Origin of the sequence: Poseidonocella sp. HB161398 (assembly GCF_005870025.1) — a bacterium.
Lineage (GTDB): Bacteria > Pseudomonadota > Alphaproteobacteria > Rhodobacterales > Rhodobacteraceae > Mangrovicoccus.
Window position 1 is genome coordinate 1 of the sequence record NZ_VATA01000012.1, and the last position, 57,671, is coordinate 57,671.

Annotated in this window: 18 protein-coding genes and 1 pseudogene (1 of these 19 running past the window's edge); 13 read left to right on the forward strand and 6 right to left on the reverse strand. The window is 72.2% G+C overall.

Annotated elements, in window-relative coordinates; translation table 11 throughout:
• From FGX59_RS39450 to FGX59_RS11535, 5 genes and pseudogenes are all read left to right on the forward strand, one after another.
• Nucleotides 1-628: pseudogene (locus tag FGX59_RS39450) on the forward strand (hypothetical protein); the annotation flags it as partial.
• Nucleotides 629-1,706: 1,078 nt separating this feature from the next.
• On the forward strand, nt 1,707-3,026 hold the full coding sequence (locus FGX59_RS11520) for an NtaA/DmoA family FMN-dependent monooxygenase (RefSeq protein WP_138466690.1): 1,320 nt from the start codon (nt 1,707-1,709) through the stop codon (nt 3,024-3,026).
• Nucleotides 3,027-3,254: 228 nt separating this feature from the next.
• Nucleotides 3,255-4,442: an isochorismate synthase MenF gene (locus FGX59_RS11525; RefSeq protein WP_138466691.1), complete on the forward strand. Its 1,188-nt coding sequence runs from the start codon at nt 3,255-3,257 to the stop codon at nt 4,440-4,442.
• Between the two features lie 24 nt (nt 4,443-4,466).
• Nucleotides 4,467-5,117 carry an isochorismatase family protein gene (locus tag FGX59_RS11530; protein WP_138466692.1) on the forward strand — a complete coding sequence of 217 codons (651 nt, stop codon included), beginning with the start codon at nt 4,467-4,469 and terminating at the stop codon, nt 5,115-5,117.
• Entirely contained in the window at nt 5,108-5,878 is a 771-nt protein-coding gene (locus FGX59_RS11535) for an SDR family oxidoreductase (protein WP_138466693.1), read from the forward strand. The genes FGX59_RS11530 and FGX59_RS11535 overlap by 10 nt, the downstream gene beginning before the upstream one ends.
• Before the next feature lie 1,604 nt (nt 5,879-7,482).
• Here FGX59_RS11535 and FGX59_RS11540 read toward each other — a convergent pair.
• From FGX59_RS11540 to FGX59_RS11550, 3 genes are read right to left on the reverse strand one after another with little or no spacing between them, the layout of a single operon-like run.
• Nucleotides 7,483-8,139, reverse strand: coding sequence for a 4'-phosphopantetheinyl transferase (locus tag FGX59_RS11540; RefSeq protein WP_138466694.1), 657 nt, complete (start codon nt 8,137-8,139; stop codon nt 7,483-7,485).
• Nucleotides 8,129-8,386, reverse strand: a complete 258-nt coding sequence (locus FGX59_RS11545) for a phosphopantetheine-binding protein (protein ID WP_206078344.1) — start codon at nt 8,384-8,386, stop codon at nt 8,129-8,131. The genes FGX59_RS11540 and FGX59_RS11545 overlap by 11 nt, the downstream gene beginning before the upstream one ends.
• 14 nt (nt 8,387-8,400) lie before the next feature.
• Nucleotides 8,401-10,023: a (2,3-dihydroxybenzoyl)adenylate synthase gene (locus tag FGX59_RS11550; protein ID WP_138466696.1), complete on the reverse strand. Its 1,623-nt coding sequence runs from the start codon at nt 10,021-10,023 to the stop codon at nt 8,401-8,403.
• A 178-nt stretch (nt 10,024-10,201) separates the two neighbouring features.
• Between FGX59_RS11550 and FGX59_RS11555 the strand changes: the two genes are divergently transcribed.
• Both FGX59_RS11555 and FGX59_RS11560 read left to right on the forward strand, forming a co-directional pair.
• Nucleotides 10,202-14,488 carry an AMP-binding protein gene (locus tag FGX59_RS11555; protein ID WP_138466697.1) on the forward strand — a complete coding sequence of 1,429 codons (4,287 nt, stop codon included), beginning with the start codon at nt 10,202-10,204 and terminating at the stop codon, nt 14,486-14,488.
• An 89-nt stretch (nt 14,489-14,577) separates the two neighbouring features.
• Complete coding sequence (locus FGX59_RS11560; protein WP_138466698.1) at nt 14,578-15,903, forward strand: condensation domain-containing protein; 1,326 nt, start codon at nt 14,578-14,580, stop codon at nt 15,901-15,903.
• A 324-nt stretch (nt 15,904-16,227) separates the two neighbouring features.
• Here FGX59_RS11560 and FGX59_RS11565 read toward each other — a convergent pair whose 3' ends face one another.
• The 3 genes from FGX59_RS11565 to FGX59_RS11575 form a co-directional block, all read right to left on the reverse strand.
• Nucleotides 16,228-16,902 carry an IS110 family transposase gene (locus FGX59_RS11565; RefSeq protein ID WP_138466699.1) on the reverse strand — a complete coding sequence of 225 codons (675 nt, stop codon included), beginning with the start codon at nt 16,900-16,902 and terminating at the stop codon, nt 16,228-16,230.
• Nucleotides 16,899-17,585, reverse strand: coding sequence for a transposase (locus FGX59_RS39650; RefSeq protein WP_138466700.1), 687 nt, complete (start codon nt 17,583-17,585; stop codon nt 16,899-16,901). The genes FGX59_RS11565 and FGX59_RS39650 overlap by 4 nt, the downstream gene beginning before the upstream one ends.
• 1,538 nt (nt 17,586-19,123) lie before the next feature.
• A complete protein-coding gene (locus FGX59_RS11575) occupies nt 19,124-21,355 on the reverse strand; it encodes a condensation domain-containing protein (RefSeq protein WP_138466701.1) in 2,232 nt (743 codons plus the stop codon).
• 693 nt (nt 21,356-22,048) lie between these two features.
• On the opposite strand from FGX59_RS11575, the gene FGX59_RS11580 reads away from it, so the two are divergent.
• The 6 genes from FGX59_RS11580 to FGX59_RS37550 form a co-directional block, all read left to right on the forward strand.
• A complete protein-coding gene (locus FGX59_RS11580; protein ID WP_138466702.1) occupies nt 22,049-23,917 on the forward strand; it encodes an HlyD family efflux transporter periplasmic adaptor subunit in 1,869 nt (622 codons plus the stop codon).
• Entirely contained in the window at nt 23,914-26,082 is a 2,169-nt protein-coding gene (locus tag FGX59_RS11585; protein ID WP_138466703.1) for a peptidase M50, read from the forward strand. Before FGX59_RS11580 ends, FGX59_RS11585 begins: the two co-directional genes overlap by 4 nt.
• 36 nt (nt 26,083-26,118) lie before the next feature.
• Entirely contained in the window at nt 26,119-26,913 is a 795-nt protein-coding gene (locus FGX59_RS11590; protein ID WP_138466704.1) for a SapC family protein, read from the forward strand.
• Nucleotides 26,914-26,918: 5 nt separating this feature from the next.
• Nucleotides 26,919-28,910, forward strand: a complete 1,992-nt coding sequence (locus tag FGX59_RS11595; protein ID WP_138466705.1) for a hypothetical protein — start codon at nt 26,919-26,921, stop codon at nt 28,908-28,910.
• A complete protein-coding gene (locus tag FGX59_RS11600) occupies nt 28,907-29,710 on the forward strand; it encodes an efflux RND transporter periplasmic adaptor subunit (protein WP_138466706.1) in 804 nt (267 codons plus the stop codon). Before FGX59_RS11595 ends, FGX59_RS11600 begins: the two co-directional genes overlap by 4 nt.
• Nucleotides 29,711-29,929: 219 nt before the next feature.
• Nucleotides 29,930-57,671 carry the 5' portion of an LEPR-XLL domain-containing protein gene (locus FGX59_RS37550; protein ID WP_171060613.1) on the forward strand. The gene runs 10,703 nt beyond the window's last position, so 27,742 of the gene's 38,445 nt are visible here — the first part of the coding sequence; it begins with the start codon at nt 29,930-29,932; its stop codon lies beyond the right edge, outside the window.

The following is a 57,671-nucleotide window of genomic DNA, read 5'->3' on the forward strand; positions in this document are numbered from 1 at the left end:
GGTGACGGTCAGCTTCTCCGACGGGACCGCGCTGCGCGGCGTGGAGGCCTACCAGACCGGCGGGATCTCCTTCGTCAACAACCAGACCATCGACACCCGCGCCTTCGCCGTGGACGTGGCGGCGGTCGAGGCCTCGGGCCATGCGCTCTCGGACATCGCGGATGCCGCGTTCCAGGCCTTCGCGACCCATGACCTCAGCTATGCCGGGATCGGCTTCGAGCCCGCCGGGGCGGCGGAGGAGCCCGCGCCGGTGCCCGCGCCGGAGGAGACCCCGGCCGCGATCACCGGCACGGCCGGAAATGACGTGCTCGAGGGCACGGACGGGGCGGATGTCCTCATCGGCGGGGCTGGCCGCGACCTTCTGGCCGGCAATGGCGGCGCGGATGTCTTCGTCTTCGGCGCGGATGCCGGCAACGGCACGCGCGAGCGCGACGTGATCGCCGATTTCGACCTGGCCGAGGACGTGATCCTGCTGGAGCGGGGCACGGGCATCCTGCGCGCGATCCAGGACGGCAGCGACCTGCGGATCGTGCTCGACGGCGGCGACCGCGACCAGATCATCGTCCGCGACGCGGACGAGCGGGTCCTCGACTCGGTGGAATTCGCGTCCGGCGACGTGCTGTTCTGACGGCCGTCCTGCCCTGACGCGGGCCGCGCTCTGCCGGGTCTCCGGCAGGGCGTCCGCCGGGGCGGCTCCTCCCGCCGGCCATGCCCGACGGCGCCGCCACGGGCGGCCCGCCCCGTCCCCGACTCCGGCCGCGTCCCCGTCTCCGTCTCCGGCCGCGCCGCGGCAGACGCGCCCCCGCCGGACCGCGCCCGGCACCACCGAGACCTGCCCCCGGAGCACGCCCCGGCCATCGGCTTCCGCCCCTCATCCGGCCGCCGAAGCGCCATCTGCCAGCCACAGCCAGCCGGCCCCGCCGTCTCGCGCCCGCCCGGTCACAGAGCCAGCCGCCGACGACCATGCCCCCCGCCAGGGCAAGACGCGCCCCCCCGAAGGACCATCCGCCAGCCGGAACCCGACGGCCCCGCCGTCTTGCGCCCGCGGCCCGGTCGCGGACCCAGCCGCGGGCGACCGTGGCACCCGCCCGGGTAGGACGTGCGGAGCCCGTGAGTTCGCAGTCGGGGCCAGGCGGGCAGGGCCCTGGACCCTGGCCCTGGAAAGCGCCTCGCCATCGAGTCACGCCACTGCCTACCGGCCGATCCCTCCGCTTGGCGCGCAGCCAAGCGGGCGGAAGCGCTGCGCCAGCGGCCGGGCGTCCCTCCGCCGCGCCGCGATCGGGCAAACCGGACAGGCAGGGGCGTCCGAAGGTGTAGCCCGCCGCGCGGGCGCCATCAGCCGGCCCTGCCGCTCGCGCTTCCACGACAGGACCGCGACAAGGCTCGGATCCGCAGGAGCGTCGAATGGAGACCGCCGCTCCGAGTGCGCTCCGAGAGCAGGCCCGGCACGCGAACCGGCGGATCGGCGCATCGCTGCCGCTGCTGCAGGAAAGCCGGGGAACGGGGTGGCGCCTCCCCTCGCGCGATACCCTCCGCGGAACGGAACAGCGCCTTGTCCCGTGCCTCCGGCCGCTGCCCGCCGCCTCCGGTCGCGCATTCTGGCGCGGCGGAGGCCGCATTCGGACTTGCGGCAGAGCTATAACATAGTAAAACAGTCGGTAATTCTGAATCGAGGAACGTGTTCCAGAAAACGGAAAGGCACCCCCATGGCAGCCCAGCTTCACATCGGCATGTCCCTGTCGCCGACCTGGCTCAGCGGCGAGGGCTGGCGGCGCCCCGATAGCGGGGTCGAAGGGCTCTACGGCGCCGATTTCGCGCTGGATGTCGCCCGCCGGGCCGAGGCCGCGCATCTGGATTTCGTCTTCCGCCCAGACACGCTCTATCTCGACCGGGCGATGGTCGAGACCGGGCCGGGCTTCGGCGCGCTCGACCCGACGCTCCTGATGGCGGCACTGGCGCGGGAGACTGCGCATATCGGGCTGCTGACCACGGTCTCGACCACCTTCTGGCCGCCCTATGTGGTGGCGCGGCAGCTGCAGTCGCTGAACTGGCTCAGCGGCGGGCGCGCGGGCTGGAACATCGTCACCGCGCTCGACGGGCAGCGCAATTTCGGCATGGAGGCGATGCCGGATGCCGCGGCGCGCTATGCCCGGGCCGAGGAATTCGTCGATCTGGTGAAGAAGCTCTGGGCCAGCTACCCCGCCGAGGCGCTGCTTGCCGACCGCGGGACCGGGCGCTACGGCGATGCCGCGCTGGTCCAGCCGGTGTCCCATCGCGGCGAGAGCTTCGCGGTCGAGGGGCCGCTGAACCTGCCGGATCCGGGCTACGGGCCGATGCCGCTGGTGCAGGCCGGCGCCTCGGAGCGGGGCAGGGACTTCGCGGCGGCAGTGGCGGATGCGATCTTCGCCTCCTCGCCCGATCGCGGGGTGGCGGCCGATCTGCGTGCCGACCTGCGCGCTCGCGCCGTGCGGCAGGGCCGGGCGGCCGATGCGATCCGGGTGCTGCCGGGGCTCAGTCTCTACCTGGCCGGGAGCCGCGCCGAGGCGCGGGACCTGCATGCCGCGACCTATGCGCGGGTCAACCGGGCGCGCAAGCTGGCCTCGGTGCGCGAGATGACCGGGCTCGACCTCGAGAGCTGGCCCGGCGACCGGCCGATCACCGCCGCCGACCTGCCGCCGATGCCCGCCGCGCCGCGCAGCCGCACCCATGCCGAGCTGCTGCGCCGGATGATCCTGCGCGAGGCGCCGACGCCGGACGAGCTGATGACCCGGCCCGAGGTGATGGCCTCGGGGCACTGGCAGATCGTCGGCACGCCTGCGGAGGCCGCCGACGAGATCGCCGCCTGGCATGCGGCGGGCGCGATCGACGGCGTGGTGCTGCTGCCCGGGGGCTCGGCGGGCTCGATGCACCTGTCGCTCGAGGCGCTGGTGCCGGAGCTGGCCGGGCGCGGCCTTTTCCGCCAGGGCTATTCCGGCCGGAGCTTCCGCGGCCATCTGGAAGAGAGCCGGAAACCCGAGGCCGCGTAAGCAGGCGGTGTGCCGCCGCCTATCGTTGAGTGAAACACTCGACTATTGACCGGCGCAGCGCCCGGTTGTACATGTTTACCGCGCCCGCCTCCCCGAACCGGCGGGCGCACGACAGCTCCGGCCGCGGCGCGCGGCCGGTCTTTGACCACCAGCCAGCCCTGCGCGAGCCTCCCCGAAATCCGTCCAGCCGGCGGCGGAGACGCCGCGGCTCTGTCATGGGGTGACCTGATGATCTCTCTGCAAGAGCAATTCCCGGCGCAGGCGCCGGATCCAGATGCGTGCCTGTTCGCCTTCCGGGGCGGCAGCCGCACGCTGGTGGCCGAGGGCAGCGCGCTGCGCGTGCCGCCGGGCCCGGCCTCGAGCCTGGAGGAGCGCCTCGCCGCGGTGATGGCGCGGATGCCCAAGGGCGGGGCGATCGGCGGGGCGCTGCCCTTCGACAGCCGCGCCGACGACTACCTGTTCCTGGCGGCCTCGCTGGGCCATCACCTGCCCGACGGGGCGGCGGCCGCGCCGCGCCAGGTGCCGATGGAGCTGCATGCCGAGCCCTCGCCCGCGGATTACGCCCGCGCGGTCAGCGACGCGCTGGCGATCATGGGCCGCGAGGGCGGCAGCGAGGCGGCGCTGCGCAAGGTGGTGCTGGCGCGCTCGCTGGCGGTTCAGTCGGCCGAGCCCTTCCGCATTTCCGAGATCCTGGCCAGCCTCTCCGAGGACCCGGCCGTGGTCGCCTACCAGGTCGCCGTGCCGGGGATCGACGGCGATCCGGGCCCGCGCTACCTGGTCGGCGCGACGCCGGAGCTGCTGGTGAAGAAGACCCGCCACCGGGTGCTGTCGCATCCGCTCGCGGGCTCGGCCCGGCGCTGCGCCGATCCGGTTGAAGACGCCGCCGCCGCGGCCTCGCTGGCGGGCTCGGCGAAGGACAAGCGCGAGCATGCGATGGTGGTGGAATACATCCTCGACACGCTGGCCCCCGACTGCCGCAGCCTTGGCTGCCCGGAGGGCACGCGGCTGACCTCGACGCGCAGCATGTGGCATCTGGGCACCCGGATCGAGGGCGTGCTGAAGGACGACACCGTGCCCTCGGCCGTCCTGGCGGCGCGGCTGCATCCGACGCCCGCGGTCTGCGGCCTGCCCTGCCGCCGCGCCGAAGAGGAGATCCGGCGGCTCGAGCCGGTGCCGCGCGGCTTCTATGCCGGGGCGGTCGGCTGGAGCGACGCCCATGGCGACGGCGCCTGGTACGTGGCGATCCGCTGCGCCGAGATCTGCGGCGCCCGCGCGCGGCTCTATGCCGGGGCGGGGATCGTGCCGGGCTCGGATCCGCAATCCGAGGTCTCCGAGACCGGCGCGAAATTCGGCGCGCTGCTCGCCGCGCTGGGGCTCTCCGAGGGCGCGGCGCTGGCGGATGGCGCGCAGGTGTGAACGAGTGACGAAAGGAGCCCTGTGATGGCACTTCCCAAGATCCCGGCCTATCCGCTGCCCGCGGCCGCCGAGCTGCCCCCGGCGCGCGCGCCCTGGCATCCCGATCCGGCGCGGCTGGCGCTGCTGGTGCATGACATGCAGCGCTACTTCTGCCGCCCCTTCGCGGCGGAGACGGCGCCGCTGGCGCCCGCGGCCGAGAATATCGCGCAGCTTCTGAAGATGGCGCGGCGGGCGGGGATCCCGGTCTTCTACACCGCGCAGAAGGGCGACCAGTTCCGCCCCGACCGCGGGCTGCAGGCCGATCTCTGGGGCCCGGGGATGAGCGACCGCGACGAGGATACCGCGATCCTGGCGGAGCTTGCCCCCGCGCCGGGCGAGCATGTGCTGGTCAAGCACCGCTACAGCGCCTTCCAGCGCTCGAACCTGGAGACGCTGATGCGCGCGCGCGGCCGCGACCAGCTGATGATCGCGGGGATCTACGCCCATATCGGCTGCCTGGCGACGGCGGCGGAGGCGTTCCAGCGCGATATCGAGCCCTTCGCCATCGCCGATGCCCAGGCCGATTTCGACCGGGCGCGGCACGACATGGCGATGGCCTGGGTGGCGGGCTGCTGCGGCGGGGTGATGACCACGGCCCAGGCAGTCGCGGCGGTGGAGGCCGAGGCATGCGCCTGACCGGCTTCGAGGGGCGCCCGGCCTTCGTCACGGGCGCGGGCGGCGGGATCGGCCGCGCCGCGGTGGCGATGCTGCGCGAGGCGGGGGCGAAGGTCGTCGCCACCGACCTGCCCGGCGCGCTCGACGGGATGGCGGAGGCGCCGGATCTGCGGCTCCTGCCGCTCGACGTGGCGGATCCGGCGGCGGTGGAGGCGGCGCTCGACGCCGCCGAAGCCGCTTTCGGCCCGCTCGCGCTGGGGCTCCATGCGGCCGGCGTGCTGGAGACAAGGCCGCTGCTCGAGCTGCCCGCCGAAGGCTGGGACCGGCTCTTTGCGGTGAATGCCCGCGGCGCCTTCCTGGTGGCGCGCGGACTCGCCGCGCGGATGCGCATGCAGGGGCGCGGGGCGATCGTGGTGGTCGGCTCGAATTCCGGCGGCGTGCCGCGGATGGACATGGGCGCCTATGGCGCCTCGAAGGCGGCGGCGGCGATGCTCCTGCGCAGCCTCGGGCTGGAGGTGGCGGGCGACGGCATCCGCTGCAACCTGGTGGTGCCGGGCTCGACCCTGACCCCGATGCTCTCGGGCATGTGGGAGAGCGAGGAGGCCGGCGCGGCGCGGGTCGTCGCGGGCAATCCGTCGGCCTTCCGCACCGGCATCCCGCTGGGCAAGCTCGCCCGCCCCGAGGATATCGCCGCGGCGGCGATGTTCTTGCTCTCCGACGAGGCGGGCCATGTCACTATGGCGGATCTCTATGTCGATGGCGGCGCGACCCTGCGCGCCTGAGGCGCGGCACCGCGGCCGACCATTGCGAAGCCCCTGCCGCGGGGCCGTTCCGTCCCGTGGCACGGCCCGCCGGTGCGTGGCCGCGGTCCCCCGCAAGGGCCTCCCTGCGACGGCGAGGGGTCTGGCCGGAAGCTAGGCGCGCCTGCCTGTCCGCAGAAGGCCGGCGGGCCAGAGCGGGATCCGGGCGGCTTTCGCCGACGGCCCGGGCGAGGCCGTCCGAGGCTGCGGCGCCCGCGATGGCGAGGGGAAACCGTCTCCGCCCGCCATGCCGTCGCCGCAGCCCGATCCGGGGCAGAGACCATCAGCCGGGCGGTCTTCTGCGTATGCGCCCCCTGGACCGGACGGCGCGACTGCGCCTTGGACTGGGTTCGAGGGGTGCAGCGCGCGGCGGGAAAGCCGCGTGAGGCCCGCAGCGCATGGTTGTTCCGGATCGGCCAATCCACGCCGCGGGCGCATTCATCCCGGAAGGTCACGACGGCCGTCGGCGTCCCGGGCTGGGAGATGCAGCTCAGGTCGGCAGTCCCGACAGGCAGCCCGGCGGCGGGGACGTTGTCGGGAACACTCGACCTTCGGGCATGCCTTCGGACCATTGGCGGGACTGCTCGTTCTGTGGGGCCAGCGCGTTGATGGCGCGTGCCGGGAAGGCCTTCCTCCGTCCCTGTCCAGAAGCCAGTTCCCGCGGAACTGCCAGCCCCCCGGGGCCTGAGACCGGCCAGAGGCCCGCGCCGGTTGCCCGCCAGCCGCTCCCTGCCGTCCGGCGACGCACCGAGCGAGCCCGGCAGGCTCGCGGCGGAGGGCTCTGTCCTGCAGATGGAGACCATCGGCGCGGACATCCATGTGGCGCACGGCGGCAAGATCGCGGCGCTGCCGGCGGCGGTACGCCTTCTGGAACCTGCGGTGAGCTGCGTGACGGCGCCCGGCGACAGGGGGGCGCCTACGTGCCGGGCCGCGCGCGGCGGACATGATTGTCATGGTCAGAAGGGAGGCCCGGATGCCGGTGGACATGCCGGGCACATCGGGCACGGGCGGCAGCGCGACAGGCGGGCCCATCGCGGCAGGATGCCGGAGCTGGAACGGGTCCTCTTCCCGGCAGCCGTTCCGGCCGTTCTGCCGTGCGCCTTCCCGCGCCGCATTGCGGCCGGGCCGATCCCGGTCCGGAGGCTGCGCTCCGGCTCTGTGTCCTGCCTTGCCACAGGTCGGCGGAAGCCGGGCGGAGGCTCGCGGGAAAGCCGGGTGGCGATGCTGGCCGTCGGTATCTGGCGCGCGCCTCCTTGCGGGCGAGTTGGGAGAGCGCGCTGAGAAGGGGGCCGGGCTGGCGGATCGGGGTCATCGGAGGGCCTCCGGTCCCGGGGCGCCTCGTGCCGTTCGGACGCTCCGGCACCCGCCGCGATGCGCGGCCGTCGCAGGCATCCTCCCGCCTCGGCTGTCATGGCGCCCGGCGGGCGCGCTTGCGGCTCCGCCGTGGCACGGGCCGGGAACGGGCCGACCGGGGTGCCGACCTGACGGGATGCACCGCCTTGCCGGTGGCGCCGGGATGGCTCCGGCCGGGGCAGACCGGGCGGCCGCCAGCGGCGGCAGGACGGTACCGCGGGGCGGGCAGGTTGCTAGCCGGGCTGCGGGCGGGCCGGGAGGGAGACCTGGGTCAGGACCTGGGCGCCAAGTCTTGCATGGCGGAAGGGCACGAGGCGGCCGCGGGACCAGCCGGGGGCGAGGTCGCGCTCGAGCCGCAGCAGCCCTTCGCGGCGGGAGAGCTCCGCAATGGAGGCATCGGCGAAGCCGAGCTCGCCGCCGACGATCGGATGGAGCGCCTTGTAGAGGCTCTCCTTCGCCGAGAAGGCGAGGCCGACGCCCTCCGGACCGGCAATGTCCGCCGGGGTCAGGACCAGCGGCGCGATCGCCTCGGCGAGAGACGGGCTGGGCCAGGTCTCGATGTCGACGCCGAGCCCCGCCCAGTCGCGCCGCCAGCCCGCCAGCGCAACGGCGACGCCGTCCGAATGGCTGATCGCGCCGGTGGTGCCCGGCGGCCAGGCGGGCGCGCGGTCCTCGCCCATCAGCGGCAGGAGCGCCGCGCCGGTCAGCCGCCGCAGCGCCTCGCGCGCCGCCAGCCGCCCGGCGGCATATTCCGCGCGCCGCTTCGGCCGCGCGCGGGCGAGCTGCGGGGGCAGGGGCACCGGCGGCTGGCCGCCGCCCCCCGCCGGATCGTAGCGGCAGAGCGCGAAGACCGGCCGCAGCCGGTCCCCGGCGCCCGGATCAGCCGTCACCGCGGCGCGCCTCGATCAGGCTCCACCAGCGCTCGACCGTCGGGTCGAGCGCCAGCTCCTCGAAGCTCACCGTCACGCCGTGCTGCGCCAGCTCGGACGAAAGCTCCATCACGCGGATCGAGTCGAGCCCGTAGAAGATCAGGTTCTCGGACGGGTCGATCTCGGTCTCGTCCTCGATCAGCGCCAGCACGCGGGTCTCCAGCCAGTCGCGGCTGAGCGGCTGGGCGGCCAGGTCGGTTTCGGTCATATCGGGTCCTCCAGTCATGACACGGGGGCGGGGGCGGGGCGGGCCAGCGCCTCGCGCAGCGCCTTCTTGTCGGTCTTGCCGACCGGGGTCAGCGGCAGCGCCTCGGCGAACTGGAACCGGTCGGGGATCTTGTACTCGGCGATGCCCTGCTCCATCAGGTGGCGCCGCAGCGCCGGGGCGCGCAGCCCGTCCTCGCCGACGATCACCGCGCAGCTGCGCTCGCCCATCATCGGGTCGGGGACGGCGACCAGCGCCGCCTGGCGCACCTGCGGATGGCGCAGCAGCAGGTTCTCGATCTCCTCGGCCGCGATCTTCTCGCCGCCGCGGTTGATCTGGTCCTTCACCCGGCCGACGACGCGCAGGCTGCCGGTTTCGGTGCGCTCCACCACGTCGCCGCTGTAGTAGAACCCCTCGCGGTCGAAGACGCGGGCATTCTGCTCGGGCGCGTTGTAGTAGCCGCGGAACGTGTAGGGCCCGCGCACCGCCAGCATGCCGGGCGTGCCCTCGGGCACCTCGCGGCCGCTCTCGTCGAGGATGCGGATCTCGTCATCGGGGCTGATCGGGCGGCCCTGGCTGGCAAAGACCGTCTCGGCGTCGTCGCCGTCGCGGGTGTAGTTGACCAGCCCCTCGGCCATGCCGAAGACCTGCTGCAGCGCGCAGCCGAAGACCCCGGGCACCTGCCGCGCGGTCGCCTCGGCGAAGGCGGCGCCGCCGACCAGCATCCGCTCCAGGCTCGACAGGTCGGGGGCGTCGCGCCGCGCCGCCTCCAGCCAGAGCGCCACCGCCGAGGGCACCAGCGGCACCATGTCGATGCGGTGCCGGGCGATCAGCGGAAAGCAGATCTGCGGATCGGGCGCGGCGGCAAGCACCACGGTGCCCCCGGCCTGGAACACGCCGAGCGCGCCGGGCGAGCTCATCAGGTAGTTGTGCGGCGCGGGCAGGGCGACGAGGAAGCGCGTCGCCTCGGTCACGCCGCAGATGCGGTTGCTCTCGCGGATGGAGTAGTCGTAGTCGTCATGGGTGCGCGGGATCAGCTTCGGCGTGCCGGTGCTGCCGCCCGAGAGCTGGAAGAACGCCACCTGCCCCGCGGGGGTCGGGCGGAACTCGGCCGCGGGCGCCCCGGCGGGATCGAGCCAGGCGGCCAGGTCGCGGCGCGGATCCTCGGCATTGCGGTAGAGCGCCAGCGCCAGCCGGTCGCAGCCCGCGGCAAAGCCGTTGCCGCCGAAGACCGGATGGCTGCGGTCGGCGATCAGCAGCCGCGGCCGGATCTGCTCGGCATAGGAGGCCAGTTCCGACTGCCGGTGGCTCCAGAGCGCGTTGATCGGCACGATCCCGGCCTTCAGCAGCGCCTGGAAGACGATGTAGAACTCCGCCACGTTCGGCAGCTGCACCAGCGCGGTGTCGCCATGGCCGAACCCGGCCTGGGCCAGCCGCGCGGCCAGCGCGCGGGCCTGCGCGTCGAGATCGCCATAGCTGACGGCGCGGTCGCCGCAGAGGATGGCGGTGGCGCCCGGACGGTGGCGGGCCTGGGCCTCCGCCCCGTGGCAGAGCGGCTTTCCGAGCCAGTAGCCCCGGGCGCGGTAGCGGTCGGCCAGATGTGCCGGCCAGCGCTCGAAGGCGACGAGTTTGCGATCCATGAATCCTCCGCAGCAGGTAGGGTGGGCGCCTTGCGGCCACACGCCTCCGTAGCGGCCGGAAGGCGCCCCGTCGGGGGCCCCGGCACGAGCTGCGTCGCATGTTCCCGTCGAAACGCGATTGACGGGTGGCTTTAGTTGAGTATTTTTGTCGTGAATTGTCAAGTGCGGCGGAGGGCACATGCTCGATCTGACAGAGATGCAGGCGGCAAACTGGGTGGGCGGGCATTCCGCTGCGGCGCGCGATGGCGTAACCGCCCATCTTTACACGGAATTCGACGGCGAGGGGCTGGATCCCGCGCGGCTGGAACAGGCGGTGGCGGCGCTTTATGCGCGCCATCCCGGGCTGCGCCTTGCCGTTGCGGCGGATGGCAGCGGGCGGATTGCCGCCGCCCCGGCTGCGCCGCTTGTCCGCATCGAGGACCTGCGCGGCCTGGCGCCGGAGGCGGTCGGCGCAGCGCTCGGCGCGCGTCGCCAGGCGGGCACGCATCAGCGGCTGGCGCTGGAGGACGGGCGCGGGATGGAGCTGCGGCTGTCGCTCCTGCCCGGCGGGCGGCAGCGGCTGCATCTCGATATCGACATGGTCCCGGCCGACCCGTCCTGCTTCCCGGCGATTCTCGACGAGCTGGCCGGGCTGTGCCGCGGCGAGGCGCCCGTGCCGCTGCCCGCGCCCGCCGGTCCGGCGGTGGCCGCCATGCCCGCGGCAGAGCTGCGCGACTGGTGGTCGGCGCGTCTCGACGCGCTGCCGCCCGCGCCGGTCCTGCCGCTGCCCGCGGCGCCCGAAGGTCCCGCGACGACCCGGCTGGCCGCGCAGCTCTCTGCGGCGGAGGCCGCGGCGCTGCGCCGGGCGGCGCGCGAGGCGCGGGTCACGGTCTCGGCGCTGATGCAGGCGCTGTTCACCGCGCTTCTGGGCCGCGCCACCGGCCAGCAGGCCTTCCGTCTCAACATGCCGCATTTCCTGCGCGCCCCGGGCGAGGCCGGGCAGGTCGGCGATTTCTCCGGCATCCTGCCCTTCGCCGCCGAGCTGAGCGAGGGCGAGTCGCTCGCCGCGCTGTCCGGGCGGAGCTGGCGGCAGATGGCGGCGCTGCTGTCGCGGCGCGAGGGCGCGGGGCCGGGACTGCTGCGCGAGCTGTCGCGCCGCCGCGGCACCGTGGAGACCGCGCCGGTGGTCTTCACCTCCGGGCTCGATATCGGCGGCGGGGGGCTGGTCTCGGCCCGCGCCCGCGCGGTCTTCGGCGAGCTCGTCTGGACGGTCTCGCAGGGGCCGGGCGTGGCGCTCGACGTGCAGCTTGCCGCGCATGAGGGCGGCATCCTCGCCAATTGGGACCTGCGGCTCGACATGATCGAAGCGGGCTGGGCGGAGGCGCTCTTCGACGCCCATGTCGCGGCGATGCGGCGGCTGGCGGCGGAGCCCGCGCTGATGGAATCGCCGCTCGGCGACTGGCTGCCGGGGCCGCGCGCCGTGCCGCTGACGCCAATGCAGGAGGCCTATCTGATGGGCCGCGGCGGGCACATGCCGCTGGGCGGCATCTCGATGCAGGAGCTGCGCGTCCTGCGCGGCGACCTGCCGCTCGAGGCGCTGCGCGACCAGCTCGGGGCGCTGGTCGCCCGCCATCCGGGGTTGCGCACGGTGATCGATGCGGAGGCGCGCGTCGCCCGCGTTGCGGAACGCCATCCGCTCAATCTCGACACCCGCGACCTGTCTGGACTGTCGCCGGAGGCGGCCGAGGCGCGGCTGGTGGAGATCGCGGCAGAGACCGGCAACAGCGCCTGCCCGCTCGACCGCGCGCCCTGGCACGTGCTGGCTGTGGCGCTGCCCGAGGGCGCGGCGGACCGGCTGGCGATCTTCCTGCGCTTCGACGCGCTGACGCTCGACGGCGCCTCGATCGCCGCGCTGGTGGCGGAGCTCGGCGGAGCCGCCCCGGCAGCGGCCCGGCCTGCGGTCCCTGCGCCGGCTGCGGACCCTGCGCGCGACACGGCCTACTGGCAGGAGCGGATCGCCGGCATGGCGCCGGTGCCGGATCTGCCCTGGCGGGCGCCGCTCGACCAGCTCGGCAGCTCGCGCTACCGCCGCCTCAGCCGGACCTTGCCGCGGGCGGTGCTGGCCAGGCTCGCGCGGGCGGGCGCCGGGGCGGGGCTCTTCCGCAATTCGGTGCTCAGCGCCGTGGTGCTCGAGGTGCTGGCGCGCTGGACGCCGGACCTGTCGCTGCGCATCGGCGTGCCGGTGGCGCCGCCGCCCACGGGCCTGGCGGAGGTGAACCGTTCCTCCTTCCTGCCGGTCTCCTACCGGGTGACGGCCGATGCGGATCTGGCCGCCCGTGCGCAGGCGCTGCAGGCGGAGATCCATGACGGGCTGGGCCATGGCGGCATTCCGGGCGTGGCGATCAACCGGATGCTGCTGGCGCGGGACGAGGGCGCGGTGGCGCTGCCGGTGGTGGTGACGAACGGGCTCGGCTGGGCGCGGCCGCCCTCGGGCGAGCTGCGCGAGGCGGGCGGGCTCACCCGGACGCCGCAGACCGCGCTGGACCTGCGGCTGGTGCAGGATGCGGCCGGAGATCTGCGGATCGACGCCGATTTCGCCGAGGCCGCGCTGGAGGCGGAGACCGTCGCCGAAATCCTCGACGCCGCCGGGCGCGCGCTGGAGGCCGTCGCCGAGACCGGAGAGCTGGTCCTGCCCGCGGATGCCATTCCCGCGCCGCCCGACATCCTGTCGGACTGTCCCGAGGGCGATGCCGATTTCCTCGGCCGGATTGCCGCGCGGCTCTTCGGCGGCAGCACCGAGACGGCGCTGGTCTGCGGCACCGTGCGGCTGGGGGCGGATGCGCTCGGCCGGCTGGTCTCCACGGCGATCGCGGGCTTCCGCGCCCGCGGGCTTGTGCCCGGCGACGTGGTGGCGCTGGTCCTGCCTAAAAGCGTGGATCACGTCGTGCTGCAGCTCGCCGCCGCGCTGGAGGGGCTGGTCTGGGTGCCGGTCGATGCCTCCTCGCCGCCCGAACGGCTGGACTACCTGCTGGAGACCTGCGCGCCGCGGATGATCGTGTCGCGCGCGCCTCTGGAGGGACGCGAGACGGTGGCGCCCGCGGCGCTTCTCTCGGCGGAGCCCTTGCCCGGCTGGCCGGTCCCGGCCGAAACCCTGGCGGCGCGCAGCCGCGATGCCGGCGCGGCCTTCTACCTCTTCACCTCCGGCACGACCGGGCGGCCGAAGGGCGTGGTGCTGACCAATCTTGCGACCGGCAACGTGCTGGCGAAAAGCGTCGCGCATTGGGGGATGGGGCCGGGCGACTCGATCCTCTCGGCGACGCCGCTGCATCACGACATGTCGATCTTCGACCTCTTCGGCGGGCTCTCGGCCGGGGCGCGGGTGGTGCTGCCCGAGGAGGGGATGGAGAAGGACGCCCGCCGCTGGGCGGAGCTGGTCCGGGCGGAGCGTCTGACCTTCTGGTGCTCGGTCCCGACCATCCTGGAGATGCTGCTGGCCGCGGCGCAGCCCGGCGATCTCGCCTCGATCCGGCTGATCGTGCAGGGCGGCGATTTCGTCAAGCCCGCCACCGTGGCGCGGCTGCGCGGGCTCCTGCCCGGGGCGCGGCTGATCTCCATCGGCGGGCCGACCGAGACCACGATCTGGAGCATCTGGCACGACATCGCCCCCGGAGATACCGGGCAGATCCCCTATGGCCGCACCATCCCGGGCGCCGGGAACGAGATCCTCAACCCGCTGGGCGAGCGCTGCCCGGCCGGGGTGCGGGGCCGCATCCACACGACCGGCATCTGCCTGGCGCTCGGCTATCTGGCCGCGGGCGGGCTGTCGCAGGCCGATTTCCTGACGCTCGCCGACGGCCGCCGCGCCTTCCGCACCGGCGACGAGGCCTGGCGGCGCCGCGACGGCACGGTGATGTTCGCCACCCGCGTCAACGGCTATGTCAAGATCCGCGGCGTGCGGGTGTCGCTGACCGATGTCGAGGACGCGCTGGCGCGCCATCCCGGGCTGAGCCACGCCGTGGCGGTCGATCTGGGCGATGCGCGCGAGGGCGAGGTGACGCTGGCGGCGCTGGTCGTGCCCGCACCGGGGCAGGCGCCGGATGCGGGCAGCCTGCGCGGCTTCCTCCGCGGGCTCCTGCCCGAGACGCATATCCCCTCGGATTTCGTGACGGTGGAGGCGCTGCCGGTCTCGGCCAACGGCAAGCCCGACCGCCGCCGCGCGCGAGAGATCGCCGCCGCGCCGCCTCTGCCCGCCGGACGGTCGGCCGAGGTGCTGGGCCTCTATCTCGGCGTCACCGGCGGCAGCGCCGAGGGGGCCGGGCCCGAGACGCCCTTCCTCTCTCTCGGGCTCAGGCCCGCGCATCTGCGCGCGGTGGCCGAGGCGCTGAACGGCGCCTTCGGCACGCGGCTGGCCCCGGCCGAGCTGCTGCCCTGCCGCTCGGCCCGCGAGGTCGAAACCCTTCTGGCGCGGCACGCCGCGCGGAGCTGACCCGGCCCGCGGCCAGCGCGCCCCCTCGCGGGGCCTGCCTTGCCAGCCTGCGGCGTTCCGGACCCCCAAAGAACGCAAAGGATGACCTGATGCAGGACACGCTGTCCCGCGGCGGCCGCTTGCCGCTGACCCTCGCGCAGCTCGATTTCTGGGAGGAGTTCCGCTTCCATCCCGGCGAGCCCGTCTCCACCGTCGGCCATGCGGTCCGGCTGGAGGGCGATCTCGACGCGGCGGCGCTGGCCCGGGCGATCGCCACCGCCTGCGCCGAGACCGACGTTCTGGCGCTGCGCTTCCATGACGAGGGCGGCCGCATCCGCCAGAGCTGCGATCCCGGCCGGGCGCCCGAGCTGCTGCGCGCCGATCTGCGCGGCACGGACGATCCGGAGGCGGAGGCGCAGCGGCGGATCGAGGCGGACATGGCGGCGGTGCTCGACCTTGGGCGCGACCCGCTCTCGGTGCAGTGGCTCCTGCGCACCGGCGACCGGCGCTGGCTGTGGTACAATCGCGGCCATCACATCATGCTCGACGGCTACGGCGTCTTCCTGATCGAGCAGCGCGTCGCCCAGCTCTACCGCCATTTCGCCTCGGGCGGCCCGGCGGGCACGCCCTTCCGTCCCTTCGCCGCCTTCCTCGAGGAGGAGACCGCCTATCGCGCGGGACCCGCGGCGGCGCGGGACGGCGCCTTCTGGCGCGAGGCGCTGGCGCGGCCGGTGCCGCTGCCGGTGCTGGAGAAGGGCGGCGAGGACTATGCCGCGGAGGGCTATTACAGCGAGCCGCCACTCGATCCGGGCCTGCCGCTGCAGCTGTCGCGCACGGCGGCGGAGACCGGCACCGGCTGGCCGGATCTGCTGGTCCTGGCCTCTGCCGCCTATCTGCACCGCCACCTGCCGCGCGAGGAGGCCGCGCTGCCGGTCTGGCTGCCCTTCATGAGCCGCCTCGGCAGCGTCTCGGCGCTGGTGCCCTGCCTGGCGGTGAACATCCTGCCGCTCTTCGTGACGGTCGGCCCCGAGGAGCGCTTCGGCGGCTACCTGGCGCGGATGCAGGGCGAGCTGCGCCGCCTGCGCCGCCATGGCCGCTACCGGATCGAGCAGATCGCCGCGGATCACGGCATCGGCGCGGGGCGGCGGTTCTTCTTCTCGCCGCTGGTCAATGTGATGCCCTTCGACCCGCCGGAATTCCCCGGCTGCCGCGCCAGCCGCGAGGTGCTGGCCAACGGCCCGGCTGACGGGTTCAACCTGTCCTTCCGCGCGCGCCGGGACGGCGAAGAGCTGGCTCTGGGGATCGACGGTGACCCCGCGCTGACCAGCGCCGCGGAATTCGCCCGCCACGAGGCGGAGATCCCGGCCTTCCTGTCGCGCGCCTTCGCCCCGGGCGGGCTCGAGACGGAGATGGGCGCACTGCTCGCCCCGCGCTGACCCCCGCGGGCGCGCCGGACGGCCCCGGCCCCGGCGCGGCCCATTTATGGATGAATATCGACCCCGCCTGATTGCAACGCCCTGTTCGGCTCTGGCCCGAGGGTGGCAATTCCGGCTTCTGCGAGCGGCCCGGTCCCTCGTCGCCGCGAGCCCCGATGGATTTCCGCGTTCTTGCCCCTCATGGATCCAGGACATCGGCAGGTGCCGTGCCGGTCCGCACATCAGGTCGGGAAAGCGATGGGAGCGACCCTTTCGCCATCCCCGGCCAGGTTGCTACATTTCCTCTGCGGGCATTGGCCGACATGACCGCCCGCGCCGTTTGCTTCATGCCACCGCCGCGACACGCGCCGGATCGTATTCTTCGGCCCGCGCGAGAACCGGCCAGACGATCCTCGCGTCCTTGCTGGCCAGCGCGACGGCCACGACAGCGGCATGCTGCCGCTCGCGCAGCCGGGCGATCCATTGGCTCCTGGGGTCCGTCTTGCCGCGCGCCTTCCCCGGCACGGCCCTCGCTGCGAGGATCATCAGCCTGCGAAGGTCGCGGTCGCCGCGCTTGGGGCTCGCGCTTTGGCGGCCCCGCAGGGGCCGCGGTCGCTGCGCCCTGCCGAAGAGCCGCGCCTTGCCCCCGCTCGACCCCGGTCTTGGCACAAGTCCCAGCGTCACGCCGAAGGCGTGCCTCCGGCACGACGCAGCAAACTCCCGTCCGTTCCGGAAGCTGCCCTGATCGCCGGCCGCTGCGACCAGCGCGGATGCCGTGATCCGCTGCCCGGCAGGCGATCTGGCGTCGTGCCGGAGGCACGCCTCTGGCGTCCTGTCGAAGGCACGCCTCTGGCGTGACGCCAGATCTGCCGAGAGGGGCCCGATCCCTTCGATGCAGCCGATCCGCTGGCAGGCCTCGTTCTTCCGGAACAGCGTCCTGATCCTGCGGTCGAAGGCGGCGATGCGCTTGTCGAGTTCTGCCAATTCTTCGCGGATCTCCATCACGAGGTCCCGGATCATGTGCGGCACCCGTCCTCGCGGCGGCGTCCTCCGGCGATCCGGACATCCGCTGCCCGGCAGGACCTTGCGGCACGCACTGTCCCGTGAGCGATGGACATCCGCCCGGGCTTTTCCCTGCCGCCGCTCGAATGCGGCTCTGGCGTGCGGCCAGGCCAGGCCGAGAGGTCCCGCGAGGCGCGGCACCCGGCGGCATCCGCCAGCGCCGTTGCGGTGACGGGACCGATGCCCGGAATGGCCTGCGGGCGCTCCGCGGCCGCGCTGGCCTCCGTCGCGCGGCGGCTCTCCTTTGCCAGCGCATCGCTCTGATCGGGGGGCAAAGACCTGCCCGGCCAGCACCCGGGCAGCAGCCGGCAGGCCGGCGCGCTCGGCCGTCTCGGGCAGGCGCCCGGCATTCCGGACGCCCTTCGGCGCCAGGATGCCGAATTCGCCGAGACGCGCGCGGATTGCCTTGGCGACCTGGGCAGGCCGGGGGCGGGAAACGCCCGCGCCTTGCGGGTCATCGGACGCGCCTGCGTGCTCTCGTCCATCACCGGCACGAAGCGCATTGCCAGCCGGATGGCAGCGTCGGCTCGGCCCCGGCCTGTCTTTCCGCGTCGGGCGCAGGGCTTCACGCAGGAATTCGAGCGAACCGAGAGCGCCCCAATGGGGACATCGCCGCGAGACTGGCATCCGACGGACATCATGGCCGCCCTTGCCCGACACGCGCGCCCAGTCGCGCGCTCCGCGACGAGCCGCCGCCGGTCCCGCAGGGTGCAGGCCGCAGGACGAATGCGAGTGCCTGTTTCCGCCGCAGGACGGCGGCGTCGTCTGCATCGGCGCCGTGGACCTGGAAGACGGACCTGGCGTCCCTCTGCACGATTGCCGCGCAATCACCTGCCGGTCAGCGGGGCGAGGCCGATCGTGGCAAGCTCCGTCATGGACGGCTCCCCTCAGGGACGACTTTGACAGCACCCAATGTGGCGCATTGCGCTGCGGGGCGCGGGCGCCATCCACTCCGTCAATGGCGCCGGGATCGCGTCGCAATGGCGGCCTCCATGCTGTTCAAGGCGCGCAGCTTGCCAGCCTGCACCGCTGTGCCGTCGACTGAAGCCCCGCTTGGCCGCGCAGCGCCAGCCCCGGCCATTTCGGCCGCCGATCTGCAGCGATGCCGGAGCGGCGCCTGCATGGAGCGGCGGCTGCCCGCAGGCGGCGGCAGCAGGTTTGCGAATGCCGATCAAGGGGGTCCGGCCTGTCGCCGGGCATGCGGACCGTGCTCCGTCGCGGGGGGCGCACGCGGCCCCGTCGAGAGGCAAGGCAGGGACATTGCTTCGGCGGGATCAGCAGCCCCGAGGGCGCCGCCGGGTCATCACGGCGCCATGGGCGATCCGCCTTGTGACAAGAGACGGCTGCGGCCCGCGTCTGCCGGGATCGACTCTGCGCCTGGCTTTGCCGCCTCCAGGCCGCACCTGCCCCCGGGGGCGCTTGCTCCCAAATTTGGGCAGCCGCCAGCCAGGACGTCCGAGAGATCTGTTCAGCCGGATCGTTCCGGGCGGAGGCCGGGAACCCTGTCGCGTACTGGCCTGATGCGGACCGTTTCCGGACAGGCGCCCGGCGGCCCCCGCGATGCTTTCCGTCATGGAGATGCCAGCGCAGTCTCATAGGCCGGCCGGATGCGCTCGGCGATGCTCCAAGGAAGGCTGGTGGCGCGACCGGGGGACGGCGGCGCGCATGTCCCCGCTGGCGTCGCTCCCGCAGGGCCCGCCGGTAGCGCCGGGACGCACTGACGACGGCTCGCATTGCCGGGCACCTCCTCTGCATCGAGCGGCGGTTTACGCCGGGGCCAGTGGACCGCGGCGCGCATGTCGCCGCGGGGACGCTCCCGCAGTGTCTGCCGGTCGCGCCTAGACGCTTTGAAGATGGCTCGCATTGCCGGGCACCTCCTTCGGATCCGGCGGCGGCTCATGGCGGGGCCAGTCGACCGCGGCGCGCATGTCGCCGCCGCGGAGCCCGCCGGCAGCACCGGACGCCCGGACGGCGGATCACGCTCCCAGGGCAGCTCCGTCCGCTCCAGCGGCGTCTCATCGCACGACCAGGGGACCGCGGCGCACACGGCCCCGGCAGGGTCGACCCCCGCAGCAGCCGCAGGCAGCCAAGGGACGCGCCGGCGTCGGCGCGAACCGCCCTGCGCCGCCTTCCGCTGCCGGGGATGGCCCGATGCGGACGGCAGCGCGGGCTCCCTCCGTCAGACGGCGAGATCGGAGAGACGCATCTCCGCGCTGCCCTCTCCGGCGAACTGGCGCAGGATCCGGCCCGTCGCCTGGCGCAGCTCCTCCACCCGTGCGGGGCTGTAGCGGTCGGCGCGGTAGCTCATCAGCACGCGGATGCCGCGGGCGCCCTCGATCACGTCCTCCATCACCTCGAATTGCAGGCCGAGAAGCGACTCCGCCTTCTCCGGATCGACCTGGCGGAAGCGGATGCCGCTGCCATCCGGGGCGGAGAGCACGCCGTTCAGCCGGTTCTGCGCGTGGATCTGGATGAAGCTCTCGAAGAGCTGGTCGACCGGCGGGCATTCCCCGCCATGGAGCGCCGCGCCCACCCAGTCGATCGGCACCCCGCCATGGGGCAGCGAGGCGGCGATCGTGTCGCGCACCTGGCCGATCAGCGCGCCGACGGTCATGTCCGGCGCCATCTCGACGCGATGCGCCACCACGGTGGTGAAATAGCCGACCGTGTCGAAATAGGCCGGATCGGTCCGGCCCGAGGCCGAGGTCCCGATCACCGCATCGGTGATCCCGGCCAGCCGGTGCTGCATCGCCGCGATGGCGGCATAGGCGGCATTGAAGAGCGAGGCATCCCCGGCCCGCGCCAGCCGCGCCAGACCGTCGGACTCCGCCGGATCGAGCCGGATCTCCACCCAGCCGCCCGCGGGCGAGGCCGCGGGCCCCGGCGCGTCGCCGAAAAGCGGCTGCGCCAGCCCCGCGCCCTCGAGCATCGAGGTCCAGAAGGGCAGGTGCTCGCGCGTGACCCCGGCCTCGGACTGGCCCGCGGCGAAGACATGGAAGGGCGGCGGGCTGGTCTCCCATTGGGGCGCCTCGCCGCGGCTGCGGCAGGCATAGGCATGGGCCAGCTCCTCCATCATCTGGTTGAGCGACCATTCGTCGACGACGACATGGTGGAAGAGCATCGACAGCAGCTGCGTGCCGTCCTCCTCCGGCAGGAAGCGCAGCCGCAGCGGCAGCTCGCGCGCGAGGTCGAAGACATGCTCCGCCTCCTCTGCGCGGGTGGCGCCGTCGCTTTCGGCCGTGGTCCAGAACCAGCGGTAGCTGTCGAGCGCCGCGGGCGCCACCGGCACTTGCACCGCGCGGCCGTCTTCTTCGCGGAAATGGCTGCGCAGCACCGGATGGCGGACCAGCAGGTCGCGGAAGGCCTGGCCGAAGACGTCCTCCTCCACCGGGTCGAGGAAGCGCAGCGCGAAGGGGATGTTGAAGATCGCGCCCTTGCCGAAGCGGCTATAGGCGCGCCACAGCGACTGCTGCGCCAGCGACAGCGGATGCGCCTCGCCATTTTCCTCCGCTGCGGGCGCGGGAACGGACGTAGCGGGCGCGGGCGCCGTTCCGACGACATGGGCGGCGAGGCCGCGGGCGGTGGCATGGCGGAAGAAATCGGCGAAGCGGACCTCCAGCCCGTGGCGGCTCTGCAAGAGGCCGATCACCCGCGTCGCCACCAGCGAATGGCCGCCGAAATCGAAGAAATCGTCCTCGGGGCCCATGTCCGGCGCGTTCAGCGCGCTGCGGAACTCGGCGAGGATGGCCGTTTCGGGCCCCTCCTGCGGGGCGTCGCCGGCCGCGGGGGCGAGGGGCGCGAGCCCCTCCATCGGCGTGCCGTCTTCCAGGTGGCGGGCCAGCGCGGCCAGCGTGTCCGCCAGGCGGCCGCCCGCGGGCAGGGTGGCGACCAGCGGGGTCTCCGGAGCAGGGGCCGCCGGGGCGCCGTCCGGGGCCTCGCCCGCGATCCCGCGCAGGATCGCCGGGAACCCCGCCCGGGTGCCCAGCACGGGGTGGCGCAGCAGCCCCAGCAGCGCGCCGTCGGGCGCGGCCAGCAGGAGCGCGCGGAAGGGCGGGCGGGCGCCCAGGTCCCAGGGCTCCTCCAGCGCGGCGGCCAGCACGGCGGGGGCGTCCTCGGCCGCCGCGAGGCTGCGGATCTCGGCCAGCGGCAGCGGGGCGGGCTCCTTGCGCAGCAGGCAGTCCTCGCCGAAGCGGTAGGCCTGCGCCAGGTCGGGCAGCTGATCGGCCAGTTCCTCGATCCGCGCCAGGAGCGGACCCAGCCGCGGCGCCTGCGGCAGCGCGACGGCCAGGCAGCCGGGGCGCAGCGTCTCGGGCGCCTGCTGGCTTTCCATCCAGATGCGCTCCTCTTCGGCATCGGGGGCGGATCCCGGCGGCAGGGCGGCGGGGGCGAGGGTCTCTGTCAGGTCTGTCATCCGGTCTTCCCGTCATCTGTCCGGGCCGGGCCGGGATGGCAGCGGGACAGGCGGTCGGGCGGCAGGGGCCCGGGCACCGCGATCCGCGGCCGCCGCGCGCAGGGCGCGGCGCCATCCGGCTCGGCAATCGCTGTCGGGCGGCCTTGCTTGGGTCAAGCTGGGTCTGCTGGAGATGCGAGAGGGAAGGCCGCGGGGGGCCGGAAGTCAAGCGGATTCTGCCCGCGGGACCCCGGCGAGTCGGCCCCGGGCGGGGCCGGAGACGGCGACGAATCGCAGGCGGGGAGGACGCCGCGGCGCGGTCTGCGGAAATTCCCGGCACTCCGGCGCGGGCCGCCCCGAGGCGCTCCGGCCGCCATCGCGGGCGCGGCCGCCGGGCGGCGGGACGGAGCGCCGCGGGAAGACCGGCCGGGGTTAATAAATGGTTAATATGGACAAGCTGTTGCGATCTAATGGAATTTGCCCCGCGGCCCCGATATCCAGCCTGCCGTTGCGTAAGATTCGTCAGGTTATTAACTAAAATTACCAAGATATTCAGTCGGTTGAAAATGGGCGCATTCAGGGCATTCGAACATATGCACGGATCGTGAATTATATTGACAGGGCCGCATTTCGGGCCGGATGCTGGCCCTGTCGGCGGAAACGGGACCGGACGGGCAAGTCCGGCAGGAGCGCCGCCAGCGGGAGGAATGGCCAGTGATCGACGGTACGCGCGAGGCGCTCCCAGGCGGGGAGGAGCCTGGCCCGCAGGTCTCTTACGCGGTGCTCGACCGCATGCTCTGGGCGCGGTTCCAGCAGGCTGAAACCGTCGAGAGCTATCTCGAATGCTGGCTCGGACTCCTGGCACGCCAGATCGATGGCATGTCCGCCGGGCTGCTGGTCGCGGGCGAGGGCCCCGATGCTGGTCCCTTCGCGCAGGCCGCGCGCTGGCCCGCAGGCAGCGCGGCGGCCCCGGACCTGGCCGAGGCGGCGGCGCAGGCGGTGTCTTCCCAGCAGAGCATCGTCCTCGGCGAAGGCACAAGGCGGCGGGTGCTGGCCTGCCCGATCGAGGCGCTTGGCGGCCTCTTCGGCGCGGTGGCGGTCAGCGCGCCCGACACGGCGCCGCCGACCCCGGCGCTCTTCCGGCGGCTGCAATGGGGGATCGGCTGGATCGAGCTGCTCCTGCGGCGCGAGCAGGAGGCGCGCGACGGCGACCTGCGCGAGCGCGTGACCGTCGCCTTCGACATGCTCGCCTGCCTTCTGGAACATGACCGGCTCGACGAGGCGGGCGCGGCGCTGGTCACCGGCCTGGCGCGGCGGCTCGACTGCGAGACGGTCAGCCTGGGGCTCTCTCGCGGCGGGCGGATGCGGGTGCGCGCGGTCTCCTCCGCCGCGGGCTTCGGCAAGCGCGCCAGCTTCGTGCGCGAGACCGGGCTGGCGATGGACGAGGCGGCCGACCAGGAGGCGGTGATCCTCTGGCCCGCCCCGGCGGACTGGGAATTCCGCGTCTCGCGCGCCGCGGAAGAGCTGTCGGTCTCGCACGGGGCGGGCGCGGTGCTGACCATCCCGCTGGCCGCCGGGCCGCGCATCATCGGCGCGCTCTGCTTCGAGCGCCGCCCCGGCGCGCCCTTCACCGCCCGCGATGTCGAGATCTGCGACGCTGTCGCCGCCATTGCCGGGCCGATCCTCGAGGACCGCCGCCGCGACGGGCGCTGGCTGCCCGCCAAGGCCTGGGCGAGCCTGCGCCACGGCCTCTCGGCGCTGCTGGGGCCGCGCCATTTCGGCGCCAAGATCGCCACGCTGGCCGCGGCCGGGACCGCGGCCGCGCTGTGGCTGGTGCCGGCGGGCTATGCGGTGACCGCGCCGGTGCGGCTCGAGGGCAAGGTGCAGCGCAGCGTCATCGCGCCCTTCAACGGCTATCTCGCGTCGCAGTCGGCGCGGGCGGGGGACCGGGTGGCCGCGGGCCAGATCCTCGCCGTGCTCGACGAGAAGGACCTGGCCCTGGAAAAGCTGCGCCTGGCCACCGCGCGCCAGCAGAAGACCCGCGAGCTCGACCGCGCCATCGCCGCGCGCGAAGTGGCGGAGGCCTCGATCATCCGCGCCCAGCTGGACCAGACCGACGCGCAGCTCGGCCTTGTCGGCGAGCAGCTCGCCCGCACCCGCATCCGCGCGCCCTTCGACGGCTATGTCGTCGAGGGCGACCTGAGCCAGTCGGTCGGCGGCGCGGTGGAGCGCGGCCAGACCCTGTTCCGCATCGCCCCGCTCGACGGGTTCCGCGTCATGCTGGAGATCGACGAGCGCGACATCGCCCAGATCGCCCCGGGGCAGGAGGGCAGCCTGCGGCTGTCGGCGCTGCCCGAGGCGCCGCATGGCTACCGGGTGGAGCGGATCACGCCGCTGGCGCGCCAGGGCGAGGGGCGGAACTACTTCCTGGTGGAGGCTGCGCTGGACGGGGAATTCGCCCGGGCGCGCCCCGGCATGGAAGGCGTCTCGCGCACCGAGATCGGCGAGAGGCGGCTGGGCTGGGTGCTGTTCCACGACCTCGCCGACTGGGCGCGGCTTGCCGCCTGGAGGTGGCAGCCGTGAAGACCCGGAGCTGGAATGCCGCCTCCTGGTACCGTGTCGCCGGGTTCCGTCCGCGACTGCGCGCGCATGTGCGCATCCACCGCCATCTCTACCGCGGCACGCTCTGGCACGTGCTGCAGGACCGGCTGTCCGGACGGTTCCACCGCTTCACCCCCGAGGCCTACCGGCTGGTCGCGATGATGGATGGCAGCCGCACGCTGGAGGAGATCTGGGAGCATGCCGTCGCGGCGATGGAGATCGACGCCGTCACCCGCGACGAGCTGGTGCGGCTGGTCGGCCAGCTCTATTCGGCGGATGTGCTCTCGGGCGACGTGCCGCCCGACATCGTCGAGATCTCCGAGCGCGGCCGCCGCCAGGCGCGCCAGACGCTGGTCCGCTCGGTGCTGAACCCGCTGGCGCTGCGCCTGCCGGTCTTCGACCCCGAGGATTTCCTGGCGGCCACCTATCCGCTGGTGCGGCCCTTCCTGTCCTGGGCGGGCGTGGCGCTCTTCCTGGCGATCGTGGCCTGGGGCGGGGTGACGGCGGCGCTGAACTGGGGGCCGCTGACCGGCAACGTGCTCGACCGGACGCTGTCGCGGGACAACATCCTGCTGCTGCTGCTGGTCTATCCCTTCGTCAAGGCCTGCCACGAGCTGGGCCATGCCTATGCGATCAAGCGCTGGGGCGGCGAGGTGCACGAGATCGGCCTGATGTTCCTGGTCTTCATGCCGGTGCCCTATGTCGACGCCTCCGACAGCATCGGCTTTCCCGGAAAATGGCGCCGCGCCGCGGTCTGCGCCGCGGGCATCCTGGTCGAGATCCTGCTGGCCGCGCTGGCGATGATTGTCTGGGCCCATGCCGAAGAGGGCATCCTGCGCGCGGTGGCCTTCAACGTGATGCTGATCGGCGGCATCTCGACCCTGCTCTTCAACGGCAATCCGCTCCTGCGCTTCGACGGCTACTACGCGCTCTGCGACATCCTCGAGATCCCCAATCTCGGCCAGCGCGCCAACCGCTACCTGGGCTATCTCGTGCAGCGCCATGCCTTCGGCATGGACTGGGCCGAGTCCCCCGCCACCGCCCGGGCAGAGCCCTTCTGGTTCGTCGCCTATGCCACCGCGGCCTGGATCTACCGGCTCTTCATCATGCTGGCGATCATCGGGCTGGTGGCGACGCGGTTCTTCTTCATCGGCGTGATGCTGGCGGTCTGGGCGCTGTTCCTGATGCTGGTGCTGCCGCTTCTCAAGGGCGTCTGGTGGCTCTTCACCGCGCCCGCGCTGCGGCGCCATCGCGGCCGTGCCTTCGCGGTGACGGGCGGCACGCTGGCAGCGCTGGCGGGCGGGCTCCTCTTCGTGCCGGTGCCGCTCAACACCATGGCCGAAGGCGTGGTGATCCCGCGCCCCGGCGCCTTCGCCAATGCCACCTGGGACGGCGAGGTCGGCGCGGTGCTGGTCGAGGCCGGGGCGACGGTGCGCGCGGGCACGCCGCTCCTGCGGATCGAGGATCCGCTGATCCTGTCACGGCGCGAGGTGCTGGCGGCGCGGATCGCCGAGCTCGCGCGTCGGCTGGCGGCCGAGGCGCCCTTCGACCAGGTGGCGGTGCGCATCATGGAAGAGGAGCTGGAGGCCGCCCGCGCCGACCTGGCGCTGACCGATGCGCGGATCGCGGGCCAGACGGTGACGGCGGGGCGCGACGGGCGGGTTATGCTGCCCCGCGGCGCCGACCTGGAGGGCTCCTTCGCGCGGCGCGGCGACCAGCTGGCGGTAATCGACGATTTCGACAGCCCGGCGATCCGCGTCGTGGTGCCCGGCATCCGCTCGGGGCTGGTGCGCAGCGCCACGCGCGAGATCGGCATCCGCTTCGCCTTCGATCCCGGCCGCACCCATCCCGCGCGGCTGGCCCGCGCCACCCCGGTGCTGAGCCGCACGCTGCCCTCGCTGGCGCTGGCGCGCGAAGGCGGCGGGCGCGCCTCGCTCGACCCGGCGCTGCCGCGCGAGCGGCTGCAGACCTTCGACCCGATGTTCCAGCTCGACCTCGAGCTCGCCGAACCGGTCGCCGTGCCGGTCTATGGCGCGCGCGTCCATGTCCGCTTTGCCCATGACCCCGAACCGCTCGCCGGGCGCCTCTACCAGGCGGCCACGCGGGTCTTCCTGAAATACTTCGTCTCGCGCGATGCCACCGCCTGAGACGCCGGCAGAGATCAACCAAGGGAGAAAGACACCATGACCCAGCTGCTCTTCTACGAGACCGCAAGGCCCGTGACCCCGAGGGCGCATGGCGACCTCTATGTGCGCACCGGCGGCCAGTACCGCTTCGCGCGCAGCGTCAATTCGGTGCCGCTGACCGCGGTGGAGTTCTCGGCGGCGGCGGCGCATTACCCGATCGTCTTCGCGGGCACGGCCGAGAAGGTCATGCCGGCCGTGATCCTCGGCGTGAAGGCGGACCAGAACTTCCATGTCAGCGAAGAGGGCACCTGGCGCCAGGGCAGCTATGTCCCCGCCTTCGTGCGCCGCTATCCCTTCGTCTTCTCGACCGATGCGGAAAACCGGAACTTCATCCTCAATATCGACGAGAGCTACGAGGGCTGCAACCGCGAGGGCCGCGGCGAGCGGCTGTTCGACGCCGAGGGGCGGCAGACGATCTACCTGCAGAACATCCTGCGCTTCCTGCAGGAATACCAGGGCCAGTTCCGCCGCACCGAAGCCTATTGCAAGCGGCTGCTGGATCTCGGCCTGCTCAAGCCGATGCAGGCGCAGTTCAAGCTGCCCGGCGGCGCGCAGCGCTCGCTTTCGGGCTTCATGACGGTCGACCGCGAGGCGCTGAAGAAGATCGCCGACAGCGACCTGCGGTCGATGTTCGACACCGACGAGCTGGAATGCACCTTCCTGCATCTCTTCTCGATGCGGCATTTCCAGTCGATGCTGAACACCTTCGGCGACAGCCTGCAGGAGGAGGCGCAGCCGGACGGGGCCGAGGACGCCGCGCCGCAGCCCGAACTCGAGAACGCAGAGGGCTGACCGCCATGGTCCCGGACGCCGCCCCCGGCTTCGCCGCGCCCGCGGTGCGCTTCTACCCCGAACGGGCGGAGCGCGATCCCGGCTGGCTCGACGAGGCGGGGGCGGCGGTCCTGGGCCGTCTCTCGGCGGCGGCGGCACGGGGGACCATGCCCGTCCGCCGCCGCTGGGAGGTCGCGCGCGCTGAGCGGATCTCGGCACGGTTCGCCCAGCTCTCCGAGCGCGCCTTCGACGAGGAGATCCTCTGCCAGCGCGCCCGCATCCGCCGCCAGGGGCTCTGCCGCGGCAGCATCGCGCTGGGGATCGCGCTGGCGCGCGAGGCCAGCCACCGGGAAATCGGCAAGCGCCAGTACCGCGTGCAGATGCGCGGCGCGCTCGCCATGCTCTCGGGGCGGCTGATCGAGATGGATACCGGCGAGGGCAAGACGATCACCGCCGGGCTTGCCGCCGCCACCGCCGCGCTGGCGGGGATCCCGGTGCATGTCATCACCGTCAACGGCTATCTCGCCGAGCGCGACGCCGCTGCGCTCGCCCCGGTCTACCGGCGGCTGGGGCTCGGCACCGGCGTGATCCTCGAGGGGATGGAGCGCCCGGCGCGGCGCGAGGCCTACCGCGCGCCGGTGACCTACGGATCGAATTCGGAAATGGCCTTCGACTACCTGCGCGACCGGCTGGGCTTCGGCGCGGCGGGGCCGAACGCGGTGGAAAGCCGCCTGCGCCGCATCGTCGACGAGCCCGGCGGCGATGCCGGGCCGGTGATGCGCGGGCTGCATTTCGCGATTGTCGACGAGGCGGACAGCGTGCTGGTCGACGAGGCGCGCACGCCGCTGATCCTGTCGCGGATGACCGACCCCGAGGCCGAGGCGGCCTGGAGCGCCCGCGCGCTGGAACTGGCCCGGGCGCTGGCCGAGGGCGGCGACTACCGCGTCATCGCCGAGGAGCGCCGGGTGGAGCTGACCCGGCAGGGCCGCGCCCGGCTGGCGGAGATGGCCGGCACGGAGGGCGGGCTCTGGCAGAGCGCGATCCGCCGCGAGGAGGTCGTCACCCAGGCGCTCTGCGTGCTGCACATCTTCCGGCGCGGCGACCAGTACCTGGTGCGCGACGGCAAGGTGCAGATCGTCGACGAGTATACCGGGCACCTGCAGCCCGACCGCAGCTGGTCGGACGGGCTCCACCAGCTGGTGCAGGCGCGCGAAGGGGTCGAGGTCACCGGCCAGAACCTGGCGATCGCGCGGATGACCTACCAGCGGCTCTACCGCCGCTATGTCCATCTCTGCGGCATGACCGGCACCGCGCGCGAGGTCGCGGGCGAGCTGCGCGCCGTCTACGGGCTGCAGGTCGAGCGGGTGCCGCCGCGGCGGCCCTCGCGGCTGCGCTACCGGCGGCCGCAGATCCACCGCAGCGCCGCCTGCCGCTGGGCGGCGGTGGCGCAGGAGGCCCGGCGCGAGACCGCCCGCGGCCGTCCGGTGCTGATCGGCACCCGTTCCGTCGCCGCCTCGCTGACCGTGGCCGAGGCGCTGGAGGCAGCGGGGCTGCCCCATGCGGTGCTGAATGCCGAGAACGACTACGAGGCCGCCGGGATCATCGCCCGCGCCGGGGAGGCGGGGCAGATCACCGTGGCGACCAACATGGCGGGGCGGGGCGTCGACATCGCGCTGCCGCCCGGCAGCGCCGCGGCCGGCGGGCTGCATGTCATCCTGACCGAGCGCCACGATGCCGGGCGCATCGACCGCCAGCTGGCCGGGCGCGCCGGGCGCCGCGGCGAGCGGGGCAGCGTGGCGGCGATCCTCTCGCTCGAGGATCCGCTGCTCGAGGTGATCGACGCGCCGTTCCTCAAGGCGCTGGCGCGGGTCCCGCTCATCGGCGCCGGTCCGCGGCTGGCGCTCTTCGACCGGGCGCAGCGCCGCGCCGAGAAAAGCCATGCCCGCGCCCGCCGCGACCTGGTCCGCCAGGACCGCCGTCTCAGCCAGCTCCTGTCCTTTGCCGGAGGCCTCGAATGACCCGCCTGCCTGCCGCCTGTGCCGCCCTCTGCCTCGCCGCCGCCCCGGCGCTGGCGCAGGAGGGCTATGACTGCCTGATGGATCCGCTGCGCACGATCGAGCTGGCAAGCCCCGCGGCCGGGCTGCTCGAGGAGGTGCTGGTCGAGCGCGGCGATGCCGTGGCCAGGGGCCAGCTGGTGGCGCGGCTGACCTCGGAGATCGAGGAGAGCACGGTCGAACTGCTGACGCTGCGGGCCGAGACCGAGGCGGTGGTCGCCGCCCAGGCCAAGCAGGTCGGGATGATGGAGCGCCGCTTCGACCGGGTGTCGCGGCTGCAGGACCGCGGGGTGGCGACGCAGGAGGCGCTCGACCAGGTGGAGACCGAGCTGATCGCCGCGCAGAGCCTGCTGATGCAGGCCGAGCTGAACCGCAACCTGGCGCTGAAGGAGCTGGCGCGGGCGAAGATCGCGCTCGGCGAGCGCAGCATCCGCAGCCCGGTCGACGGCGTCGTGCAGGAGCGGGCGATGTCGGGCGGCGAATATGTCAGCTCGGACGACCATGTGGTGAAGATCGTCCAGCTCGACCCGCTGCGGGTGGAGGCCTTCCTGCCGGTCTCGCTCTATGGCCGGATCGGCATCGGCGCCCAGGCGGTGGTGCATCCCGCGCCGCCGATCGAGGGCGCCTATCCGGCCGAGGTCGTCGCGGTCGACCCGGTCTTCGACGCGGCCAGCGCGACCTTCGTGGTGGTGCTGGAGCTGCCGAACCCCGACCGGAAGCTGCCGGCCGGGCATCGCTGCAGCCTCGAAATCGGCGGCAGCTGACGGTAGAGACCCTTAAGACATTAACCTGTGTTTATGGACAAAGTTATCCACATGTGTGAATTGTCCGTTCCAGAATGGTTGCCATGTGATACAAGCTTAGATTGAGTGCACCTTATTTCCAGTTGTTTGCCATGTAGGTCCCGGCCATGCCGGAGTCCCCTGTACTTTGTTCGAGTGAATTGATTCCACGAGAAAAAGATCGGCCCAGGGAGAGAGAAAATGGCGTTCCCGTTTGCTCCAAGCTCGTTCAGAATCGGCGCAACCAAGGTGGAGCCCGCCGCAGGCGGCCGCCCGGCGGAACCGCCGCGGTGGTTCTCCGGCGAGACGCGCCACCGCTTCCTCTCCCGCTTCCGCGCGATCCAGCAGCGGCGCCTGCCGGTCAGCGTCTCGGCGATCCGGGTGGAGGCAATGGAGCCGCGCTACCTGCTCTCCGCCGATCTGGTGCCGATGTCCGACCTGCAGGACGACGGGGCCAGCTACACGCTGGAATACGACGCGCTGGCGCTGGCCTTCCGGGTCTATGACGACGAGACCGGCGAGCTGGTCGACGAGAAGGCGCTGTCGGATGTCACCGAGCTGACGATCCAGGGGACCGGGGGGAACGACCGGCTGACTCTGAATGTCGCGGGCGATTTCCCGGCGGGCGTGGCGATCCTGTTCGACGGCGGCGCGGGCGCCGACACCCTGGCAGGGCCGGCCGGGGACACCGCCTGGCGGATCGACGGGCAGGATGCCGGCACGGTGCGGGGCCTGCGCTTCGCCTCCGTCGAGCATCTCGAGGGCGCCGCCGACAACGAGGACACTTTCACCGTCGCGCCCCAGGGCGGCCTGACCGGCGGGCTCGACGGCGGCGAGCGCGGCTTCGACTCGATGATCTTCGACGGCGGCACGTTCTCGTCGGTGACCTACGCGGCCGAGGACGCGCATTCCGGCACGGTCACCCGCGACGGGCAGAGCCTGGCCTATGCCGGGCTGGAGCCGATCACCGACGCGATGGCGGTGGCCGACCGGGTGATCAACACCAATCTCGGCACGCCGCCCCATGCCCCGGGCGACAGCGATGCGGGCTATCTTGGCACGGATATCGACGACCGCGCCCAGCTCGAGTCGCTGGGCGGCGGGGTTCATATCCTGCGCTCGGTCTCGGACGTGCCGACCTTCGAGTCGGTCACCTTCCTGACCCCGGGCGAGTCGCTGACGATCAATCTCGGCGGCGACAGCGGCCTGCCCTTCTTTTCGAAGGACGTGCTGACCATCCTCGACACCGACCTCGGCACGGCGGAGCTGATCGTCAACGGCCAGGACGGCAAGGACGAGGTGCTGGTCACGGGCGAGCTGGCCGCGGGCAGCATGACGATCAATGCAGAGCTGATCGAGGTTCCGGGCACGATCGACGCGGAGGGCGATGTCACCCTGGCGGCCGCGGACGAGGATGACGGCGCGCTGCTCGACTCCGGCACGCTCGGCGGGGTGTTCGACGGGCTCTATGTCGCTGTGCCCGAGGCGCGGATCGCGGTCAGCGGCACGATCTCCGCAACGGGCAACCTGGCGATGACCGCCAGCGCCTCGGTGCAGAACATGGCGATCGACCGCTCGGAATTCGGCGGCGTGATCGCGGCCAACCTGGTCGGCGTGCTGCCGAGCGCCGAGATCCTGCTTGACGGGGCGGATCTGTCGGGGGCCAGCATCTCCGGCGCGGCCTCGGTCGATGTCGACGTGGCCTTCGTCGATTCCGCCACCGGCAGCGAGGATTCCCAGACGGATGCCGCGATTTCCGGCCTGATCGCGGGCAGCCTCTTCGGGCTCGGATCGGGCGCAGCGGCCATGATGTCGGGCGGCTCGATGGCCACCGGCGGCGCGGTCAGCCTGACGGCTTCCACCGACCTGTCGGTCAATGCGACGGCCGACGGCTCCGGCGGCGATGCGGGTGCGGCGCTGGCCTTCACAGAGGTGAACGCCGCGACGCGCGCCGGGATCGACGGCAGCGCGGTGCTGGATGCGGGCGGAGATGTCACCCTGTCGGCAACGCTGGTCTCCTCGGTCACCACCGCGGCGACCTCGACGGCCGGGGGCGCGGAGGATAGCGGCCAGGGCGACAGCACCGACCGCCGCTCCGAGCAGCAGCTCGCCGACAACGACGCCTCGACCGCCGAGGGCTCGGTCTCCTTCGCCGCGACGGTCAGCGTCTCGGACTACCGGCCCGAGACCGAAGCCATGCTCGACAGCTCGTCCGTGACTGCGGGCGGCGCCTTCCTGATCCAGTCGATGTCGACCGACAGCGTCGCCACGACGGCGGATGCGACCAACACGGGCGCGGGCAGCACCGGGGTCGGCATGGCCGTGGCCGTGGGGATCGTCGGCGCGCGCAGCACCGCCTCGATCCTCGGCATGACCACCATCGACGCGGCGGGGGGCACGATCCTCTCGGCCGGGATGGACGCGGATTCCACCTTCGCGATCACCGCGACCTCGGGCGTCGGCGATTCCTCGAAGACCGGCATCGCGGGCTCGCTGGCGATCCATGTGGTCGAGACCGAGGTCTCGGCCGCCGTTGCCTCGGGCGCGGTGCTGGATCTGTCGGGCGGCAGCCTGTCGATCACCGCCAGCTCGGCGGTCAGGACCCTGACTACCGCCCAGCCCGACGAGGACGGGGCCACGGCCGAGAGCCTCGGCGTCGGCGCCTCGGTCGCGCTGGCGATCATCGACCACCAGACCCTGGCCGCCATTGGCGACGGCGCGGCGGTCGCCAATGGCGGCGACCTGACCCTGACGGCTTCCGCGACCTCCGGGACGCTGACCCGCGCGGTCGGCGGCGCCAAGGCGGCGGAGGGCTCGGAGTCCGCCACCGTGGTGACGCCGGTCGTGGCGATCACCTTCCTCTTCTCCGACACCGCCGCGCGGATCGGCACCGGCAGCGCGCTGGCGCTCGGCGGCGGGCTGTCGATGGAGGCGCTGCATGACGCCTCTTCGGATACCGAAGCCGAGGGCGATGCCGAGGGCGGCAGCACGGCCTTCGGCGCCTCCTTCGCGATGAGCATCGACGAGCAGAGCGCGACGGTGCAGCTCCTGCGCGACATGACCGCCTCGGGCGGGGCGGTGGCGATGGCGGCCAAGGGGCTGATGCGCACGCGCTCCTCGGCGACGGCCGCGGCCTCGGGCGCGGCCGAGGAGGATACCGATCCCGGCGCGACCCAGGATGACGATGCGGTCGACCAGCAGTCGAACCAGCAGCTCGGCTTCGGCAATGACCAGGCGGGGAACCGCACCGGCCAGCAGTCTGCCGAGACCGCGACGCCCGACGCGAATACCTCCGACGGCTCGATGTCCGTCGCCGCGGCGATCACGGTGAATGTCCAGTCGGCCGAGGTGCTGGCCGAGACCGGCGCCGGCGTCACGGTCGCGGCGGACGGGCAGGCCTCGATCCGCGCGCTGTCGAATGTGGACAGCCGCGCCGCGGCGGACGGCTCGGCCGCGCAGGGCCAGAGCGCGACGATCGGCGCCGCGGCGGCGGTGAACTCCTCGAATGTGCGGACGCTGGCGCGGACCAATGGCGCGGATGTCACCGGCGACGGCGTGCTGGTCGAGGCGGGGATGGCGGAGAAGACGCTCGATCTCTCGGTCGAGACGCTGGACATCGTCGATCTCGACGCCGACACGATCTTCCTCGGCGAGGATGCGGCGAAATTTGCCACCGGCGACGAGGTGACCTATTCCGCGGGCGGCGGCACGGCGATCGAGGACGGGGCCAGCGCCTCGCTCGAGGGCACGGTCTGGGTGATCGTCAAGGAGGACGGGCTGATCCAGCTTGCCGCCAGCGAGAGCGACGCCAATGACGGCACGGCGATCGACCTGACCGGGACGCCGGCGGGCAATGCCCACATGCTGGAGAAGGCCGGCGAGGATGCGGTCAGCTTCGACAGCGAGGGGGAGCATTTCGCCTTGGCCTCGGAGGATGCCGGGCGGCTGCGCACAGGCGACGCGCTGCGCTACGAAGACGGCGGCAGCGCGATCGGCGGGCTGGCGGACGGCACGGTCTATTACGCTATTGTCGGCGAGGAGGGCAGCCTGGCGCTGGCCGAGAGCCTCGAGAAGGCCGCGGAGGGCACGGCGGTCACCATCACCGGGACCGGCGGCGGCATGCTGGTCGATGCGGTGGGCCGCTCGGCGGCGGATGCGACCTCCGGCGCGTCGGAGGGCGATATCGGCGTCGCGGGCGCGCTGGCGATCAACGCGCATAACGCCGATACCGACGCGCTGGTCTCGGCGGGCAGCACCCTCGGCGCGGTGGAGGGCAGCTCGGATGGCGAGGCCGGGAAGGGCGCCGTGGAGATCCGGGCCGGGACGGCGGCCTTTGCCGCCTCGAAGGCCGGGGCGAAGCAGGAGGCGGCCGGGAATGTCGGCGTCGGGGCGAGCTTCGCGCTGACGCTGGCCAATCACGACACGTCGGCAAGCCTCGATCCGGCGGCCGGACTCTCGGCGGATCCGGCGCAGGCGGTCGACGACTTGGCGATTGCGGCCGATGGCGCCTACGGCATGCGGACGGAGGCCGAGGGCGGCGCCGAGGGCGGCACCGCGGTGGCGCCGGTCGTGGCCATTTCGGTGGCCAATAACGACACCTCGGCCAGCGCCGCGGGGGCGGGGTCCGCCGGGCTGGAGATCGGTGGCGATCTGCAGATCCATGCCGCCCATGTGGCGGAGACGGCGACCGTCTCGAAAGGCGATGCCAAGGGCACGGATGCCGCGGTCGGTCTCGGGATCGGCTTCACCTGGGCGGAGGACGATGTCTCCGCCGCGCTGACCCGCGACGTGACGGCGGGCGGTGGGGTCTCGGTGATCGCCGAGGGCGCGGGCGCCAGCCACACGCTGGCCGCGGCCTCGGCCACCGGCTCGGACGAGGCGGAGGGCGATGGCGAGGCGGCCGCGGGCGAGAGCGTCGACGAGCAGGCCGACCGCCAGGCGGGCCATGCCAATAGCGAGGCCGCGGCCCGCGGCGGCGAGGGCACCGGCAGCGACGAGGCGCCCGACGACGCGGCCAGCTCCGACGGCACGATGACCGTCGCGGCGGCGCTTGCGGTCAATGTCAGCAGGCTCGATGTCACGGCGACGATCGATGGCGGCGCCACGGTGGACGCCCAGGGCGCAGTCGCGGTCTCGGCGCTTGGCAACATGGATGCGGCGGCCGGGGCGGACGGCACTGCCGCGACCGGTGCGGGCACCAGCGTCGGCGCCGCGGTGGCGCTGAATTTCGGCACGGGCACGATCCTCGCCTCGCTGGGCGAGGCGGATGTCACCGGCGACGGCGTGGCCGTCACGGCCGGCATGTTCGAACAGGACGGCGACGGCACGCATGACTTCGGGGCCAGCGCGACCTCCGGCGCCTCGGGCGGGGATCTGTCGATCGCCGGGTCCTTCGTGCTCAGCCTGCCCCGGGTGGAGACCCGCGCCTGGCTGTCGGACGACGCCACGGTCGCCTCGCGCGACGGCACGGCGGATGGCGACACGGATATCGGCGCGGTCGAGATCCGCGCGGTGTCGCAGATCGAAAGCAAGGCCGAGTCCACCGCCGAACAGGAGGCCGGGGAGGGCTCCGAAGAGGGCGACACGGTGGGCGTCGGCGCCTCGATCGCGGTGCACTACGCCGATATGGACACGATCGCCGAGATCCTCGGCGGCGCCGCCATCGGCAGCACCGGCGTGCCGGGTGCGGGGGACGTGACGGTTGCGGCCCGGTCCGCCCACGAGATGGAGACCACGGTCGAAGGCGGCACCGAGGGCGGCACGGCGGTGGCGCCGGTGGTGGCCGTCGTGGTGGCCGAGAACGATGTCCATGCCCGGATTCCCTTCGGGCTGGCGGCGCTCGAGATCGCGGGCGACCTGAGCGTGGAGGCGGAGCTCGAGTCGTCGGTCATCACGCTCGCCAAGGGCGCGGCCAAGGGCGAGAGCATCGGCGTGGGCGTCGCGATCGGCGTCAACGTGGTCTTCGACACGGTCGGCGCCGTCCTTGCGCGCGACATCGTGGCGGGCGGCGCCGTTGCGGTGCTGGCAAGCGGGCTGACGCTCAGCCGGACGGATGCGCGCGCCTCCTCGGCCGGGGCCAAGAGCGAGGGCGAGGCCGGGACCGGCGAGGGCGAGGAGGAGAATGCCCAGAGCCAGACCGGGCAGCGCGTCGGCGAGGCCAATGACCGTTCGGGCCGCACCGGCACCGATGGCGCGGCGGAGACGCCCGAGGCCTCGACCTCGTCGGACAGCTCGGGCAATGTCTCGGTCGCCGCGGCGATCTCGGTCAATATCGCGACGACGGAGGTTGTCGCCACGCTGGCAGCGGTCGAGGCCAATCCCGATCTGCTGATCGAGGCGGGCGGCGCGGTCCGGGTGGAGACTGCGGCCAATGCCGCGGCGAATGCCTTTGCCGACGGCTCGGCCGTGACCTTCGACGACGGCACGGCGGTGGGCGCGGCGCTGTCGATCAATGTCTCGACCCTCTCCAATCTCGCGACGCTCGACCGCGCGGCGGTGACGGGCGACGGCGCCAGCGTGCTGGCCGGCCGGAAGGAGCGCGGGACCAGCTTCGAGGTGACCGAATTCAAGACGCTCGACCAGGAGGCGGACACGATCTTTGCGGGCGCGCCGGAGGACGCGTTCGAAGACGGCGAGGAGGTCACCTACCGCAATGGCGGCGGCACCGATATCGAGGGGCTGGTCGACGGCCAGACCTATACGGTGGTGCTGGGCGAGACCGGGCTGATCCAGCTGAAGGACGGCAGCGACATTGTCGATTTCGGCGACGATCAGGATCTGGGGTCGGTCGGCGACGCCCATGTGCTGGAGCGGACGGACAAGGAGGATGTCACCTTCGATCCCGACGAGTCCCGCTTCGAGGTGGTCTTCGCCGAAAGCGGCCCGCTGCTGACCGGCCAGGAGGTCACCTATTCCAAGGGCGATCCGGGCGAGACCGCGGTCGGCGGGCTGGATGACGGCGGGACCTACTATGTCATCGCCGATGGCGACGGGCGGCTGGCGCTGGCCGCGAGCCGCGAGGAGGCGATGGCGGGCGAGGCGGTCGCGCTGAGCTCGGCCGGGACCGGCGAGGGCCATGTGCTGAAATCCTCCGCCCATGCGGCAGGCGCGGTGGCGCGCTCGGGCGCGGGCGGCGGCGATGTCGGCGCGGCGGGGTCCGTGGCGCTGAATTTCGCCTTCGAGGACAGTGCCGCGACGCTGGGCGAGGACGCGGCGATTACCGTCAGCGGCACGGGCGCCTCGGCGGTGGGCGCCGCGACGGGCAGCTACGCGCTGGCCCGGGCGCTGCCCAACGCGGATACCAGCGGCAAGAGCCTCGGGCTCGGCCTGTCGGTTGCGCTGAACGTGATCGACCGCGATGCGCTGGCCACGGTCGCAGGCGGCGCCTCCGTCGCGGGGGCAGGGGATCTGGCGGTCACGGCCGAGGGCGAGCATGCCACGGTGACCGTGGCCAAGGCCGGGGCGGTGTCCGAATCCGGCGGCACCAATATCGGCGGCGCGGTGGCGCTGGCGGTGACGCTGAACGAGACCCGGGCGGCGATCGAGGCCGGCGATGGCGGCACGCTCGATGTCGATGGCGATCTCGCGGTGACGGCAGAGGCCGCGCAGGCCGCGCTGACGCTCGGCGATGCGGATACCAAGGGCGGCAAGACCGGGGTCGGCATCGCCGTCGCCTTCGGCTGGCACAATGACGCGGCCACGGCGACGCTGTCGCGGGATGTCTCGGCGGGGCTTCCCGCCACGGCCGGCGATGCCGATATCGGCGCCGCGCTGCAGGTCACGGCCAAGACCGTGGCGACGGCCTCGGCGACCGGGGCGAAGCAGTCCTCGGAGGGCGGCAATACCGCGGACGAGGAATCCGGATCGCAGCGCGACTATGCCCAGCAGCAGTCGGGCACGCCGCTGGCGGATCCGCAGCCGGGCCAGCGGGTCGGCGAGGGCAATGCCACGGCGGGCGAAGAGACCGCCAATCCGGGCGGGCAGGAGGGCTCGGCGCAGCAATCCTCCACCCAGACCAGCGGCGCCACGGTGCGCGTGGCGGCGGCGATCGGCGCGACGGTCACGGTCAGCACCGCCTCGGCGGAAATCGCCGACGGGGTCGCGCTCGATGCCGCGGGCGCGGTGACGGTCGCGGCGACCGGCGCGGCGGATCTGGACACCCAGGCGATCGGCCTGGCGCTGACCGAAGCTTCCAGCGAGGGCGACAGCAGCGACGGTTCGGACAATGTCGGTGCCGGCGTCGCGGTCAATGTCGCCGTGATGGAGACGACCGCGCGGATCGGCGCCGGGGCGCAAGTGACCGGCGGCTCGGTCGCGGTGACGGCCGGAACTGGCGAGGGCGACGCGATGTCCGCCTTCCGCGCGACCGCGCTGGCGGGCGCGGGCTCCACCCAGACCGGCGGCGGCGACACGACCTCGGTCGCGGGCGCAGCGGCGGTCAATGTGGTCCTGTCCCATGCGACGGCCGAGATCGGCGACGGCGCCACGGCAGAGGCGATTTCGGGCGACGTCTCGGTCGGGGCGCGACATGTCTTCGGCATCCAGACGCTGGGCGGCGGGGCGGCGGCCTCGGTCACCTCGGGCTCCGGCTCGAAGAGCGTCGGCGCGGCGGTGGGCGTCAACATCACCGACACCTCCGCCATCGCGCGGATCGGCGACGGGACGGATATCGACGCTGCGGGCGGCGTCGCGGTGGCGGCGGAGTCCGAACTGAAGACGCTGGAGATCATCCTGCCGGAGCTCGGCGCGGATATCGACAGCGAGACCGGCGCGGAGGTCACCGCGCTGGTGATCGGCGCGGGCATCTCCTCGGGCGGGGATGCGGGCGCGGGCTCCGGCATCGTCAATGTGCTGCAGTCGGAAACCCTGGCCGAGATCGGCCGCGGCGCCACGGTCGACGCCCTGGGCGGCGATGTCTCGGTCACGGCCGCGGATGCGACCACTGTCGCCAATTACGGCGGCGCGCTGGCAGGCTCGCTCGACGGCAAGGGGATCGGCGTCGGGCTCGATGTCACGGTGCTGCTGAAATCCACCCAGGCGCGGATCCTGGCCTCCGGGGACGCGCTGGCGCCGACTGCCATCGCCGCCTCGGGCTCAGTGATCGTCGATGCCGCCGCGTCCGAGGACATGACCAGCCTCGTCATCAATATCGGCGCGGGCGACAGCACGGCGGCGGCCGGCGGGCTGGTGGTGCATGTGCTCGTCACCGACACGCTGGCCCATATCGGCGAGGATAGCGCGATCCTCTCCGAAGAGGAGAGCCCGGCCGCGGGCAGCGCCACGGTCGATGTCGGCGGCAGCCTGCTGGTCCAGGCCGACAGCGCGACGCGGATGGATGCGCGGGCGGGATCGGGGGCGCTGTCGCTCAACGATGCCAGCATCGGCGCGTCGGTCGTGGTGGTGGTCGATCTCGACGACACGCTGGCCTTCCTCGGCGAGGATGTCTCGGTGACCGCGCTGGGGCTCGGGGCGGCGCTCGACGTCAATGACGGCGACTACGCGGACAATGGCGGCACGCTGGAGCAGGGGACGGAGGCGCGCAAGGGCGTCATGGTCTCCGCCACCTCGGTGGCCCAGCACGACCATCTGGCGATCGGCGCCTCGGCGTCGCTCGGCAGCATCGGCGTCGGGCTGTCGGTGGCGGTCGGCGTCCACAAGGGCAAGACGCGGGGCTACATGGCCCAGGGCGTGGACATCAACGCGGACAACACGGGCGCCGATCCGGCGCAGGGGCTGCTGCTGCGCGCGGCCGACATGACCGAGGTCGAGGCGGTCGTCGGCGGCATCGCGGCCAATGTGGGCGACGGGTCTGCCATCGGCGGCGCGGTCTCGGTCGAGGTGGTGCACCGCACCGTCCATGCCGAGGCCGAGGGCGGCCATGTCATCAACGTGGCGGGCGATATCGACCTGGATGCCACGGCGGCGACGCAAGTCGACGCGCTGGCGATCGGCGTGGCGGCGGGCGTCTCGACCGGCTCGGGCGGCGGCGGCGGCGATGGCGGCGGCGGCGGGTCCGCCACGGATTACGGCGGCGTGCTGACCTCGCAGGAGGGCGGCTCGGGCGGCGGCGCGCGCGGGGCGGGCGGCACCCAGAACTCGACGGCGGCCTCGGGCGAGTCGAGCAGCTCCAGCTCCACCGCCTTCGTCGGTGCGGGCTCGGGCGTGGGCAACACGATCACCACCGATGTGCGAGCGGTACTCGCGGACGCGGCCACGACAGCGGGCGGGGATGTCCGGCTGGAGGCCGCGGACAATTCCGCGATCGGGGCGGATTCGGGCGGCGTGGCCGTGTCGATCGCCGCCGGGCAGAGCAGTGACTCCGTGGCCGTGGGCGTCTCCGTTGCGGTGACGGTGATCGAGAATTCGGTCGTTTCGATGATCGACGGAGGGAGTCTGTCTGCCGATAGCCTGTCGGTGACGGCGGTGAATGCGGCGGAGTCGGACGCGCTGGCCTTCGCGGGCGCGGCGGGCGTCTCCACCGACGGCTACGCGATCAGCGGCGCGGGCGCGGTGACGGTCAACCTGATGACCTCGGTGGCGACGGCAACCTCGGAGGGCGCGGCGCTGACCATCGGCGGCGCAGTGACCTTCAGTGCCGAGGACCTGTCGCGGATCAATGCCGATGCCGGCGGCGCGGCGCTGGCGATCTCGCTGGATTCCGGCGCGGGGGCCATGGGCGCGGCGGTCGCGGTGAACGAGGTCGCCTCCACCACCTCGGCCGGGATCCGCGGCGGCACGCTCGACATGACGGGCAGCGGCGATCTGGAGATCTTCGCCGGGTCCCAGACCGATATCGACGCGCTGACCGTCGGCCTGGCCGGCGCAGTCTCGGCCGGATCGGGCAGCAACCTGGCGGTCGGGCTCGCAGGGTCCTTCTCCTTCAACGACATAGAGAACACCACGCTGGCCGTGATCGAGGACGCCGCGGTGGAGCTCTTCGACGGCAATGTCTCGGTCGATGCCGAGGACGGCGCGCATATCTCGGCGCTGTCGGGCGCGGTGGCCTTCTCGATCTCGGCGGGCGGCAGCTCGGGTCTCGGGCTGGGGCTCGGCCTGTCGCTGACCCGCAACGACGTCGGGAACGCCACCCAGGCGCTGATCGTCGACAGCACGGTCGAGGCGCCCGGCGCGCTGATCCTGCAGGCGACCGCGCTGCCCCAGGCGGGCGAATTCGCGCTCTCCGACGGCACGGTGGTCAATCTCGAAGACGACACGATCTATGTCGGCACGCCCGAAGACCCGTTCCGCGACGGCGAGCAGGTGGTCTATTCCAATGGCGGCGGCACCAGCATCGCCGGGCTGGCGGATGGCGACATCTACACCGTGCGCAAGACCGTCACCGGCTATATCCAGCTGGAGGACTCGCTTGGCGACATCGTCGATTTCGTCGACGGCCAGGATCTGTCGGTCCTCGGCAGCGCGCATGAGCTGAAGCGCGCCACGGTCGACAAGGCGGCCAACACGATCTTCGCGGGCGCCATGGACGATCCCTTCGCCAATGGCGAGGAGGTGGTCTATTCCAATGGCGGCGGCGACAGCATTTCCGGCCTGACCGACGGCGAGACCTACACGGTCTTCAACTACAACGCCGCCGCGGGCACGATCCAGCTGAAGGATGGCGGCGGCGTGCTGGTCGATTTCGCCAATGGCCAGGACCTGGCGGCGATCGGCGCGAACCACCAGCTGAAGCGCGAAGAGGGCGGGTTCAGCTTCAACCCGGGCGTGGCGGATTTCGCCTTCGATCCCGACGGGGCGCCCGAGACGGCGGATGCGGCCGCCATCGAGGCGGTGACCTTCGCGGTCAGCGTCGGCTTCTCGCAGGGCTCGGGGCTCAACGGCGCGGTGGGCGTCGCCGGGGCCATCGCGCTCAACAATGTCGACAACCTGGTCGAGGCGGTGGTGCGCGACACCGACGCGTTCGACGGCGTCGCGACCCTGGTCGATACCGGCGGCGCGGCCGACATCCTGGCGGTCAGCGACACCGACATCTCCGCCATCGGCGTGGCGGGCTCGGTCTCGATCGGCATCTCCTCGGGCGGCAGCAGCATCTCGGCGGCGATCGGCGCCACCATCGCGCTGAACCGGATCGGCGAGGATGACGGCGTCACCCGCGACGCCAATGTCGTGAAGGCCGGGATCGAGGACGCCTCGGTGCTGGCGGGCGGCGACATGACGATCACCGCCGACAGCAATTCCGAGATCGGCGCGGTGATCATCACCGTCAGCGCCAGCGTCTCGGTCAGCAGCGGCCCGGGCGGGGCGATCGGCGTCGGCGTCAGCTATGCGCAGAACGAGATCGCGACCGACACCGCGGCCGTCATCTCCGGCGCGGCGCTGGTCACGGCGGACATGCTGACCATGACGGCCACCGACGACAGCGCCATCGACGCGGTGACGCTGGCCGTGTCGGTCGGCATCTCCTCGGGCGGTTCCGTCTCGGTCGCGGTCTCGGTCGCGGCGGCGGTCAACACCAACACGATCCGCAACCACACCTCGGCCGTCATCGAGGGGTCGGAGGTCGTGCTCGGCGGACCGCTCGACATGGCGGCGGAGTCCAATGCCTCGATCTTCGCGCTCGGCATCGCCTTCTCGGCCTCGGTCGCGGCGGGCAGCGGTTTCTCCATCGGCGGCGCCGGATCGGGCGCGGATGTCGACAACATCATCGAGAACGACATCACCGCGGGGATCTTCGGCGGCTCCGGCGTTACCACCGGCGGCGCCACCTCGATCACCGCGCTGGACGAGGCCGGGATCACCGCCATCGTCATCGCCGCCTCGGTCGGCATCGCGGCCGGCTCGACCGGCAGCTTCGCCGCCGCGATCTCGGTCTCGCTGGTGGATAACGAGGTCGCCAATGACGTGCTGGCGGCGGTGGACGGCTCCGCGCTCGACTCCGCGGGCGCGATCACGCTCGATGCGCAGTCGGCCAGCGACATCCTGGCCGTCGGCATCGCCGCCTCGGTCGCCGTCGCGGCGGGAGGCACGCTCGCGCTGAGCGCCACGGGCTCGGGCGCGGATGCGCGCAACACCATCGGCGGCACGGTCGAGGCAGTGATCCGCGACGCCACGGCGCCGGTCCTGGCGGGCGGGCCGGTGACGCTCTCGGCCGAGCAGGCCGGCGAGATTACCGCGGTCGCCGTTGCCGCCTCGGTCTCGGTCAGCGCGGGCACGCTCGCGGGGGCGATCTCGATCGCGGCCTCGGTGATCTCCAATGACGTCTCCACCGCCGTGACCGCGGGCCTCTCGGAGGCCGATCTGCTCTTCGACCCGCTCGGCAGCGCGGGGCTCGATATCGACGCGACTGCCAGCGCGGAGATCACCGCCGTGTCGGTCGCCGTCGCCGTATCGGTCGCGGCCGGGACGCTGGGCATCGCGATCAGCGGCGCGGGCGCGGAGGCGGAGAACGCGATCAGCGGCACCACCACTGCGATGATCGACGGATCGACGGTCCGCAAAGCCGACCTGAGCGCGATGGACGGCACGATCACCGTCGACGCGCAGTCGGAGATGGAGATCGAGGCGGTGGTCGTCGCCGCCTCCCTGGCCATCGCCGCAGGCAGCCTGGCGGCGAGCTTCGCGGCCTCGGTGACGCTGGCGGAGAACGACATTTCCGGCGGCGCCATCGCCACGGTGGAGGACTCTGACCTGGCCGTCACCGGTGCCGTGCTGGTCGATGCCCATGGCCAGAACGCGATCAATGCCGTCTCGGTCGCGGTGGCGGGCGCCGTCGGCGTCGGCGCGGGCGGGCTCTCGGTCTCCTTCGCGCTCTCGAGCTCCGACAACATCCTGAACAACGAGGTCACGGCGCAGATCGACGCCTCGCTGGTCGCGGCGGACGGCGCGGTCAGCGTCACCGCGCGCGACCAGTCGGTCATCGACTCGGCGGCGGCGGCGGTGGCGATCTCGGTCTCGGCCGGGGGTTTCGGCCTGGCGCTGTCCGGCGCCGCGGTGCTGAGCGACAACGCCTTCTCCACCGATGTCAACGCGCTGGTGACGGATGCCGTCCTGACGGCGGGCAGCGGCACGCTGCTGGTCCAGGCCGTGGCGGATGCCGAGGTCAGCTCGCTGGCCGTCGGCGCGGCGCTGAGCGTCGCGGCGGGCAGCGTGGCGATCGGCGGGGCCGGGGTCGGCTCGGACGCCAAGACCACGCATGACAGCGCGGCCACCGCGCTGGTCGCCGGATCGCAGCTGACTGCCGAAGCCGGCGCGGTCACGGTGCGCGCGGCCGAGGAGAGCACGGTCGACACCCAGGTCTATTCGGTCGCGGTCGCCACTGGCGGCGGGGCGGGCAATGTCAATGTCGCCGTCGCGGTCGCACTGGCGGAGAACATCGTCACCGCGGCGACGATGGCGCAGGTCGACAGCTCGAAGATCGACGCGGCGACGGCGGTCTCGGTGACGGCGGAATCCCTCGATACCGGCTCGCTGGTCGAGGCCACGGCGGTCGGCGCCGCGGTCGCGGCGGGCGGCGGGGCGGTCGCGCTCGGCGGCTCGGGCACGGGCGCGCGGGCGCATAACGACGTCGACAGCTCCGTCCAGGCGCTGGTGACGAATTCGCCCAACAATGACGCGCCGACGCTGCTCGACCCGGATCTGGGCATCGACGCCCAGTCGGTCAGCATCACCGCCACCGACCGGATGAAGGCCGTGGCCGATACCACTGCGGCCGCGGTGGCGGTCAATGGCGGGGCGGTCTCCTTCGCGGCCACGGTCGCGGTCGCCATCGGCGAGAACGACTATGACGCGGTCACCCGTGCCGGGGTCTCGGACGCGGCGATCGACGCCTCGGCGGGCGACGTGCTGGTCGCCGCCACGTCAGAGGCCGAGATCGAGGCGACGCCGATGGCCTTCGCCGTCTCCATCTCGGTCGGCCTCGTCTCCTTCGCCGGCGCCGGATCGGGCGGCGAGGCGACGAACACGATGAACACCACGACCGAGGCCTATCTGCGCGACGGCACCGAGGTTTCGGCCGCGGGCGCGGTCACGGTCGAGGCGCTCGACACCTCGGATGCGGTCGCCAGCGTGCTGGCGCTGGCGATGTCCGGCTCGCTCGCCGCGGGCGCGGCCGTTTCGGGCAGCGTCTCGGTCAACACCGTCACCAACACCACCAGCGCCTCGATCGAGGGGTCCTCGGCCACCGCGCTCGGCGGCGAGATCCGCGTCGATGCCGACGGCCTCCAGGACATCCAGGCAGAGGCGACCTCGGTTTCCTTCTCGGCGGCGATCGCCGGGCTCTCGGGCGCGGGCGCCTCGGGCAGCACCTTCCTCGACGCGACGGTCGCGGCCTTCGCCGATGACGCGGTGCTGCAATCGGCGGCGGGCGTCTATATCGACGCCGACAGCGACCACACGGCGCGCGGCGTCGCCCGGGCGATCTCGGCCGGGACGGTTTCCATCGCCGTGGCGCTGGCAGAGGCAGAGGTCGGCGGCGCGACGCTGGCCTACGCCACCGGCGACACCACGGTCACGGGCGGCGATTTCGACGTGACCGCGGATTCGAAGGCGCTGGCCACGCAGGTGGACGAGGGCGGCATCAGCGTGCCGGTCGTCTCCATCGGCATCGGCGGCGCGGGCTCGGGCGCGGAGTACAAGTCGCTGGTCGACCGCTCCACCGAGGCCTTCATCGGCACCCGCACCGGCAGCGCGCCGGTTGCAGGCAGCGTCGATTTCCACGCCATCGGCAACCCGTCGGCCAAGGGCGACATCCTGGTCCATGCCTATTCGGAGTTCGAGGCGCTCTCGAACCCGGCCAGCATCGGCATCGGCGCGGGCGCCGTGGCGGTCTCGCTCGCGGATGCGCAGATCCTCGGCGCGACGCTGGCCTATGTCGGCGAGGGCACCACGGTCACCGCGCGCGACCTGACAATCGAGGCGGATGCCGACGAGACCGCGACCGCGCTGATGGCCACTCTCGCGGCAAGCCTGGGCTTCAGCGTCGGCGTGGCCACCGGCTCGGCGAGCATCGCCAGCACGGTGGAGGCCTTTGCCGGGGCGCGGCATGACGATGCCTCCGATGCCGGAGCTGCGGGGGACACCGTCCTCACCCTGACCGGAGGCGGGATCCTCGATATCGACGCGACCTCCGACCGGCTGGCCGATGCCACGGCCGGGGGCGCCTCGGCCTCGCTCGGCCTTTCGATCACCGCGCTGCTGCCGCGGGCGGAGAATTACGGCGACACGCGCGCCTATCTGGGCGCGGGCGTGGCGATGACCGGGGCCGATCTCGACATCAATGCCGACGCGATCCGGCAGAAGGCCGTGGCCGAGGCGCTTGGCGGCGGGATCGCCGGGCTGGCCTCGGGGGCGGTGCTGACCGCGCAATCCGATGCCGGCGGAACGATCGAGGCCTTCATCGGCTCGGGCGCCAGCGTCGGACAGCTCGCCTCCACCCCCTCGGTCGATGTCGGCAGTGCCGAGGTCCGGGTCCATGCCGATGCGCTGGTCGAGGCGCATTCGGTGGTCGGCGGCGCCAATGTCTCGGGCCTGCTGAGCCTCTCGGCGGTGCTGCCCGATGCCACCGTCTCGGCGGCGACCCGCGCCTATGTGCGCGACGGCGTATCGATGGATGCCGGCGGGCTCGTCGTCACGGCGGGCGACGGCGATGCGGGCCGGGTGACCTATGACGCCCTGGCCGAGAGCTTCTTCGCCAATTTCTCGGGCTTCGCCTCGGCCGGAGTGGTCAAGGCCGAGGCCGCGGTCACCGGCGCGGTCGAGGCCTTCGTCGGCGCGCCGGTCGGCATCTCCGCGATCTCCCACGGCGGCAACGACATCGACACGGGCGGCGGCAGCGTGTCGATCCAGGCCTTCTCCGACATGGATGCGACGGCCGAGATCCTGCAGGGCGGCGCGGCGGCAGCCTTTGCGGCCAACGGGCTCTTCACCTCGACCGAGATCTCGGGCGCGACCCGCGCCTATGTCGGCCAGGGCGGCCGGATCACCGGCGGCGGGCTCGATGTCGATGCCGATGGCGACTACCTGGCGGCGGTCTCCAACGAGACCATCGCGCTGGCCGGCGGCGGCGCGATCAACCTGATCATGTCGCAGGCCGTGGTCTCGGGCGTGGTTGATGCGCATGCGGGCTCGGGCGTCAAATCAGACGGCAGCTTCGAGAGCCCGGATGCCGACCGCGCGATCATCAATGTCGGCGGCGGCGCGGTGACGATCGACGCCACGGCGCGGATGGCGGCCAACCCGACCCTGACCTCGGTGGCGCTCTCGGGCTTCGCCTCGGTCACGGCGGCGGATATCGAGGCGACGCTCTCGGGCGCGGTGCGTGCCTATCTGGGCGAGGCGGTGACACTCGAGGCCGGGACGCTAGACATCAAGGCCAGCACGCCCGACGGGCTCGCGGCCGAGACGACGGGGCTCGGCATCGCCTTCGGCGCGATTGCGGCCAATGCGGTGCGCTCGACGGCCACGGTCTCGGCCACGGTCGAGGCCTTCATCGGCGCCCAGGCCGCGGCCAATGCCACCGGCCTTTCGGGGCGCGCGGCGGATGTCACCGTGACCGGCGCGGTCCATGTCACCATCGATACCGCGATGAGCGCCAGTGCCGCGATCACCTCGGCCACGGCCGGGATCGGCACGCTGACGCTGCTCCTGCCCACGGCCGAGGTCACCGGCACGGCGCGGGCCTATATCCGTGACGCGGTCGGGCTTTCCGCCTCGGCGCTGACCGTCGCGGCGGGCACCGATGCCGCCCCGGTCGAGATCTCCGCCACGGCCAGCAGCGCCTCGGGCAGCATCGCGCTCTTCTCGGGCAGCGGGCTGTCGGCTGTCGCCAATGCCAATGGCCGGGTCGAGGCCTTCCTCGGCGCGCCGGTGGGCGAGACGGGGGTCGCGGGCGTCTCCATGCCGTCGCGCATGATCGACGTGACCGGGCTTGCCGATATCGATGCGGTGGCCGAGATGACCTCGGCAGCGAGCCTGTCGAATGTCGATATCGGCGTGATCGCGGTGAAGATCTCCAAGCCCGAGGCCACGACCGGGGGCGCGGTGCGGGCCTATGCGGGCGAGGGCGCGCGGCTCGGGGCCGGAACGGTCGACATGCGCGCCGATGCCAAGGTGTTCTCGGCGAACGCGGAATCGAATTCCTTCACCACCGGGCTCGGGGTCGGCGAGGGCGTGCTGCCCACCGCGAGGACCACGGGCACGGTCGAGTCCTTTATCGGCGCGGCCTCGGATGCGGCGGCTGCGGGCGCGGTCGCCAAGGTCGATGCCGGTTCCGGCAGCATCGCGCTGGTCGCAGATGGCGATTTCGACGCGACGGCGGCGATCGTCTCGGGCACCGTCTCGGTCGTCGGCGTGTCGGTGGTTCTGGCCGATGCCGATACCGGCGGCGCGATCCGGGCCTATATCGGCGAGAATGCCGATATCGACGGCGGCTCGCTGTCGGTGACGGTCGACGCAAACGCCGCGATGGACGCCTCGACCAGCCTCGATTTCACCACGGTCGGCGGCCTCACCGGCAATTTCTCGGAAGGGAAATCGACCGTCTCGGGCAAGCTCGAGGCCTTCATCGGCACTGGCACGGGCCGGGCCGCGGATGGCGCCAAGCCCTCGGATATCGATGTCGGCAGCGGCAATGTCACCGTCGCCGCGGATGGCAGCATGACCGCCACCACGATCATCGACAGCGTCGGCGCCAGCGCCTTCGATGTGCGCGGGCTGAAGCCCACGGCTGTCGTCTCGGGCGAGGCACGGGCTTATCTGCGCGAGAATATCGGCCTGAGCGCGGGCAGCCTCGATATCCGGGTCGGCCAGGACGGCGCCAACCGGGTGGAAATGACCGCAACGGCGGATGCCTCGGTGCTGGCCTTCGCGGCGATGAGCGGCGCGGGGCTGGTCTCCACCGCACAGGTCACCGGGCTGAGCGAGGCCTTCATCGGCCCGGCGCTGGGGCAGGCGCCCTCGCGGGCGGTCGATCGTCAGGTCTCGGTCACGGGCGCGATCGAGGTCGCGGCCTGGTCGAAATACAAGGTCCTGGCCAGCTCCTCGGGCGGGGCGGCGGGGCTTGCCAATGTCGCGGTGCTGCTGGTCGAGGCCGAGATCGACGGCACGACCCGCGCCTATATCGGCGACGGCGCGCTGGTCACGGGCGGCTCGGTCGCGCTCTGGGCGGACGGGCTGTCGGAGGCCGATGCGCTGATCTCGAACACCTCCTTCGGCCTCGCCTCGCTGGCGGGCGCCTCGGCGGTGGTGCGCGACACCCATCTGGTCGAGACCTTCATCGGCGCGCAGACCGGCGCGGTCACGGATCCGGGCGAGGAGGGGGCCGAGGTCACCGCGACCGGCGGGGTCGTGACGCTCGACGCCAATCTCGAAAGCGACCTCTTCTCCGACGGGCAGATCCTCGGCGTCGCGCTCGGCGGCTCGGGCTCCTTCGCGATCACCCAGATCGACAGCGACACGGTGGCCCGCGCCTATTTCGGCGACGGCGCGGTGGTCACGGCCCAGGAGGACGGCGACATCGTCGTCAACGCCTTCTCCGATGTCGGCATCAATGCCGACGGCACGGGCACCAATTTCGCGCTCGGGATCGGCTTCTCGGGCGCCTATACCCGGGTGAACGCCACCCCCGCGGCCGAAGTCTTCACCGAGGGGCTGGTCGCGCTCGACGCCGATGACGTGCTGATGACGGCCGAGGCGCAGACCCTGTCGGATGCCGACGTGAAAGTCGCGGCCGGGGCGCTGCTGGCGGGGATCTCGGGCGGGGTGGCGCGCGCCACCTCGACGCCTACGGTGCGGGCGCGGATCGGCGAGGACAGCACGCTGGAGCTGCGCGGCGGGCTCTCGCTCAAGGGGCTCAGCTCCAACCAGGCGATCGCCACGACCTCCGCCGTGGGCGGCGGGCTGGTCGGCGTCGGCGCCGCCTATGCCAATGCCGCGGCGGCAAGCACCGTTCTGGCGGAGCTCGACGGCGATGTGGGCAGTGCGGAGGAGGCGGGGGCGGACTCCGTCTTCGTCGAGGCCAGGGCCACGGATGACGCGACCGCCAATGCCCAGGCCGTGGCCGGCGGGCTGGTCGCGGGGACCGACAACCGCTCCATCGCCACGGCAGGATCGGCGATCGACGAGGCGGATGCCGAGACCGACAGCTATTCGGTCAAGGCAAAGATCGGCCCGGATGCCGTGGTCCATTCCCGCGGCGACATCACCCTGCGCGCCGAGATGGACCCCGAGGCCGATGCCGAGACCCGCGGCGTCACCGGCGGGCTGATCGGCGTCGGCGCCTCGCTGTCGCAGTCGCGCGTCAATACCGACGTGCAGGCCGAGGTCGGGCTGGGCGCGGTCCTGAAGGCCGGTCCGGGGGCCGATGACAGCATCCTGATCGAGGCGGTGAACATGCCCGTCGCGGCCGAGGACGTGGTGATCCCGGATTTCGGCATCGACAGCACCAGCGCGTCCGAGGACAGCCTGACCGTGGTGGCGCATAATCTCGGGGACGGGGACTCCGTCGAATACGAGGATTTCGGCGCCAATACGATCGGCCAGCTCGAAGGGCGCAGCACCGATCCGGACACGGGCGAGATCCTGCGCCGCGAATACGACGTGATCGTGGTGGATGCCGACCATATCCAGTTCGGCTCGGTCTTCAGCGGCGCTGCCCCGGGCGGGGATGCCGAATACGGCGTCTACGACGGCAGCAACCTGCTGGTCTTCGCCGACGGGCACAAGTTCGTCACCGGCGACCAGGTGGCCTATCTGCCCGACGGCGCCAATTCGATCATCGCCGATGGCAGCTCGGGCCCGTATTTCGTCGAGGTGGTCGACGAATACGCCATCCGCCTGGTGGCGAGTGTCGGCGATCTGGGCTTCCAGCGGCAGTTCCAGCCCGGAGATGTCGACGAGGCCAATGACACGATCACGCTCTCGAACGGGCACGGGCTGGCGACGGGCGACAGCGTGGTCTACGACGCGCCGGACGCGATCAGCTTCAATATCGGCCAGGTCGATGCCGTCCGCCAGACCGCCACGGATCCCGATCCCGACCAGGTGGTGCTGGCCGATGACGACAGCCTCAACAACATCGTCTTCATCGACGACGAGGGCAACGCGCTGTCGCACGGCTTCGTGACGGGCGATCGGGTGGTCTATACCGCGACGACGACCCAGGACACGCCGGCAGTGCCCGTGGCGGGGCTGCAATTCGGCGAGACCTACCGCGTGCTGGTGGGCGATTCCGACGAGATCTCGCTGAAATTCAACGACGAGCTGGAAACCCCGGTCGATTTCGTCCGCTCCGGCGCGGGCGACCGGATCTACGCCGCGATCGACTGGCTGGAGGCCGGATTCCGTCCCGGCCAGACGCTCTGGATCGAGACGCCCGGCGGCGGCGGGTCGAGCCTGAACAACGGCAATTCCTATGTCATCGACGACGTGGTCAGCGACGGTGGCACCAATAACGTGCTGGTCCTGACCGTGGCGAACACGCTGACCGCGACGCGGATCACGACGCAGGCGACCTGGACCGACATCTCCACGGGGGCGAACCCCGAGCGCTACGAGCTGACCCGCACGGGCGACTGGGGCAATCTGCAGATCGGCAGCAGCGTGACGCTTTCGGGCGACAATGCCGGGACCTACAATGTGGTCAGCGCGACGGCGGCCAAGCTGACGCTCGATGGCGGCGGTGCGGCGGCGACCGGGGCGCAGGACAGCACCTTCTTCTTCGGGACGGTCGACAAGGCCTTCGACGGGCCGGTGATCGAGCTCGACCCCTCGAAATCGGCGGTGACGACCAATGTCGCGATCGCCGATGGCGGCACCTACTGGCACATCACCCGGACTAGCGGCGACTGGGACAACAGCGTCTTCGCCGCGGGCGGCAGCCTGTCGATCACCGGGCTGCAGAATGCCATCGACGAGAATGGCGACAGCTTCGAGATCCACTCGGTCTCGGGCAATCTGATCCAGCTGGTGAAGGAGGACGGCAAGACCGTCGATACCGGCTCGGGGCTGGCGCGGCTGAACATGTCGCAGCCGGTCGATGTCGTGGTCTCGGTCGGCAGCGGCGAGGATATCGATGCCAGCGTCACCTTCGAGCGCGACGCCCTGGGCGACAAGATCCTGCTCAGCTCCGGCAGCTGGGCCGGGCAGGGCCTGGCCGAAGGGTTCCAGATCCTGGTGACCGGCTCGGGCGAGAACAACGGCACCTATGTCATCAAGTCGGTCTCGGGCGCCACGCTGCGCGTCGAAGAGGCGAACACCTTCCTCGACACCGAGGTCTCCGGCTCGATCACCTTCACGATGGCGGCCAGCGATGCCGAGACCGACCGGATCACCCGCACCGGCGGCTGGGACGACACCGCCTTCGGCGCGGGGTCGACCCTGACGGTCAGCTCGGCCGGGGCCTTCGACGGCGAGTACACGGTGATCGAGGTCGATGGCGACGATCTGGTCCTGGCGACGCGCAGCTTCGGCTCCAGCGCGACCGACGGCTCGGTCAGCATCGCCAAGGCGGCGCCGGACGAGATCATCGTCACCCAGAAGGGCCACAACACCGGCAGCGACATCCACCAGCTGGTGCGCGACTCCGACGGGCCGGTGAAGCTCGCCGGCGGCGGCACGCTGGAGGCCGGGCAGAGCTACTATGTCGAGGTCTCGGGCAACGACATCACGCTCTATTCCGGCTATTCGGGCGGCGTGCTGAGCGGCAAGCTCGATCTCGGCGACCAGTCGGGCCTCGGCGCGGCCGATCACAGCTTCCAGCGGGTCGTCGACCTGGCGCCCGCCGCGGGCGACGGCCATGTGCTGCGGATCGACATCACCGATGACGGCGCACCCTCGGGCAGCCACATGATCCTCGGCCCGGGCGGCTCGGATCTGGCCTCCGAGCTGATCATCTCGGGCGACGGCCGCTCGCTGGCGAAGGCCAAGGGCTCGGGCGGCGGCTTCGTCGGCGCCAATGACAACACCGCGCGGGCCGACCAGGTGACGGAGACGCGGGCGATCCTCGATGCGGCGAGCGTCGAGGCCGGCGGCAATGTCACGGTGCGCGCCGATATCGACACCAACGGCAAGGCGAATGTCCGCAACGGCACCGGCGGCTTCGTCGGCATCGGCGACGCGGATGCGCGCGCCAGCCAGCTTTCGCTGGCCGAGGCGACGCTGGGCGACAATGTGCGGCTGCGCGCGGGCGGCGACCTGACGCTGAGCGCCGACACGCTCTTCCGCTCGGATGTCTTCGCCTATTCCAAGGCGGGCGGCTTCGTCGGCCTCGCCGATGCCACGGCGCGGACCGATCTCGACTACGATATCGATATCGGCGTCGGCAGCTCCTCGGACGTGCTGGTGCTGGGCGATGTGCGGATCACCGCGGATATCGCCGCGGATGTCGACTCCAAGGCCGAGGCGAACGGCCTGGGCGTCGGCGGCGACGCGCGCTCGCTCAACGACATCGAGCTGGGCCGCGACGGCCAGGCCTCCACCGCGACCGCCATGATCGGCGAAACGGCGGTGATCGAAGGCACCACGGTCTCGATCGACATCGGCACCTCCTCGGTCAACCTCTCGGCCGAGGGCTCGGCCAAGGGCGCGGGCTTCTATTCCGAGGGCGAGGACGACACCGATGTCGACTATGTCGCCCATCACCTGGTGGCCGTCGGCGACGATGCCGAGGTCACCGGTTTCGAGGGTGTCGATTTCGTCGCCGCCTATGGCGATCCGGACAGCGCGGCCAAAGAGGTGTATCTCAAGGCACGCAGCTTCGCCCGCTCCACCGGGCTATTCGGCTGGGTCAGCGCGGATGCCAATACCAGGGCGGTGCTCGACGCGACCGTGACCTCGGGCAGCGACGCGCTGATCACTGCGGGCCCGCGCGAGGACGGCGACACGCCGCTGCGCGAGGACGACGCCTCCGACCGGCTGGCCTTCCTGGTGCTGGCCGGCGGCGAGGATGCCGATCACAATGCCGATGGCGACGTCTCGAAGCGCTCGCTCGCCTCCGGCCGCGGCCGCGACAGCGAGAGCGGCAGCCGCGCCGAGAATGTCGATATCGAGAGCGACGTGCTGATCCTCTCGGGCAAGATCCCGGTGCTGGAGGTCTCGGCGGTCATCGACACCCAGGGCAATATCGTCGAGGCCACCAATATCGAGATCATCGACGACGACGGGTCGAAGACCGAGGCCGGGCAGCAGATCAACTCCGCCGCGAGCACGATCAACGTGCAGGACATCGTCAACCAGGGCTCGGGCGACGTGGTGATCCGCGCCGAGGACTCGATCACCGGCACCGAGGAGAAATTCTGGGAATGGCGCGACAGCCTGCCCCAGGTGCGGATCTTCAACGCCTCCGACCTGGATCTGGTGCTGCAGGATATCGACGTGCTGGGCGAGCGCGCGCCGATCGCCTATCTCGATCCCGCGACCGCGACCCGCGACCTCGTCTTCAACATCAAGCGCGACGTCGCCCCGAGCCTGGTGCTGATCGAGAATACCGGGCTCGGCGACGTGGTGCTGACGGGCATCATCGAGAACCCGATCGGCACGACCTCGATCTGGAACGAGAATGGCGACATCCTGGCCGTGGGCGACCGCGCCAGCTCGCTGATCCGCACCAATATCCTGCACATGGAGACCGATGACCTCGCCGATGGCGGGCTCGACCTGGGCGTCGGCACGATCGGCGAGGCGGATGCGCGGATCAATGTCGACATCGTCGATGCCGACGACCTGCCGCGGGCGACCGCCTTCCAGAGCCGCAGCGTGTTCCTCGACGACAACTCGGTCACGCTCTCCTTCGAGAACACCTTCTTCACCGGGCAGATGGTGATCTACGACTCCGCCGCCCCGCTGGGCGGGCTTGCCAGCGGCGAGGCCTATTTCGTCATCCTCTCGCAGGACGGCATGTCGCTGCAGCTGGCGGAAAGCCGGGCCGACGCGCTGGCGGGCCAGGCGATCGCGCTGACCTCGGCCGGGGCGGATACCGACGCGCATTCGCTGACCCCGGTCACGCGCTTCGATGTCAGCTCGGCCGAGGACATCTATCTGGACATCCTGGGCCGCCACCGCTCGGAGGTGGAGCAGGGCGGCGGCACGCCGGGCTACATGGTGACGATCGACGCGGTCGAGGCCGCGGGCGACGCCGACATGATCCTGCAGACCTCGCTGCGCGAGACCAATGTCGGCAAGCGCGGCGGCGTGCAGGTGAAATATCCCGGCGATGCCGCGGGCGTGCTGCCCGAGAACCCCTATGTGGTCTATTTCGACGACGATCCCGACGAGCTGCCCGACAAGTATATCGGCGCCTATGCCGACATGCCCTCCGAGATCGCCAGCCTCTACAGCTTCCGCGCCGCCGAGCAGGCCACGGGGGACCTGGTCCAGCCGGGCGTGACCGCGGGCGGCAATATCGTCATCAAGGCGGCTGACGCGCAGGACATCTCGGCGCCCCGGACGGATATCCTGGGGATCACCGAGATCCTCGCGGGCGGCGATCTGGATGTCTGGACCAACGGCTATATCACGCTGACCGAGAAGACCGGCGACATGCAGATCGAGCGGATCCGCTCGGAATACGACGACGTGCTGCTCTATTCCCCGGCGGCGATCACCGACAACCGCAGCGTCTCCGAGGAGGCGGGCAGCCTGACGGCCGAGGCCGATGTGGCGGGCGTCAACATCACGATGAAGGCCGGGACCGGCCTGGTGGTCGGCACGGGTCCCTACTACCTGCTGCCCGATGCCGAGGATGTCACGGCCAGCGCCGGCGTCCAGCAGGCCACCGGCGGCGTCGGCAAGCGCGGCGCCTGGCTGGAGATCGACGTGGCGCGGACCGACAACGCGACCGGCGTGCTGCGGGTCTTCGACACCACCTCGACCAATAGCGGCGGGGTCTGGCTCGACGAGATCTCGGGCGACATGCGGATCCACACGATCGACATGCGCGACGCCAATGCCGCGGACGGCGCCGTGGCGGGCAGCCAGGACAGCGACGATATCGGGCTGCGCACGCAGGCGGGCTCGATCATCGACGCGCGCGGCGACCAGGCCTGGAACCTGCGCGCCCAGTCGATCTATCTCGACGCCCATGGCGGCACGATCGGCGCGTCGGACAACGATCTGGACATCAACAGCCGCTACAACATCGCCTTCGGCTCGCAGGACGATGTCGCGCTCGAGGCGTCGCAGGGCATCTACCTGACCGAGACCGCAGGCGCGCTGCATCTGGTCTATGCCCATGCCTTCCAGGGCGAGATCCGCCTGACGGTGCGCGAGGACGGCACGCCGGGCGGGGCCGAGGGCAGCGCGGATTTCGTGCTGAAGGCTTCGGGCATCGCGCAATTCGCCCAGGATGCGACCGCCGCGCCCACCGAACAGTCCGACAATCCGCGGCTGATCGCGCATGGCACGATCTTCGCCGAGGCGGGGGCCGTCCAGGTGCGCGCGGGCGACGACATCCGGCTCGACTCCAACTCCCGCACGCTGGCGGCGGAGGGGATCGAGGTCTACGGTGATGCCCGCGTCGTCGATGACGGGGCCTTCCTGGCGGATACCGATGCGGGCTTCGGCGCCGATATCGTCATCCGCGGCGCGCTGATCGCCGGGGCGGACGTGGTCCCGGGCGGCGACAGCCTGAACGGCGCGGAGGAGGGCACCGCGGTGCCGACGCAGACCGCGCCGGTCTACCTGGCCGAGATCTTCGGCAATGGCGACGAGGACATCATCGATTTCGGCGATGTCTCGGGGATCGCCGGGGCGACGCTCATCGGCTCGGCCGGCTATGTCTTCCTGGGCTCCAAGACCCGTGCCCATGGCAGCCAGTCGCGTCCCGTCGGCGGTGCCAGCACCGGCGCGGATGGCGAGGATCTGTTCCGCGTCTACTACCTGCAGGACGCGCTGACCCGCACTGGCCCCGAAACGGCCGCGGTGATCGCCGAGCACACGCTGACGCTCGACGGCCAGTCGGGCACCGACAGCTACGAGGTCCATACGCTGGGCTCGCAGGGGCCGGACACCCGCAACTACGTCATCAACGTGCTCGATACCGGCGCGGCGGATGACGGGGTGGACGAGATGGCGATCTTCGGCCGCGACGCGGACGCCTCCGAGGAGGGGACGGACGACATCTTCCTGATGCGCGCCGCCGCCTACCTGCCGAACGAGACCGCCGACCGCCCGGGCTATGTCGCGATCCTGCACGGCACGCTGGAACCCTACGAGGACATCCTGCCGGGCAACGAGGACAGCGCCGAGGTCCAGCGGATCAACTACGACACCGCGCTGAACGGGCGGCTGACCATCGAGGGGCAGGGCGGCAACGACGCCTTCTTCTCCGACGACGTGACGGTGATCGCCACCTATGACGGCGGCGCGGGCGACGACACGTTCCAGATCGGCCAGATCTTCGGGGCGAACCGCAATGCCGAGGACGGCAACCTGCTGGAGCAGGACGAATTCGTCGACCTGCGCCCGACGACCCGCGGCTGGCTGAGCCGCGGCAGCTCGGCGCCGGTCGTGGCGCAGGGCGGCACCGGCAACGACACGTTCCGGGTCTATTCCAACCAGGCGGAGCTGCGGCTCGAGGGCGATGACGACAACGACCTCTTCATCGTCCGCGCCTTCGCCATCGCGGCGACGACGGATTACGACTGGAACGCCGACGGCGCCATCGACCTGGCCGATCTGGAGGCCGGGCGCGCGGTGCTGACCCATCTGCGCGACGTGGTCGAGGGGGCCGATTTCGTCTACGGCACCGGCGATGACGCCACCCCGGCCGCGGCGCTGGCGACGCTCGATCTCGCCACGCTGGCCTCGCTGGGCGTCGAGGTGGCCGACGAGGCCGGGGCGGCAGCCTACCGCGCCGCACTGGCCGCGGCCCTGCCCAAGGGCACGGGCGGCGCCACCGACTACATCTTCGACACCAATGGCGATGGCGGGATCAACTTCCTCGATCTCTACATGAGCCAGGGCGACACCACCGACGACGTGATCGTGCTGGACG

Bases quoted from the DNA above. Each gene is read 5' to 3' on its own strand.
- FGX59_RS11590 (WP_138466704.1), top strand. From the start codon at position 26,119: ATGACCCAGCTGCTCTTCTACGAGACCGCAAGGCCCGTGACCCCGAGG.
- FGX59_RS39650 (WP_138466700.1), bottom strand. From the start codon at position 17,585: ATGATGTCCGTCGGATGCCAGTCTCGCGGCGATGTCCCCATTGGGGCG.
- FGX59_RS11520 (WP_138466690.1), top strand. From the start codon at position 1,707: ATGGCAGCCCAGCTTCACATCGGCATGTCCCTGTCGCCGACCTGGCTC.
- FGX59_RS11575 (WP_138466701.1), bottom strand. From the start codon at position 21,355: ATGACAGACCTGACAGAGACCCTCGCCCCCGCCGCCCTGCCGCCGGGA.
- FGX59_RS11600 (WP_138466706.1), top strand. From the start codon at position 28,907: ATGACCCGCCTGCCTGCCGCCTGTGCCGCCCTCTGCCTCGCCGCCGCC.
- FGX59_RS11525 (WP_138466691.1), top strand. From the start codon at position 3,255: ATGATCTCTCTGCAAGAGCAATTCCCGGCGCAGGCGCCGGATCCAGAT.
- FGX59_RS11595 (WP_138466705.1), top strand. From the start codon at position 26,919: ATGGTCCCGGACGCCGCCCCCGGCTTCGCCGCGCCCGCGGTGCGCTTC.
- FGX59_RS11565 (WP_138466699.1), bottom strand. From the start codon at position 16,902: ATGATCCGGGACCTCGTGATGGAGATCCGCGAAGAATTGGCAGAACTC.
- FGX59_RS11555 (WP_138466697.1), top strand. From the start codon at position 10,202: ATGCTCGATCTGACAGAGATGCAGGCGGCAAACTGGGTGGGCGGGCAT.
- FGX59_RS11560 (WP_138466698.1), top strand. From the start codon at position 14,578: ATGCAGGACACGCTGTCCCGCGGCGGCCGCTTGCCGCTGACCCTCGCG.
- FGX59_RS11535 (WP_138466693.1), top strand. From the start codon at position 5,108: ATGCGCCTGACCGGCTTCGAGGGGCGCCCGGCCTTCGTCACGGGCGCG.
- FGX59_RS11545 (WP_206078344.1), bottom strand. From the start codon at position 8,386: ATGACCGAAACCGACCTGGCCGCCCAGCCGCTCAGCCGCGACTGGCTG.
- FGX59_RS11530 (WP_138466692.1), top strand. From the start codon at position 4,467: ATGGCACTTCCCAAGATCCCGGCCTATCCGCTGCCCGCGGCCGCCGAG.
- FGX59_RS11550 (WP_138466696.1), bottom strand. From the start codon at position 10,023: ATGGATCGCAAACTCGTCGCCTTCGAGCGCTGGCCGGCACATCTGGCC.